The following is a 57,671-nucleotide window of genomic DNA, read 5'->3' on the forward strand; positions in this document are numbered from 1 at the left end:
GGCTACACCGCCGATCTCCGTTCCAAGCCCGCGAAGGAATGGAAGGTCGCGCCCGCGCTGGACCCGCTGAACGCCGTGCGGGAATGCCGGGATTCGGCCGACCACAGCGATTCGACGCCGATCGCGGTGCTGTTCGACGTCACCGGTTCGATGCGCCGGGTGCCGCGGATCATGCAGGGCAAGCTCGGAAAGCTGCACGGCCTGCTGAAGCGCCGGGGTTATCTGGCCGACCCGCAGGTGCTGTTCGGCGCGATCGGCGACGCCGACAGCGACCGGGTTCCCTTGCAGGTCGGGCAGTTCGAATCGGACAACCGGATGGACGAGCAGCTGCGCACGATGTTCCTCGAAGGCGGTGGCGGCGGGCAGAAGAGCGAGTCCTACGAACTGGCCGCGTACTTCATGGCGCGGCACGTGGTGACCGACGCGTGGCAGAACCGCGGCCGCAAGGGTTATCTGTTCATCATCGGCGACGAGCTGAACAAGCCCGCACTGGAGGCCCGCCACATCCGCCGGGTGATCGGGGACGACGTGCGGGAGGACATCGACCCGGCCTCGGTGTACCGGGAGCTGGCTCGCAAGTGGCACGTCTACTTCGTGCTGCCGAACCAGTCTTCGTACTACAACGACCCGCAGATCGGCGAGCACTGGAGCGATCTGCTCGGCCAGAACTTCCTGAAGCTGGACGACCCGGGCGCGGTGTGCGAGCTGATCGCCGCCACCATCGGGCTGGAAGAGCGGGTGGTGGACGTCGACCGGGCGCTCGCCGACCTCGCGGACGTCGGCTCGGTCGCCGAAAGCAAGGCGGTCGGCAAGGCGCTGGCCAAGCTGGGCACCAAATCGGTCGTCACGTCGGCGGTGCCCGAGGCCGGCGGGCCGAGCGACGTGGTGCTGCGATGAGTCTCCTGGACGGTCACGTGGTGGTGGTCGGGCTCGGCTTCGGCGACGAAGGCAAGGGCGCGGTGGTCGACGCGCTCTGCGCCGCCCGGCCCACCACCGCGGTGGTCCGCTTCAACGGGGGCGCGCAGGCCGCGCACAACGTCGTCGTGGACGGGCGGCACCACACCTTCAGCCAGTTCGGGGCGGGCACGTTCGCCGGCGTGCCCACCCATCTGTCGCGGTTCGTGCTCGTCGAGCCGTTCGCGCTCGCCGCGGAAGCTCGACGGCTCGAAGCGGTCGGCGTCCGGAATCCGCTCTCACTGCTGAGTGTGGACGGCCGGGCTCTGCTCACGACGCCGTTCCACATCCACGCCAACCGGGCCAGGGAGGAGGCCCGTGGCGTGAACCGGCACGGTTCGTGTGGCAAGGGCATCGGCGAGACCGTCTGGTACTCGCTGTTGCCCGGGGCCGCGCCGGGTGACGTGGTGGAGAACCAGGAGGTGATCGGGAGGCCGGGGGAAGCGCCCACGGTCGCCGACTGCGCCCGGCCGTCGGTGCTGCGACGCAAACTGGACGCGCTCGCGCGGTTCTACGCGCCGCTCGCCACGCCGCCGCACAGCGTCGACGAACTGGTGGCGCTGTACCGCGATTTCGCGGGCGCGGTGCGGATCACCGACGGGGACGAAACGGGGCGGCTGGCGGATTCCGGGCGGCTGGTGTTCGAGGGAGCGCAGGGGGCTCTCCTCGACCAGTACCACGGGTTCCATCCGCATACGACCTGGTCGACGACCACGCCGCACAACGCCCGCACCCTGTTGGGCGGGCGCCCGCACACCGTCGTGGGGGTGACGCGGACGTACCTCACCCGGCACGGCGCGGGGCCACTGCCGACCGAATCCGCCGCCGTGCTCGCCCGGTTCCCTGAGCGGCACAACGAAACCGGCGAATTCCAGGGCGCTTGGCGAGCGGGGCATCTCGACGCGGCCTTACTGGACTACGCGATCGCGGCCTGCGACGGCGTGGACGCGCTCGCGGTGACCCACCTCGACGCGACCGGGTTGAAGGTCGTGCCCCGTGACGGCTCCCCCGCCGTCGACCTGCCGGATCCGCTGGCGTGGTTCGGCGCGCGGCTGCCGGTGGCCGTCATGGGGTACGGCCCGGACAGGGCCGGTTACCGCGTCGCCAAGGCACGGTCGACAATCAACGCGTGATCGATTCGACGCCGGTGTCCGTTGACGTGCTCGTGGTGCGGTTCGCCCCCGGCACCAGGAACGTCCTGTTGGGAATCGCGCCGCGGGCGGCCGAGCCGTTCGAAGGGGAGCTCGCCCTGCCCGGGGTGCTGCTGGGGCTCGGGGAACGGCTGCGGGAGGCGGCGAGCCGGGCGGTGGTCGGCAAACTCGGCCTCCCGCCCGACGCGGTCTCGGCGACGGGACAGCTCGCCACCTTCGACGAGCCGAACCGTGACCCGCGAGGTCCCACTCTCTCCATCGCCTTGTGGGCCACCGTGAATCCCGCGCTCGACGTCCCGGGGAACGTCGTCTGGGTGCCGCTGGACGAGGTCCCGCCGCTGGCCTTCGACCACGACCGGATCGTCGCCGACTGCCGTCCGATGCTGGCCGAACGGCTGTGGCGGGACGTCGCCTTCACCGCCGGGCTGCTGGGACCGATCTTCACCACGGCACAGGCGCTGGACGCCACCGAAGCGCTGACCGGGGACCGCCCCTATCCGGCCAATCTCGGCCGGACGATGGAGCGGGTCCCCGGTCTGCGGCGTACCACCGAACACGCGGCCGCCCTCCCCAAGGGAGGACGGCCGCCGTCGCTGTGGCGCTGGGAGTGACTCAGATCCCGCAGGAGGACGCCGACCAGAAGCGCGTCGACCGGTGTGCCACGTGCGTGTGATCGTTGTGGCCGGGGTAGCCCGGCCCGAGGATCTCGGCGAACCCGTGGTTACGGGCCTGCTTCGCCAATCCGCAGAAGCCCTGCGAGCCGGCGCCGAGGTCGACGGCGTCACCGTAGAGATGACGGCTGTTGGTCGCGCCGCCGACCGCGTTGTTGCAGGCGACGCTGCGGAAACCGCCGTTGACGTCGATCGGCCGGTCGCCCATGGCGTGCCGCATCGCCTGCAGCTTCCACATCGAGACCAGCGCGTTGGCCTTCGCCGTCGCCGGTGGGACGTTGCCGCCCGACCAGTCGGAGTTGCACCGGTTCAGTTCCGCGTAGGTGAAGTTGATCGGCGTGCAGTCGTCGTCCTGCAACGCGTAGAGCTTCGAGAACGTGGCCGAACCGGCGATGCCGTCCGCCGCCAGCCCGTACGCCTGCTGGAAGCGGGTGACCGCGGCCTTGGTCCCCGCGCCGAACTGGCCGTCGAGGGCGAGCACGCCGCCGTAGCCGGGGTACCCGGCCACACGGATCTGCAGTTGCCGGACGTCCTCACCGGACGCGCCTTCCGACAACGTGCGTCCCCAGGAGTAGCAGGCGTCGGCGACAGACATTTCGCCCGCTGTCACCGGGCCTGGATCGGCGGCGGCCGGGGTGGCCACCGCGGTACCGAGCCCGGCCACCAGGGCGAGCATCGGCAGGAGGAAACGAATGCGCATGACAGGAACACCTTTCAAAGCAGGGAAGGTGAGACCCGTGACCCCCACGGGTTGTCAACGATTCACTGCCGAGGATGCTAACGCGGTTCCGGTTACCGCGCTGTGGGTCGTTCGACCCACACGCCCGAACCCGGAACTCGCGTGATCGGAGCCGTGACTCGCGTGATCGGAGGCGGAACGCGCCGGATCACGCGAGTTCCGCCCTCAATCACATGAGTTCCGTGTCCAATCACGCGAGTTCGGAGTTCGAGACCGGGCCATCAGCCCTTCAGCTGCGGGAAGTCCTCTTCGCGGAACTCCCCCGCCGGCCGGCCGTCGGCTTCGTTCTCGCGCCCGCGCAGTTCGACGCGGCGGATCTTGCCGGAGATCGTCTTCGGCAGGTCGGTGAACTCCAGCCGCCGGATTCGCTTGTACGGGGCCAAATGTTCCCTGCAGAAGGCCAGGATGGACACCGCCGTGTCCGCTGTGGGCTCGTGCCCGTTCGTCAGGACGACGTAGGCCTTCGGGACCGCGAGCCGGATCGGGTCCGGCGCCGGGACGACCGCCGCTTCGGCGACCGCCTCGTGTTCCAGCAGGACACTTTCCAGCTCGAACGGCGAGATCCGGTAGTCCGACGCCTTGAAGACGTCGTCCGTCCGGCCCACGTAGGTGATGTAGCCGCGTTCGTCGATCGAACCGACGTCACCGGTGTGGTAGAAGCCGTTCGCGAACGCGGCGGCTGAGCGTTCCTCGTCGTCGGCGTATCCGGCCATCAGCCCGACCGGCCGCTTGGCGAGGTCGAGGCAGATCTCGCCCTCCTGCGCGCGCTCCCCGGTCACGGGGTCCACGAGTGCCACGGTGAAGCCGGGCAGCGGACGGCCCATCGACCCCGGCACGACGTCCTGTCCGGGGGTGTTGGCGATTTGGACGCTGCTCTCCGTCTGCCCGAAACCGTCGCGAATCGTGACGCCCCAAGCCTTTTCGACCTGGTCGATCACTTCGGGGTTGAGCGGTTCACCCGCGCCGACCACCTTGCGCGGCGGCGTCTTAAGCACGGTCAGATCCGCCTGGATCAGCATCCGCCACACCGTCGGCGGGGCGCAGAAGCTGGTGATACCGCACCGTTCCATCTGCGCCATCAGCGAGACCGCGTCGAACCGCGCGTAGTTGTAGAGGAACACCGTCGCCTCGGCGTTCCACGGCGCGAAGACGTTGCTCCACGCGTGTTTCGCCCAGCCGGGCGAGGAGATGTTGAGGTGGACGTCGCCCGGTTCGAGGCCGATCCAGTACATTGTGGACAGATGGCCGATCGGGTACGAGACCTGGGTGTGCTGCACCAGTTTCGGCTTCGCGGTGGTCCCCGAGGTGAAGTACAGCAGGAGCGGGTCTTCCGCCGCCGTCGGGCCGTCGGGCGTGAAGGCGTCCGCCTCCTCGTAGGCGTCCACGAAGGACCGCCAGCCCTCGACCGGTTCACCGACGGCGATGCGCGTGTAATCGCCCTCGACGTTCTCGAACTTGTGCGCGTCGACGGACCGGATCACGACGTGTTTCGCCGCGCCCCGCTCGACCCGGTCGGTGAGATCCGCCGGGCCGAGCAGGGTCGAGGCGGGGATGATGACGGCGCCCAGTTTGATCGCGGCGAGGATCGTCTGCCACAGCTCACCCTGGTTGCCCAGCATCAGGATCAGCCGGTCGCCCCTGGCCACGCCGAGCGAGCGAAGCCAGTTCGCGACCTGGTTGGACCGCCGCGCCATCTCCGGATAGGTCCAGCGGTTCTCGATGCCGTCCTCTTCGACGATCCACAGCGCGTACCGGTCCTGATTGGCCGGATCGGCCGCGACGACGTCGAACCAGTCGAGCGCCCAGTTGAACTCGGCGGGCTGGGGCCAGGTGAAGTCCCGATAGGCGGTTTCGTAGTCCTCGCGATGGGCCTGCAGATAGTCCCGTGCCTCGCGGAACGTGCGGTATGCCTCCGAAGCGCTCACGATCGTCCTCCTGGTCCGCTGGTTGGGCCGCCGGTTCTTTCTACTCTCCCTTGAACTCGGGCGCGCGGCGCTCGAGGAAGGCCTGCACGGCCTCGCCGAGGTCCTTGCTGGGCAGGAAGGCCGCGTTCCAGGCCGAGACGTAACGCAGGCCGTCCGCGACCTGACGTTCGGTGTTGGCCGAGAGGACGTTCTTGGTGCCCTGCACGACCAGCGGCGGGTTCGTGGCGATCTCCGCCGCCAGTTTGCGGGCCTCGGCCAGCAGGGTGTCCTGATCCGCGTAGACGTCGTTGACGAGGCCGATCTTCTCGGCGCGGGCGGCGTCGATGTCCTTGCCGGTCAGGGCCAGTTCGCGCAGGTGCCCCTCACCGATGATCGGGGCGAGCCGCTGGAGGCTGCCGAGGTCGGCGACGATCGCGACCTTGACCTCGCGGACGCTGAACTTCGCGTCGGCGCTCGCCAGCCGGATGTCCGCGGCCGCGATCACGTCGACGCCGCCACCGATGCACCAGCCGGAAATGGCCGCGATGACCGGTTTGCGGCATTCCGCGACCGAGGACACGCTCGCCTGGAGGGTCCGGACCTCGTCGAGGAACTTGGTGCGCGGGCCCGCGAGCGCGTCGCCACCGAGCATTTCGCCCCAGCTGGGCATCATCGCGGGCAGATCGAGCCCGTAGGAGAAGTGCTTGCCGCTCCCGGTCAGCACGACCGCCCTGACCTGGGGGTCCGCGTCGAGCGCGCGGAAGACGATCGGCAGCTCACGCCAGAAATCGGGGCCCATCGCGTTGCCCTTGGACGGACCGAGCAGCGTCACTTCGGCGACGTGCCCGTCGATCTCCACCTTGAGCGAAACGAGATCGGGAAGACTGTCAGCTGTAGCGGTCATGAGGTCATCTTGACTCATGTGATTGACAGGCTGCCAACGGCCACTGTGCCCGGCCGCGCCTGAGATGCTTTCCTGGTACCAGCGAGAACTACCGGTGAGTACCGGCAATCGACGAAGGACGGTGGGATATGAGCCCGGCCAGCAGCGCCACCGCGGTCGCCGACCTGCCCGCGCCGACCCCCGGACGGCGACGGGAACGATCCTCCCGGCCGATCGAGTTGTCGGGATCCTTCACCCATGAGGGTCACCGGCTCGCCTACACCGAGTTCGGCTCCGGCGACCGGGTGGTCGTGCTCACCCACGGCATCATGCTGACGCGGCGGATGCACGCCCCGCTCGCCCGCAGGCTGGCCCGCGCCGGTTTCCGGGCGGTGACCCTCGACCTGCTGGGGCACGGCGATTCGGACCGGCCCACCGACTCCTGGCTGTACTCGATGCCCGCGTTCGCGGAGCAGACCGTCGCGCTGCTCGACCACCTGGAGATCGACGCCGCCGTCATCGGCGGGACGTCGCTGGGCGCCAACGTCGCGCTCGAAGTCGGCGTCGCCGCGCCGGAACGCGCGCTCGGCCTGGTCGTCGAGATGCCCGTGCTGGACAACGCGATCGTCGCCGGGCTGATCACGTTCGCGCCCCTGCTCATGGCCGCCCGGTTCCTGCCGGTGACCGTGCAGGGGGTCGCGCTGGCGGCGAAACTCGTGCCGCACGGCAACCAGTGGGTCGACGTCGTCACCGACACGCTGTCCCAGCAGCCGGCGCCGATGGCCGCGCTCCTGCACGGCGTGCTCTTCGGCCGGATCGCGCCGCCCAAGTCGATCCGGTGCACGATCGAGACCCCGGCGCTGGTCATCGGGCACGAGCGCGACCCGATCCACCCCTTCGGCGACGCGGACACGCTGGCCGCGGACATGCCGGCGGCCGAATTCGTCCAGGCCCGCAGCCCGGTCGAGCTGCGGTTCGATCCGACCCGCCTGACCGACACCATCGCCGACTTCTCCGCGCGCTGTCATGACCGTTGAGCCGGTCCCGACCCGGGACGTGGGCGCGGAAGAGCTGCGGACCGGGCGTTTGCGCCTGAGCCGACCGGGGCCCGACGACCTCGACGCGATCTTCGCCCTCCACACCGATCCCGAGGCCTGCGCGCACAACCCTTCGGATCTGCTGGAGACACGCAAGGACGCGGAGCTGCTGTTGCTCCGCTGGTCGCACCAGTGGGACCGGTACGGCTTCGGGTACTGGACGATCCGGCGCCACGACTCGGCGGAGACGCTGGGGTTCTGCGGGGTGAAGATCGTCGGTTTCCGGCAACGCCCGGTCCTGAACCTCTTCTACCGGCTGTTCCCCGCCTCCTGGGGTTCCGGGTACGCCGGTGAGGCCGCCACGGCGGCGGTGGACTGGGCCCGGGTCCACCGGCCGGACGACCTCGTGATCGCCCGCGTCCGGCCGGAGAACGTCGCGTCGCAGCGAGTGGCGCTACGGGCCGGGCTGGTCCGCGCGGAGCACCTCGACACCCCCGGCGACGACGGCACCGACTGGTTCTACGTGTCGCATCCCGGCTACGAAGGCTGAGCCAGCCCCGCCACCGGGCCGAAGACGATCACTGCGGGCGGCCGCACCCCGGCCGCCGCCGCGTCCTCGACCACCTTGTCCAAAGTGGAGCGGAGCACCCGCTGCGTGCGCATGGTGCCGTCCTCGATGATCGCCACCGGCGTGTCACCCGGCCGCCCCGCCTGGAGCGCCTTGGCGAACAGCGGCAACCGCTCGACACCCATCATCAGCACGATCGTGCCGCGCATCTTCGCCAGCTGATCCCAGTCCACCAGCGACTTCTCGTCGTCCGGCGCGACGTGACCGGACACCACGACGACCTCGTGCGCGACGCCGCGGTGGGTCACCGGGACGTCCGCCGCGGCGGGAACGGAGAACGCGCTGGTGATGCCGGGGACCATGGTCACCGGGATACCCGCTTCGGCGCAGGCGAGGACTTCTTCGAAGCCGCGGCCGAACAGGTACGGGTCGCCGCCCTTGAGCCGCACGACGAACTTCCCGGCCTTGGCCCGCTCGATCAAGGTGGAGTTGATCACGTCCTGGCTCGCGGCGCGGCCGTACGGGATCTTCGCGGCGTCGACGATCTCGACGTGGGGCGCGAGTTCGTCGAGCAGTTCGCGCGGGGCCAGCCGGTCGGCGACGACGACGTCGGCCCTGGCGAGGAGTCGGCGGCCGCGGACGGTGATCAGTTCCGGGTCGCCGGGGCCACCGCCCACGAGGGCGACGCCGGGGAGGTCGTCGTGGGCGTCCGGCACCCGGCCGTCGGCGACGGTACCGGCCCGGAGGCCGTCGAGGACGCTGTCCCGGACGGTCGCCGACCGCAGCGGCTCACCGCCGGAGAGCACGCCGACCAGGAGCCCGCCGTGCCTGCCGGACGCCGGGGTGACCGCGCTGCCGCGATCGCCGTCGTCGGCGCGGACGCAGAACACCCGCGCGCGTTCGGCCTCGGCGCAGACGGCGGCGTTGACCTCGGGATCGTTCGTGCACGCCAGCGCGTACCAGGCGTCGGCGAGGTCTCCCTCGGTGTAGCGGCGTTCGTGCCAGACGATCTCGCCGGCGTCGGCCATGGCGCTCACCGACGGCGTGGTGTGCGGCGAGACCAGTTCGACCCGCGCGCCCGCGCTGATCAGCCGTGGCAGGCGGCGCTGGGCGACCGTCCCGCCACCGATCATCACGACACGGCGGCCTGCCAGGTCGAGGCCGGAAAGGTAATGCGGGTCATCCATGCGGGGCAGTGTAAGGATTCAGCGCCCCGGACCGCGATCCGAGTGAGAACCGCCTCAGCGCTCGAGCAGTTCCAGCAGTTCGGTGTTGCCGAACATCCGGGCCGCGTCGATCGCCGACGGCTCCCCCGCCGTCGCGTCCGCACCGCCCTTGAGGAGCGCCTTCACGACCTCGGGCTCGTTCTTGAAGACCGCGCCGGCGAGCGGACTCTGGCCGCGGTCGTTCTCCCGATTCGGATCGGCGCCGCGCTCGATCAGCGCCGCGACGGTCTCCGCGTGACCGTGGTAGGCGGCGAGCATGACCAGCGTGTCGCCCCGGTCGTTGGTCAGGTTCGCCGAGATCCCCGCGTCGACGTACGCGGCGAGCTCGGCCGTCGCGCCCGAGCGGGCGAAGCCGAACACCTTGGCCCACAACTCCAGCAGTTCGGGATCGAATTCCTCGGCCTTTCCGGGGTTCTCCGTCATGGGGCCGATTCTTCCACGCCGGACGCGGTCCGGGCGGCACGTCGCACCGCCCGGACCGGCGGTGTCAGCGCCCCGCGTGGGGATAGGGCAGCAACGCCATCTCGCGGGCGTTCTTGATCGCCGTGGCGACCTGTTTCTGCTGCTGGGGCGTCAGCCCGGTGACCCGGCGGGCACGGATCTTGCCGCGGTCGGAGATGAACTTCCGCAGCAGGTCGGCGTCCTTCCAATCGACCTCGGTGATCTTGTTGGCGTGCAACAGGTTCGTCTTGCGCTTGTACGGACGGTCGCGGTTCGGCTTGGCCATCGCGCTCACCAGCTCGACTTCGTGACGCCGGGCAGTTCACCGTTGTGCGCCATCTGCCGCATCCGGACCCGCGAGAGCCCGAACTTCCGCAGGTAGCCGCGAGGACGGCCGTCGGCGGCGTCGCGGTTGCGGATCCGGGTCGCGCTGGCGTCCCGCGGCATCGCCTGCAGGGCCGACACGGCGGCGGCCTTCTCCTCCGGCGACGCGGAGGGCGAAGCGATGGTGGCCTTCAGCTCACGACGCCGTTCGACGTAGCGGGCGGCGACGACCTTGCGCTGCTCGTTCTTGGCGATCTTGGACTTCTTGGCCATCAGCGCTCCTCCTTGAACTCGACGTGCTTGCGCGCGATGGGGTCGTACTTGCGCAGCACCATGCGGTCCGGGTCGTTCCGGCGGTTCTTCTTGGTGACGTAGGTGTAGCCGGTGCCGGCGGTCGAGCGGAGCTTGATGATCGGCCGGATGTCGGTGCTCTTGGCCATCAGAGCTTCACCCCTTTCGCGCGGAGCTCGGCGACGACGGCCTCGATCCCCCGCTTGTCGATGGTCTTCATGCCCTTCACCGAGACCCGCAGCCGGACCCAGCGCCCTTCGCTCGGCACGAAGTACCGCTTGGCCTGCAGGTTCGGCTCCCAGCGCCGGGACGTGCGCCGATGCGAATGCGACACCTGCTTCCCGTAGCCCGGTTTGCGGCCGGTGACCTGGCACACGGCGGACATATACCCTCCCAAGTTGATATCGGTTGTCGTTTTCATTTACTCTACACAGCCGAACCAGAACGCCCTCGACGCCCCGGAGCTTCAGTGACCGACAACCCCCGTGTGCCCCTCGTCCTGATCGGTGGCCTCGCACCGGGACCGAACGCCGACCTCGCCGAGCGGCTGCGCCTCGCCGAACCCGGCACCGCCGTCGTGCATCACGACCTGAGGCAGATCCACTCCGGCGTGGTCCGACGGCGCATCCGGCTCGCCGACCGCGACCAGCTGACGGTGCTCGAACTGGCGCACGGCTGCGTCTCGTGCACCCTGCGCGAAGACCTGTTGCCGTTGCTGCGCAAGCTCTCCCGGATGCCGCAGGTGCGGCGGATCGTGGTGCGGCTCGACGAGGCGATGGAGCCCGAGCCGGTCAGCTGGGCGCTGCACAACGTCCTCGTCGGCGAGCGGCCGGTGATCGAGGACGTCGACCTGCGGGCCGTGCTGACGGTCGTCGACTGCGCGGGCTGGCTGGCCGACAGCACCGGCGACGACACGCTGGCCGAACGGAACCTGCTCGCCAGCCCCGAGGACGAGCGCACCGTCGCGCAGGTCGCGCTGTCCCAGGTCGAGTTCGCCGACCTGCTCGTCCTCGCCGGCGCGGCGACCGACGCCTGGTCCGCGGCGAAGGCCTCGGCCGTACTCGACCGGGTCGCGCCGTCGATCCCCCGCGTCGAACTGTCCTCAGTGGACGGGAAGACCGTGCTCGACGCCGTCCCCGCCGACGCCCGGCGCGGCGAGGTCACCGACATGCACGGGCCGCTGCTGCGCGGTCAGCCGCCGTTGCACACCGACTGCGGGATCGGGCTGCTCACCTTCACCTCGCAGCGCCCGTTCCACCCGGAGCGCCTCCACGACGCGATCGACGTCCTGCTCGACGGCGTCGTCCGCACCCGGGGACGGCTCTGGGTGGCGAGCCAGCCGGACATGGCGCTGTGGATCGAATCCGCGGGCGGCGGTCTCGGCGTCGGGCACGCCGGGCCGTGGCTCGCCGCCCCGGACGGCCCGGACTGGGCCGCCGTCTCCCCCGAACGCCGCACCCTCGCCTCCCTGCGCTGGGACCCGCTCTTCGGCGACCGCGCGCAGGAACTGGTCGTCGTCACCGATCAGGCCACCCCCGACGAGATCGAAGCCGCCCTGAACGGGGCGCTGCTGACCGAGGAGGAACTCGCCGCCGGTGAGCAGGAATGGCTCCGCTATCCGGATCCGTTCGGCGAGTGGCACGAAGAACCGTGCGAGGACACGGAAACCGACCCCGAGAAGCACGACGTGAACGCGTCGAACCGAAAGGACGAATCGCAGTGAAACCGGGTATCCACCCCGACTACCACCCTGTGGTGTTCAAGGACCTCTCCACCGGGGACGCCTTCCTGACCCGCTCCACCGCCACGTCGGAGCAGACCATCGAGTGGAGCGACGGCAACACCTACCCGCTGGTGAACGTCGAGATCAGCTCGTGGTCGCATCCGTTCTGGACCGGCAACCAGCGGATCATGGACAGCGCCGGCCAGGTCGAGAAGTTCCACCGCCGCTACGGCCGTCGCGGAGGGTCGAAGTAATGGCCGTCCCGAAGCGGAAGATGTCGCGCAGCAACACCCGGTCTCGTCGTTCGCAGTGGAAGGCGGCCGTGCCGGATCTGGTGCCGATCAAGGTGAACGGCGAGACGAAACTCGTGCCGCGCAAGCTGATGAAGCATTTTCACGAAGGTGGGAAGTGACGACGCCGGTCACGGTGCTGTCCGGTTTCCTCGGTGCGGGCAAGACGACCGTGCTCAACCACGTCCTCGCCAACCGCGACGGGCTGCGGGTGGCGGTGATCGTGAACGACATGAGCGAGGTCAACATCGACGCCGCGCTGGTGCGGGACGGGAACAGCCTGTCCCGCACCGAGGAACGGCTCGTCGAGATGACCAACGGCTGCATCTGCTGCACCCTGCGCGACGACCTCCTGGAGGAAGTTTCGCGGCTGTGCGAAGACGGGCGGTTCGACTACCTGCTCATCGAATCGAGCGGGATCTCCGAGCCGATGCCCGTGGCGGCGACGTTCAGCTTCCTGGATTCCGCGCGGCTCGACACGATGGTGACCGTGGTCGACGCGGTGAACTTCGAGCGGGAACTGGCCGCTGGGGACGAGCTGACCGAACGCGGGCTGGACCAGTACGACGGGGACGAGCGGACGGTCAGCGACCTGCTGATGGACCAGATCGAGTTCGCGGACGTCCTCCTGCTGAACAAGGCGGACCTGGTCCCGGCTCACTCCCTCGACCGGCTGTCGGCGGTGTTGCGGCGGCTCAACCCGGCCGCCGAGGTCGTCGTCGCGACCCACGGCCGCGTCCCGCTCGACCGGGTGCTCGGCACCGGGCGTTACGACATCGAGCGGGCGCAGGAAGCACCCGGGTGGGTGGCGGAACTCAACGGCGATCACGTGCCGGAGACGGAGGAGTACGGGATCTCCAGCGTCGTCTTCCGCGCCTCGGCGGCTTTCGATCCGGAACGGCTGTGGGACTTCGTCGGGCGGCTCGACACCGGGGAGTTCGGGACGGTCCTGCGGTCGAAGGGGTTCTTCTCGCTGGCGTCGCGGCCCGGGGTGACCGGGCTGTGGTCGCAGGCCGGTTCGGTGGCCCGGTTCGAGCCGCAGGGCGTCGAGGAGGCGCCGCGGCAGGAACTGGTGTTCATCGGGGTGGGACTGGAGAAGGACGCGCTGCTGGACTCGCTTGAGGCCTGTCTGGCCGCCGGTTCGGGCGGCGCGGATCCGTTTCCGGAGTGGGAGGCGGTACACGTCCACTGACGGCCCGCGGCACGATCGGCGGAGGTCGGCTCAGGCGATGCCGCGGCGGTGCCCGGCCCAGAACGGCGCCCGCAGCGCCCGCTTGTCGACCTTCCCGATCGCCGTCAGCGGCAGCGCCTCGGCGAAGTCCACATCGGACGGTACGAAATGCTCCCGCCCGAAGAACTCCCGGGCCTGTGCACGGACGTCTTCGGCCGACAGCGCTCCGGAAGCGACCGGCACCACCACGGCGCGGACCCGCTCGCCCTCGCCGTCGTCGCCCGGTACTCCGAAAACGGCCGCTGAACGGATCAGCGGATGTCGCGCGAGGGCGTTCTCGACCACCGTCGAGTACACCTTGGTGCCGTGCTCGCCGGTGATGATGACGTCGTTCGCCCGGTCCAGCAGGTAGAGATACCCCTCGTCGTCGAACCGCCCGAGATCGCCGGTCCGCAGCCAGCCGTCCCCGATCGGCGCCGACCCGTGGTAACCGTCCATCATGGACAGTCCGCGCACCAGGACCTCCCCCTCGTCGATCCGTGCCTCCATACCGGGGACGATCCGGCCGACGGATTCGAGCCGGTCCGGGCGCCCGTCGAGTTCCGCCGCGGAGATGCTCGCGATCATCGGCGCCTCGGTGAGCCCGTATCCCTGCCCGACCACGGGCCCGAACATGTCGAGTGCCTGGGCCAGCCGCCGCGGCGGAAGCGGGGCGGCACCCAGCGACAGTCCGCGCACACTGCTGACATCGGTCGACGCCATGGCCGGATGGTCGAGTACCGCGGCGAGCCGCGCGGGAGTGAGGGACAACGTGGTGATCCGGTGCTCCGCGATCGCGTCCAGGACCCCGCCCGCGTCGAAGTCCCGCAGCAGTACCACGCTTTCCCGCCGCAGGATCGCCCCCAGCACGGTGGCGTTGCCGGTCATATGCGTCATCGGCGCGATCAGCAGGGTGCGCCCCGGCCCCGCCGGATCCGGCGCGAAGATATGGGCCATCCCGTCGTAGATCCCGCTGTGCCGGATCAGTTTCGGCGTTCCGGTGGTGCCGCCGGTGGGAAAGACGACGGTGACCGACCGCGGCAGCTCCGCCGGGTCGGCACCGTCACGGTCCACCAGTTCGTCGAGCGTGGTCACTCCGTCCGGCCAGTCCGCCGCGTGCTCGGCCACCAGGGTCGTGACCCCGGCCGCCTCGATCGCGGCGAGGCGATCCGGCGCACTCGCCGACGCGGCGACGAGCAGAACCGTCGAACCCCGCAGCTGGGCGGCGATCTGCAGGAGAACGGTTTCGGGCCGGTTGCCGGCGTCGATGGCGACCACGCCGCCGTCCGGGAGTGCCGCGTACATCCGGCGTACCAGTTCCAGCGCCTGTCGGTAGCCGGTCTCGACGCCGTCCTGGACGAACAGCACCTCGTCGCCACCCGAACGCAGCGCGTCCAGCACCCTGGTCAGAAACAGACTCTCCACCGGCCGGACCCTAACCCAGGCTCACGACCCCGAGCAGCACCCTCCACCGGACGAAGCGGAATCCTCGTAGGCGTCGTGCCAGTTCCACCACTCGTACGGCGGCGTCTGCGGGTAGCCCTCCGGCGAGTCCTCCCATTCCTCCTGCCGCCCCAACGCGGTGATGTCGAGGTAGCTCCACGTGCCGCCCATCGTCTCGTCGCCGCGATCGTTGACGAAGTACGTCCGGAACACCTGGTCACCCTCGCGGATGAAGGCATTGGTGCCGTGCCACTCGCCGACGCCGAAGTCGACGTCGAAGTCGCTGGTGATCGTGTACCACGGCATCGTCCAGCCCATCCGCGTCTTCAGCCGCGCGATGTCCGGCTGCGTACCGCGCGAGGCGAAGGCGAGCGTGGTGTCGCGGGCGTTCAGATGCGCGACATGCGCGACCTGGTCGGCGACCAGCGAGCAGCCTTTGCAGGCGTGGTCGGGGAAACCCTCCACTCCGGGATCGAAGAACGCCCGGTAGACGATCAGCTGACGGCGTCCCTCGAACAGGTCGAGCAGGTTCACCGTCCCGGATGGGCCTTCGAACTCGTACGGTTTCCCGATCGCGAGCCACGGCATCCGCCGCCGCTCGGCCGCGAGCGCGTCGCGGGCCCGGGTCAGCTCCTTTTCCTTCACCAGCAACCGAAGGCGCGCTTCCTCCCATTCGGCCGCGGACACCGTGTTCATCGCGCCAGCTCCGCGGGAAGCACGCTCTGCCGGTTCGGCTGCCCCTCGCCGGTGGTGATCAGGTCCCGCAGGCTGGTACCGACGTAGAAGGTCCACGCCTTGTGGCAGACGTCGAAGCATTCGTACTCCGGGACGAGCCCGTGGTGGGTGAAGCGCGCTTCGGTCTTGCCGTCCTTCTCCTCGATCTCGAAGGTGATCGTGGTGCCGACCCATTCGGTCTCGTCGCGGGTGAAGTCGAAGTGGTTCTCGAGGACCAGCCAGGACACCTTGCGGCCGGGCACGGACTCGGTGATCCGGATCCGGCAGCGGTGGACCTCTTCGTAGTGGTACTCGAACTCGTCGCCGGTGTACTCGATCTCTTCCGACCACCACCGGCGGACGTCGGTGAAGGCGTCGTAGACCTGCTGCGGTGTCCGGTCCACGGTGAAACTCGTCGTGAAGCTCATGCTGAACCCTCCAGATGGTCTTTCAGCGCCGCGAGCGGCCCGTCCCAATCGCGGGCGAGCGCGGCGAGGAACTGCTGCGCGACCTGCATCGGCGCCGAGTGCAGGCGGTACCGGACGCGGCGCCGCTCCCCCTGCTCCGGGATCACGAGGCCGGCGTCGGTGAGCAGTGCGAGGTGCTTGGCGATGGCCTGCCGGGTGATCGGCAGCCGGTCCGCCAGGTCGGTCGCCGTGGCCGGGCCGCCCGAGGCGAGGACGGCGAGAATGCTCCGCCTGCTCGGGTCGGCCAGTGCGACGAAGACCTGTTCGGCGATCGCTTCGTTGTCAGGCGGCATCGAGGTATTCGATCAGTTCGCCCAGCTCGGCCGCCCACCCCTTCGTGTTCCCTTCGAACGCGACCTGGTGGACGTCTTCCGGCAGCTGGGAGAAACCGGTCTCGACGACGGTGAGCCGCGTGCCTTCACCGTTCGGAGCGAGGGTGAACTCGACGTAAGTACGACGAGGGTCGTCCTCGGGCAGGCCGTAGATGTTCCAGGTGAAGCCGAAGACCTCCGGCTCTTCCACGCGCTCGACGCGCATGACCGCCTTGTGCCCCTCGTCCCATTTCATCTCGGCGTCGCCACCTGGCCGCAGGTCGATGCTGGCCTGGTTGCCGAACCAGGTGCCCAGCCCTTCGGCCGTGGTCAGCGCGGCCCAGACCTTCGCGGGCGGATGGGCGATCTCGACGGTGCGTTCGATCCGGTCGGGGAATCCCACGACAGCCTCCACAAGTAGCAATCAGTCGGTTGCTATAACTTTGTATAGCAACCGACTGATTGCGTCAAGGGAAGTTCAGGAAGCCGTGTACAGCGCGCCGAGGAACTCGAGCAGCAGCCGCTCCCGCAGCGGACCGGGTGCCGTGGCCAGCAGGGCGTTGATCTCCGCCATCCGGGTGGGCAGGCCCGCGTCGCCGCCGAGACCCGCCGCGGCGAGCAGTCCGGCGAACTGCTCCGGCGTCAGCGTCGCGGGATCCAGCGCGGCGACGAACCCGGCCACCTGCGGATCGACGACGACCGGCCCGGCCTCCCGGGCGGCCGATACAGAAGCGGTGAGATCGGCGAGGAAATCCTTCTCGCTCCCCCGGTTCGCGGCCGTCACCGTCAGGTGCAGATTCGCGGGCGACGACTCGTGGGCGAACTGCGGCTGGACGTACCAGCCGCGCTCGCGCATCTCGTCCGCGACGGTGAACAGGTCGAAGCCCGCGCCGTCCGCCACGGTGAACGCGAGCAGGGTCGACACCGGATCGCCGAGGACCCGCAACCCGTCCAGCGCCTCGATCCCGGCGCGGATCTCGACAGCCGCCTCACGCGCCCCCGAGGCCAGTTCGCGGTAACCGTCTTCGCCGACATGACGCACGACAGCCCACGCCGCGGCAAGCGGGCCGCCGGACCGCGTGCTCTGCAGCGTGGTGTTCAGCATCGTGTAGCCGGGCCAGTCCGCACTGGCGAAGTACTGCGAACGGCGCAGCCCGGCGTCGGCGTGCAAGAGGACCGACACGCCTTTCGGGCAGTACGCGTACTTGTGCAGATCCACCGAAACACTGGTGACGCCGGGGACGTCGAACCCGAACGGGCCGAGCCCCAGATACGGCAGCACCCAGCCGCCGATGCACGCGTCGACGTGGAACCGGACGCCGTCCAGCGACGCGGCGATCTCCGGGATCGGGTCGAGGACGCCGTGGGCGTACGACGGCGCGCTCGCGACGACGAGCACCGTGCTGTCGTCGACCGCGGCGGCCATCGCCTCGGGAACGGCGCGGAAGCTCACCGGATCGGCCGGCACCGAAACCACGCGCACACCGAAGAAATGCGCCGCCTTGTGGAACGCGGCGTGCGCGGTCGTGGGCAGCACGATGCTCGGCGAGGACACGTCCGGACGCGCGTCGCGGGCGGCCAGGACGGCGAGCATGCACGACTCCGTGCCACCCGACGTCACCGAGCCGACCGTGTCCGCCGTACCGCCCAGCAACCGGGCGGCCGTGCCGACGAGGTCGTTCTCCATCCGCAGCAGGCTCGGGAACGCCGTCGGATCGAGCCCGTTGGCCGACGAGGCCAGCGCGTGCGCCGCCGCGCCGAGTTCGTCCACTTCGGACAGACCGCTGTCGTAGACGTACGCGAGCGTCCGGCCGCCGTGGGTCGGCAGGTCTCCCGCGCGCAGTTCCCGAAGCTCCTTCAGGACGTCCTCGGCGGTCACGGCCGGCGCTCCAGCACCGACTTGCGCAGCAACGGGATGCCGAGCACGATCAGCACGGCCGGAAGGATCGACGCGCCGAGCAGGATCGCCGTCAGCGCGCTGTCCGGTTGCGCGGCCTTGGCGTCGAGACTGGACTGGTAGCCGCCGAACTGCAGCACCAGCCCCCACAGCCCCGGCCCGAGCGCGAGCCCCAGCGTCTCGGACGCGGTCCAGACCCCGGCCGCGACCCCGGCCCTGGTCTCGCCGGTCCGCTCCTCCTCGTCGCTGATCAGGTCCGGCAGGATCGCCAGCGGGAACACCGAGATCCCCGCGTACCCGACGCCGCAGAAGGCGACGAACACCATCGTGACGGGGAACGGGAACACTTTCGCGCCGAGAAGACCGAGCAGCCCGATCCCGAACGCGGCGGTCGCGATCCGGAACCCGGCCAGTTTCCCGACGCTCGCCCCGAGTTTCGGCCACAGCGGCATGGTCAGCAGCGCCGGACCGACGAAGCCGACGAACAGGACCGTCGAGTAGCCGGAGCTGCCGAGGATCCGCTCGGCGAAGAACGGGATGGCGGCCAGCACCGTGCCGATGCCGAGCGCCTGAATGAAGTAGACCCCGAGCAGCCAGCGGAACGGCCGCCACTGCGCCAGCGTCCGGAGCAGCTCGCGCGGGCTCACCGTGTTCGGCCGCAGCGCGCCGACGGGAGCGTCCTTGAGCCCGAAGTACACGCCGAGCGTCGCAAGCAGGATGACCACGGCGATGAACAGGCCCATCACCCGGTAGCCTGCGACACCGCCGATCAGGTCGGTGATCGCGGGCGCGCCGCCACCGGACACCAGGATGGCGACCGCGAGGAAACCGATCCGGACGCTGGTCAGCTTCGTGCGCTCTTCGGCCGAGTCCGTCAGCTCGGCGGGCAACGCGTTGAACGGTACCTGGAAGAAGGCGTACGCCGTGGCGCACAACAGGAACACGACGATCACGTAGATCGCGTCGGGCACCGGGCCGCCGAAGCCGGGATGCGCGAACAGCGCGGCGAAGAGAATCGCGACGCCGATGCCGCCGTAGAGCAGGAAACGGCGACGGCTCCCGGTGCGGACCATGTCCGCGTCCGAGAGCCGTCCTGCAATCGGGTTGAAGAGCACGTCCCACGCTTTGGGAACGAAGACGATCAGGCCGGCCACGCCCGCCGCGACGCCCATCGTGTCGGTGAGGTACTTCAGGAGGAGCAGGCCGGGAACCGTGCCGAAGGCGCCGGTGACGAACGAGCCGAGCGAGTAGCGGTACCTCGTCCGTGCTGGCAGCGATGCCATGATCCTCCTCGAGGCGATTCTCCCGATGAAGGCCTCAGTATTGGATCTTGGCCACCACCGGGTAGTGGTCGGAGGGAATCGTGCCACCGTCGTAATGCACGAGCTGTACCGGCCCGACAGCGGCGAGTGGACGGCCGCCCGCGCGGACGGCTCCGACGTAGTCCAGCGAGTCGCGGTAGGTCGCCGGAACGGACTTCGCCGCATTGGGGTTCGTCTCCGCGTCGAAGGTGTACGCGCCTTCGCCCGTCGTGCGGAGAACGCCGTCGAGGAAGGCCTCACCTTGCTGAACCTGGGTCCGGCCGAGGGAATCTTTGCGCGCTTGTCCCGCCCAGTACTCGATGTTCAGGTCGCCCGCGATGACGACCGGCTCGCCGGCGGGGGCGTGTTTCGTGACCAGGTCCCGGATCTCGCCGAGCTGGGCCATCCGGACGTCGTGCGCCTTCGGCAGCGTCTCCGGTGCCTCGTCGGCCTGCATGTGGGTGCCCGCGATCCAGACCGGCTTCCCGGCGACGACCAGACGGGCGAGCGCGGCACCCTTGTTCGACAGATAGTCCGCGGTACCGGAGTAGGAATTGCGGAACACCAGCTGGTGCTGTTCGGTCACCGGTGCCTTGCTCAGCACGGTGACCCCGCCGTTGACCACGACCGGGGAATTCGAGCAGTTGCCGTTCACCGTGGTCCAGCCCGGTGACGTGGAGCAGTACTGGCCGACGAGCGGGGTCTGATGCGGCCAGACGTCCTTCAGCCGGTTCCGCATTTCCTCCGCCTGGGCGCTGAAAGCCTCGTCCAGGACGACGACGTCGGCGTCGTTCGCGCGGATGACGGCCTCCGCCGCGCGGGCGCGCGCCTGTTTGTCCGAGGTGTTCGGGCTGGCGATCCAGGGCAGCTGCCAGATGTTGAACGCCATGACCTTCACCGTGACCGCCGCCTGGGCGGGGACGGCGGTTCCGGCGAACAGGGCGGCGGCGATGGCGAGTACGGCGAGCTTCCGCACGAAAGACCCTTTCGGTGTCAGGAAACGACGAACGTCCGCGAAGTCCCGCTGAACGCGGAGATCGCCCCGTTCCAGCCGTTCTTCCAGTTGCCGAAGTGGACCACGCGATATTTGCCGATCGGGGCGTTCGCGGGGATCTTCCAGTGGACGACGGCTTTCGATTCGGCGACGAACGTCCGCGCCCAGTGGTATTTCGTGTCCCAGTCGCCGTCGTCGGCGTGGCGGACCCACTTGCCGTCGGCCAGCCGCTGGATCTCCAGGAACGTGCCGCCGCGCCGGAGGTCGTTCTTCGGATGCCCGGTGACGAACTCGACCGCGACCTGTTCGCCGCGCGCGTACGTGCTCTTCGCGTCGACCAGGACGTCACCGAAGCTCTTGAACGCGGGCGGGCTGTCGAAGACGACGCCGGGCTGGAAGTTGATCAGTTTGCCGCGCAGATCCCGCGGCGTCGGCCCGTGCGGAACCGACGTCCCCGCCTTCATCGCGGCCGCCAGTTTGGCGAATTCCTGCTGGTACGCGGGAAGTGTGTAGCGGCCGTAGAGGGTCGACGCGCCTTCGTACTGCTGCGAGTCGTACTCCTCGGGTGTCGTGACGTACTGGCTGTACGCGTTGGAGTAGCCCTGGATGAGCACGTTCTCCAGCGGGACGCCGAGTTCGGCGGCGACGGTGCGGCGCAAGCGCAGCCCGGAGACGATGGTCAGTTCGGCCGGCACGGCCACGAGGTGCAGCTGCCCGATCCGGACGAGCTGCAGCGGCAGGACCTCCGGCGTCCACGGATACGGCTTCATCGCGCCGAACGGCACCGCGATCACCTTCGGCGCGTGCGCGTCGGCGAGTGCCTGCGGGATCGGCGCGTCGATGCCGCCGAGCCAGTCGATGAACGGGTTCTTCACCCCTTCCGGGAGCGGCAGGCCGGGGCCGTCCTCGCGGCTGCCCGCCAGCATCGAGACGCCGATCGCGGCCGTGCAGGTGCGCTGCGGCCGCCCGTTCGGCGTGTACTTCGCGTCGACGGCCACATCGGACATGTCCACGTAGCACATCCGGTGGTCGACGCCGCCCGTCACGGCCTCGGCCGCGGCGTCGAAGGCGCTCTTCGCCGCACGGAACTGGAGGTCGCCGATGGTACGGGTGTTCTCGAACTCGGTTTCGGGTGTGCCGGGTTCGAGGTTGAGGTTCGGGCTCATGTCGCCGGTGTTGGTCTGCGGGAACGCGGCGACGAACCGCGGGTTCCCGTCGAGGTACCGCACGCCGGCGTGGTCGTGCTCCCACTCGTAGGCGGCGTACCCCTTGTTGTCACCGCTGATCAGGTGGTTGCCGTTGCTCATCGACGTCCCGTGTGTGGCGAACCAGCTGATCGCGCCGACGTCGACGCCGTTCTGGCTGAACCGCAGCACCGTGACGGCCGGGTCGATCGCCTGCGGGAAATGGTCCTTGTCGGCCTGGGGGTTCAGGTCGAAGGCCTTGCGGGAACGGTTGACGCTCGCCTTGGTGAGCTCGGCACGGCCGAGGCGGATCGACCCGGGCGCGAGGTTCGCGTGCGCGCGGCCGATCGCCTCGAAGATCCCTTCGACAACGGCGTCGTAGACCTCCTGCTGGAAGCCGAGGATCGCCAGATCGTAAGCGGCGTAATGGGAATCCCCGCCGCAAGCGGAGTGGGTGTGGGTGGCGTTGAGCAGCACGTTCTGCTCGGTGTACAGGTCGCCGTACGCGGCCTGGAGCTTGCGCAGCACGCCCTGGTGGACCGACTGGAACAGCGCGCCGAGGTCGGCGGTGACGAAGGCGATCCGCTTGGCCCCGTCGTCGACCACGAAGGCCCGCGCCCGGGTGCGGAGGTGGATGCCGGCGGTCTGCTGCTGCGGCATCGAGTAGCCCATCATGCCGTTTTCGGCGGCCGGGCCGGTGACATCGGAGATGCCGACGCCGACGCGGAAACCCTTCGACGGCGCCGCTTGCGCCTGCTGGGCGCCGAGCATGCTCGCCGCGACGGGCAACGCCGCCGCACCCGCGAGAACCCGCCTCCGGCTCACCGTCATGAGTCGCACCTCCCGGCCACGAACATGAACCGACTTCATGTTCGTGGCCGGGACGCTACGTGATGGGCCTCACTGCCGCAACCCCGCGAAAGGCGCGACCCGCCCCGCCACCTCCGCCCTCGCTTTGAAGTACATGAAGGTCCCCTTCATGTACTTGGCAACGCGTGAAGGCCTCCTTCCCTCGGCTGAGCCGAGGGAAGGATGCCTTCACGCGCGGTCGCGTCGTCCAACTGCCACCCGCATTTAGAGGACTAAATGCATGCCGCAACCCCACTAAAGGCCGAGGCTTCGGGACTGACCGGAAGTGTCATGAAAGGGCCGTTCAGGACGAAATATGTCCTGAACGGCCCTTTCATGACACACGCGCGTTTCTCGAGCGACCGCTACCCGAGGGTTTCGGCGACCTTCGTGAGCGTCGCGGCATCCCCGCGCAGCAGCAGCGTGGTCACCACGGTCTCCTCCCACGCCGCGAGTTCGTCGCGGATCTTCTCCGCCGGCCCGATCAGCGACGTGTCCTCGACCAGCGAAGTCGGGATCGCGGCCGTCGCCTCGTCCTTGCGCCCGGCCAGATACAGCTCCTGGACCTTGTCGGCGACGTCCTCGTACCCCATCCGCGCGAAGACGTCGTGGTGGAAGTTGACCGATTTCGCGCCCATACCGCCGATGTAGAGCGCGAGCGACGGTTTGATCCAGCTCGCGGCCTCCTCGACGTCGTCGTGGACGAGCACCGGAACGGACGCCGCGACCTCGAAGTCGTCGAAACCGCGCCGGGCACCGGGCCGCGAGAAGCCCTCCTCCAACGCCGTCCGGTAAAAGGCGTCGCTCTTGGGCGAGAAGAACAACGGGAGCCAGCCGTCGCAGATCTCCGCCGACAGCGCCACGTTCTTCGGCCCCTCCGCGGCGAGGAAGATCGGGATCTCCTTGCGGAACGGGTGCACTGTGGACTTCAGCGGCTTCCCCAGCCCGGTACCGCCCTGCAGCGGAAGCTGGAAGTGCTGCCCGTCGTGGGTCACCGGCGCCTCGCGAGCGACCACCTTCCGCACGATGTCGACGTACTCCCGGGTGCGCGCGAGCGGCTTCGGATACGGCTGCCCGTACCAGCCTTCGACCACCTGCGGCCCGGACGCGCCGAGCCCGAGCACGAACCGGCCGCCGGACAGATGGTCCAGCGTCAGCGCGTGCATCGCCGTCGCGGTCGGGGTGCGTGCCGACATCTGGACGATGTTGGTGCCGAGCTTGATCCGGCTCGTCGACGCACCCCACCAGGCGAGCGGGGTGAACGCGTCCGAGCCGTAGCCCTCGGCGGTCCACACCGAATCGAAGCCGAGTTCTTCGGCCCGCAGGATCGCGTCCAGCGCGCCTTCCGGCGGGCCGGAGGACCAGTAACCGAGGTGGTAACCAAGCTTCATCGAGGCTCCTCGTCAGACGTTCGGTGAGTAGTGCTCGGGTTTGCCCCGCTCCGAAAGCGGCGGAAGGTTCCTCGCGGGAGTCTCGACCAACGGCGCGTCCGGGGCCAGTTCGCCACGCTCGCGGCGCCAGCCGGCCCTCGCCCGCGGGTGGTAGCGGCGATCGCGCGGGACCAATTTGAACGCCGCGTTGATCAGCTTCCCGACCCGGCGGTGCCGCCGCTCGTCGCGTTCGGTCCAGGTGTAGCCGAGCCGCTCGCGGATCGGCGGGTCGTACAGGCCGATCGTCAGCCAGACGAAGTTCCGCGCCACCTGCCCGCGCACGAGGTTCCACGCGAAATCCGGCAACCAGGGCAGGAAATGCGGTTTGGCGATGTCCTGGATCTCGAGGACGTCACGCGTGGCCTTGTTGTCCTCCAGCACGTCCTCGCACATGCGCTTCCAGTACAGCTGGAAGTCCTCCCACGACTCCGGCACCGGGCGCATGCTCATGCCGTACATCTCGTACCACTGCACGTGTTCTTCGAAGAGTTTCCGCTTCTCGGCCTCGCCGATGCCGCCACAGAAGTTGTCGGCGATGAGGATCGCGCTCACGAAGAACGTCGAATGCGCCCAGTAGAACGTGTCCGGGTTGAGCGCGTGATAGCGCCGCCCGTGTTTGTCGACGCCCTTGATCCGATCGTGGTAACCCCGCACCTCCAGCGCGGTCTGCCGCGCCCGCGGGCCGTCGTAGATCACTCCCCCGATCGGGTAGAGCGAGCGGAACAGCCGCTGCCAGCGCTCCTCGAAGAACCGCGAGTGCTCTTCGACGCCCGCGCCCAGCTCGGGGTGCATGTTCTGCATGGATCCGGCCCAGAGCGCGATGAGCAGCCCGCGCCAGTCGCCGAAGTACTTCCAGGTCAGCGAATCCGGTCCCAGCGGCCGCGGCTGTGTCATCCCCGGTCTCCTCAATGAGCTGGTTAAATTGACCACAACTGTTGTCAGGTTAAAGTTGACAACGGCCGTAGTCAACAAGAGGAGCCGATCATGGCCGGCCGCAGCTGGGCAGGCACGACCCTGGACGACCGCAAGGCCGCGAGGCGGGGACAGCTCGTCGACGCGGGCCTCGACCTGCTCGGCACCCAGGGCAGCGCGGGGGTGAGCGTCCGCGCGGTGTGCCGCCACGCCAAGCTGACCGAGCGGTACTTCTACGAGAGCTTCACAGACCGCGAGGAACTGGTCGTCGCGGTCTACGAGCACATCGGAGAGCAGGCCCGGCAAGCGCTGGTCGACGCGGTCAGCGACACGGCCGAACCCGCCGAACGGGCGAAGGCCGCCGTCCGCGCCTTCGTCGAGTTGATGCTCGACGACCCGCGCAAGGGCCGGGTGCTCCTGCTCGCGCCGATCACCGATCCCGCGCTGACGACGCGCGGGATCGCGCTCCTCCCCTCGTTCGCCGAACTGGTCAGCGGGCAGCTGTCCCACGGCGACGCGGCCGAGCGGCAGATGACCTCGATCGGGCTGGTGGGCGCGCTGAGCAACGTGTTCATCGCCTACCTCGACGGCTCGCTCAAGGTGAGCCGCGAGCGCCTGATCGAGCATTGCGTCCGCCTCGTGCTCGGCGCCGACCGTCAACCCTGACCGCGTTCGGCGACCAACTGCAGGGCGATGTCGATGATCATGTCCTCCTGCCCGCCCACGTACTTCGCGGCGCCGACGCGGTAGAGGATCTCGTGGGCCGGGACGTCGTAGCGTTCCGCGGCGCGCTCGGCGTGCAGAAGGAAACTCGAGTACACCCCGGCGAATCCCTGCACGATCGACGACCGGTCCATCACCGGCAGCCGCGTGATGTAGGGCTTCACGACGTTCTCGGCCGCGTCCATCAGCACGTCCTTGTCGACGCCCGTGCGGATCCCGAGTTTCTCGAAGGTCGCCGCGAGGACCTCGGTCGGCGAGTTGCCCGCGCCCGCGCCGAGCGCCACGAGCGAACCGTCGATCTGCCGCGCGCCCGCCCGGTACGCGAGCACCGAGTTCGCGACGCCGAAGCTCAGGTTCTGGTGCCCGTGGTAGCCGACCTGCGCCTCGTCCCCGAATTCCGCGACCAGCGCGGCGACGCGTTCGCCCGCGTCCTCCAGGATCAGCGCCCCTGCGGAGTCGACGACGTACACGCACTGGCACCCGGCGTCGACCATGATCCGGCCCTGTTCCGCCAGCGCCTCGGGCGTGGACATATGGGACAGCATCAGGAAACCGACCGTTTCCAGCCCGAGCTCGCGCGCCGCGCCGAAATGCTGGACGGAGACGTCGGCCTCGGTGCAGTGGGTCGCGATCCGGACCGCGCCGGCGCCGAGGTCCGCGGCCACCCGCAGGTCGCCGACCGTGCCGAGTCCCGGCAGCAACAGCACCGCGATCTTCGCCCGCCGTGCCTCGTCGACCGCCGCCTCGATCAGTTTCCGTTCGTCCACAAGGGAAAAGCCGTAGTTGAACGTCGAGCCGCCGAGCCCGTCGCCGTGGCTGACCTCGATCAGCGAGACCCCGGCGTCGTCGAGCGCCCGGACGGTGTCGCGCACGTTCTTCTCGGTGAACTGATGCGCCATCGCGTGGCTGCCGTCGCGCAGGCTGGTGTCGACCAGCCGGACCTCACGGTTCACGTCGTCCCAGCTCATGCCGCCACCTCCTGCGTGGCCAGAAGGTCACCGACACGGGCGGCCGCGGCCGTCATGATGTCGAGGTTCCCGGCGTATTTCGGCAGGAAGTCCCCGTTCCCGGCGACCTCCAGGAACACCGCGACCCGCGCCTGCCCGCTCCAGCCCGGCCGGGGCGGGTCGTACTGCGGATCCGCTTTGAGCGTGTAGCCCGGCACGTAACCCTGGACGGTCTCGACCATCCGGTGGATGGATTCGCTCACCGCGTCGAAGTCCGCGTCCGGGTCGATCGCGCAGAACACCGTGTCGCGCATGATCATCGGCGGTTCGACCGGGTTGATGATGATGATCGCCTTGCCGCGGCTCGCTCCCCCGACGAGTTCGATCCCGCGCGCCGTCGTGGCGGTGAACTCGTCGATGTTCGCGCGCGTGCCCGGCCCGGCCGAACGCGACGAGACGGACGCGACGATCTCGGCGTAGGGCACCGGCGTCACCCGCGACACCGCGTGCACGATCGGGATCGTGGCCTGGCCGCCGCAGGTGATGAGGTTGACGTTGGGCACGTCGAGCCGTTCGGGCAGGCCCACCGCGGGGCAGGTGAACGGGCCGACCGCGGCCGGGGTCAGGTCGATCGCGCGGATCCCGGCCGTGGCGTACCGCGGCGCGTTCGCCAGATGCGCCTTCGCCGAGGTCGCCTCGAAGACCAGGTCCGGCAGCTCGTCCCGCGACAGCAGCCAGTCGACACCACCGGCCGAGGTCTCCAACCCGAGCTCCGCGGCCTTCGCCAGCCCGTCCGAATCCGGGTCCACGCCGACCATGTACCGCACCTCGACGTGCTCGCTGCGCCTCAGCTTCGCGAGCAGGTCGGTGCCGATGTTCCCGGGACCGACGATCGCGGCCACCGCTTTCCGTTGCGCCATGCCAGGTGACGCTCCCCGAGCGGATAGGGCACACTCAACCCATGCGTGCCGCTGGGCGGAACGACGACACCGAACGAACCGGAGCGGACGGCCTCGTCGCCGCCCGGATCTCCGCGCTGCTCTCCGCCTTCCGGCCCGGCGACGACGCGCTCGGCGTCTCCGAACTGGCACGGCGGACCGGGCTGGCGAAGTCCACCGTCCACCGGCTCTCCGGACATCTGGTCGCGACCGGTCTGCTCGAACGCGAGGGCGCGGCGTTGCGGCTCGGGCTCAAACTGTTCGAGATCGGGCAGCTGGCCGTCCGGCGCCGCGGGCTGGTCGAGGCGGCGCGGCCGTATCTCGCCGATCTGCGCGAGGCGACCCGCAACACCGTGCACCTCGCCGTGCTGGAAGGCACCGAGGTGGTCTATCTCGACATCCTGCGGGGACCGGACGCGCCGTCGCTCCCGTCCCGGATCGGTGGCCGGTTTCCCGCGCACGCCACCGGCGTCGGCAAGGCGATCCTCGCCTTCTCCCCGGAATCCGTGGTGACACAAGTGATCGACGCCGGTTTGCCCCGCGTCAGCGTGCGGACGATCACCGCCGCCGGCCTGCTGCGCCGTCAGCTCGCCAAGATCCACGGCGAAGGGATCGCGTTCGAGCGGGAGGAGTCCGGCGTCGGCGTCGTCTGCGCCGCGAGCCCGCTGCTCGACGCGCACGGTGTCGCGGTGGCGGCGTTGTCGATCTCCGGCTGGGCGAATCGCATGCACACCAACCGCGTCGCGCCGGCCGTCCGGACCGCCGCTCTGGCTCTTTCCCGCACCCTGTAAGGGCTTTACGCGACGAGCCCGCGGCGGGCCAGTTCCGGCCGCACCCCTTCGCCGAACCAGTACGCCTCTTCCAGATGCGGGTATCCGGACAGGACGAACTCCTCGATGCCGTGCGCGTGGTACTCCTCGATGAGGTCGGCCACCTCGCCGTGGCTGCCGACGAGCGCGGTGCCCGCTCCGCCGCGAACCAGGCCGATCCCGGCCCACAGGTTGGGGTACACCTCCAAGCCGCGGACGCCGCCGTCGGTCTTCCCGCCGTGCAGCGCGGCCATCCGTCGCTGGCCGACGGATTCACTGGCGGACAACTGTTCCTGGGTGTGGGCGATCCGCTCCGGGTCGATGGCGTCCAGGAGTTTCCCCGCCTCCGCCCAGGCTTCCGCCGACGTGTCACGGGAAAGGGTGTGCAGCCGGATGCCGAAGCGGATCTTGCGGCCCTGTTCCTCGGCGAGTTCGCGGACCTTCGCGATCTTCTCGGCGACCTGCGCGGGCGGCTCGCCCCAGGTCAGGTAGACGTCGGCGTGTGCCGCCGCGACCGGCAGCGCCGCCGCGGACGACCCGCCGAAGTAGATCGGCGGGACCGGATCCGGCGCCGCGCGCGTGGTCGCGCCCTCGACCTTGAGATGCTCACCGTCGAAATCGAACGGCTTGCCACTCCACACTCCGCGCACGATCTCGAGGAACTCGCCGGTGCGGGCGTAACGCTCGTCGTGGTCGTGCCAGTCGCCGAACCGGCGCTGCTCGACCGCGTCGCCGCCGGTGACGACGTTGAGCAGCACGCGCCCCTGCGAGATCCGCTGGAACGTGCCGGCCATCTGCGCGGCCAGCGTCGGCGAGATCGTCCCTGGCCGGAACGCGACGAGGAACTTGAGGCTGCGCGTCTCACGGATCAGCGCCGCCGTCGTCAGCCAGGCGTCCTCGCACCAGGTGCCGGTCGGCGTCAGCACGCCTTCGAAACCGTTGGCCTCGGCGGCGCGGGCGACCTGGGCGAGATAGTCGAGGCTCGGCTCACGCGCGGAGGACGCTCCGGCGGCGCGGCTGGCGTGGAAGTGCTCGACGATCGTCCGGCCGTCCCCGGTGGTGGGCAGGAACCAATGCAGCTTGAGCGTCACGGTTCCGAGCTTCGGCTTCCGGGGCGGGCCGGGTCAATCGGCGGGCTCCGCGTCCCGCGATCTGGACGCATTTAGTCCTCTGAATGCGCCTCAGCCGCCGAACATCAGCCGCCATTCCTCCAGCGACTTCGGCTGGAACACGAAGTTCGTGTCCTTCACCCGCGACAGGTTCGCCGACGGCTCGGCGGAGTACTGGTGCCCCGGGTAGACGACCGGATCGCCGTCCAGCCCGGCCAGCCACTGCAGGCTCCGGTAGATGGCTTCCGCGTCTCCGCCCGGGAAATCGGTCCGGCCGCAGCCTTCGAGGAACAACGTGTCGCCCGAGACGAGCTTCCCGTCGACCAGGAAGCACTGGCTGCCCGGGGTGTGGCCCGGCGTGTGCAGCAGCCGGATCGGCACCGCGCCGACCTCCACGACCTCGTCGTGCTCGTGCGAACGCAGGTCCGTGCCGGAGACGCCGGTGATGCGGCGGACCCACTCGGCTTCCGCGCCGTTGACGTGGATCGGCACCTGGACGCGTTCCAGCAGTTCCGCGATGCCCGGCAGCGAGAACCCCATCATCTCGCCGCCGACGTGGTCTGGGTGGTGATGCGTGGCGAGGACACCGGTCAGCCGCATGCCGTCGGCTTCCAGCAGGTCCAGCAGATCGCCGACGGCATACGCCGGATCGACGATGACGGCCTCGTTCGTCTCCCGGTCGCCGATCAGATACGCGAAATTGACCATCTGCGTCGCGACGGGATCCCCCACCGCGAAGTCGCGGCCCGCGAGCAACTGCCGGAAGTACAGCCTGTCAGCCATGGCGCACACCTTACGGTGCTATTCGCCGGTGGTTCCGTCGGCCAGCTCCCGCAAGACGTCCAGATGCCCGACGTGGCGCGCGGTCTCCTGAAGGACGTGGGCGAGCACCCAGCGCACGGTGAACTTCCCCGACCTGCGCGCCCGGTCGTCCGGCGAGACCCCCGCCAGCGACGACTCCGACAACGCCCACTCGGCGCGGTACGCCTCGACGACCGCGCGCGGATCGTCGTCCTCGGACAGATCCCAGCTCGGATCCAGTGAGCCTTCCCACAGCGACGGCAGCTCGGCACCGCCCGCCTCGATCGAAAGCCACCAGCGTTCCACCGCGGTCAGATGCTTGAGCACCCCCAGCGCGCTCATCCGCGGGGACGACGGCAAGGGTGTCGCGGCCGCCTGTTCCCTGGTCAGCCCGGCGACCTTGTTGACCGCCGTCGCGCGGAGGAACCGCAGGAAGTCCCACTGGATCCCGATCTCGTCCTCGGCGATCCCGTCCGGCCAGGCCCGCTCCACCGGCTCGGCGGGTCTCGAACTCGTGTTCGACATACGGGCACTGTACACATACGGCGAACTCACGTGATCAGACCGCGATCTCGCGTGATTGGGCGGCGAACTCGCGTGATTGAAGGCGGAACTCGATGATCCGCCTTCAATCACGCGAATTACGCGCCTGATCACGCGTGGGCACCACAGGGCTAGGCTCGTTTCATGTGGTGGGGATTGATCTGCGCGTTCTTCGCGGCCTGTGCCTACGGCGTCGCTTCGGTGAAGCAGGCGATCGCCGCGAAGGCGACTTCGGGCACCGAAGACCGAGTCGATCCCCGGTTGCTCGTGCGGGTGCTGCGGCAGTGGAAGTTCGTCGCGGGACTGGCGCTGGACGTCATCGGGTTCGTCGCCCAGGTCGCCGCCCTGCGCGTGCTGCCGCTGTTCGTGGTCCAGGCGGCGCTCGCGGGCAGTCTCGCGGTGACCGCGGTCGCCGCGCGCACACTCGGCGTCCGGCTGGGCCGTCGCGAGTGGACGGCGGTCGCGGTCGTCTGCGCCGGGCTCGCGTTGCTCGGGATGTCGGCGGAGAGCGAGGGTTCGGAGCCGACCGGGCTGGGTTTCCGGCTCGTGCTGATCGGCGCGGTGGTCGTCCTCGGCACGGCCGGGATGTTCGCCGGCCGCGCGGCACGGCGCATCCGGACACCGGCGCTGGGCCTGATCGCCGGCCTGTGCTTCGGCGTCGTCGCGCTTTCCGGCCGCGCGCTCACCAGCCTCGCCCCGCTGGATCTGCTGACCGACCCCGCCACGTACACGCTGGGGGTGGCGGGCGCGCTGGCGATGTTGTTCTACGCCACCGCGTTGCAACGCGGCAGTGTCACCACCTCGACCGCGATGATGGTGATCGGCGAGACCGTCTTCCCGTCCCTGATCGGCGTGCTCGTACTGGGCGACACCACGCGACCGGGTTTCGCGGCCGTGGCGGTCGTCGGCTTCGCGCTCGCGGTCTCCGCGGCGCTCGCGCTGGCCCGCTTCGGCGAGCCCGCGCCGATCGAGCCGGTCAGCGCGCAGCCCGGCTGACCCCGCGCCGGGAAACCAGCAGCCAGGCCAGGTACAGCCCGCCGATCGCCCCGGTCACCAGGCCGACAGGCAGGCCCGCCAAGAACTGCTGGGTGACCAGATCACTCGTCACCAGCAGGAGCATGCCCATCAGCGCGGCGGCGGCGAGCCCCGGGCCCGAAGACCGGGTGAGCCGCTTCGACAGTTGCGGTGCGGCGAGGGCCAGGAACGCGATCGGCCCGGCGGCCGCCGTCGCGATCGAACACAGTCCGACACTGACGCCGAGCAGCACGATCCGGCTCCGCTGGACCGGCACGCCGAGCCCCATGGCCGAATCGTCACCCATCTCCAGCAGCGAAAGCCTTCTGCCGTAGACGAACCCGGGCGGCAGAAGGACGGCGATGGCGATCGCGACCGGGACGACGTGCTCCCAGCCGCGTCCGTTGAGCCCGCCGACCAGCCATGCCTGCGCCGCGAGCCCGTCCTGCCAGGCCGCCCTGGTGATCAGGTAGGAGTTGAACGCGATGAGCATCGCGTTCACGCCGATGCCGACGAGGATCAGGCGGAAGGTGTGCACGCCGCCCTTCAGCGCGAGCAACGCGATCAACGCCGCCGTCGCGACACCGCCGACCAGCGCGCCCAGCGACACCTGGAGCATGCCGCCGTGCACCACGATGATCGTCAGCAGCGCCCCGGCCGCCGCGCCTTCGGTGAAGCCGATGAAATCGGGGCTGCCCAACGGATTCCCGGACAGGCTCTGCAGGATCGCGCCGCTGACCGCGAGCGCGCCGCCGACCAGCAGGGCGGTCAGCAGCCGGGGCAGCCGCAGGGTGGTCACGATGAACTCGGTGGCCCGGTCGCCGAAACCGAACAGCGTCTGGATCACCTCGCCGACGGACAGCGGGTAGTCGCCGGTGGTCATGCTGACCGCGCCGACGAAGAACACGGCGACGGCCAGCAGGGTGACGACGATCGCGGCCCTCGGGGTGACGCGCAGGGAAAGCCCACCGCCCCGGGTGCGCAGGACACGGGTGCTCATCCGGGGGTGCTCCTTGATCGCGTTCACAGGCGGGCCAGCTTCCGGCGGCGGCACAGCGCGATGAACACCGGCGCCCCGAGGAACGCGACGACGATCCCCGCCTGCAGTTCCTCCGGCGGGTTCAGCACGCGGCCGACGACGTCGGCGCCGATCAGCGCGATCGGCGCGAGCAGCATCGAGTACGGCAGCACCCAGCGCTGATCCGGGCCGACCAGCATCCGCGCGGCGTGCGGAACGGCGAGCCCGAGGAACAGGACCGGTCCGATCGCCGCGGTGCCCGCGCCGCAGAGCAGCATCACCACGACCGCGCCCAGCACCCGGGTGCGGCCGACGTGGGCGCCGAGCGCCTTGCCGGTCTGGTCACCGAGCGCGAGGACGTTGAGCGGACGGGCGAGCAGCAGCGCGATGATCACGCCGAGTACGACGAACGGCGAGATCTGCAGGAACACGTCCCATTTGCGGCCGCTGAGCGAGCCGACGTTCCAGAACCGGAACTGATTGAACGTCTCCGGCATCAGCAGCAGCACACCGACGATGTACGCCTGCAGCACCGCCATCACGGCCGAGCCGGCGAGCACCAGCCGGTCCGGTGTGGCGCTGCGCCCCGCCGAGCCGAGGGCGTACACCACGACCGAGGCGATCGCGGCTCCGGCGAAGGCGAACCAGATGTAGCCGAGCACGCTGGTGACACCGGCGAACGCGATCCCCGACACGACGGCGGCCGAGGCACCGGTGTTGACGCCGAGCAGGCCGGGGTCGGCGAGCGGGTTCCTGGTGAGCGCCTGCATCACCGCGCCCGCGAGGCCGAGCGCCGCCCCGACGACCAGGCCCAGCAGGGTCCGCGGGATGCGGAGGTCGTGGATGATCACCGCGTCGGTCGAGCCGTCGTTGTGCCACAGCACCGACCAGGTGGAGGTGAACGGGATGCTCTTCGACCCCACCCAGATGCTGAGCAGGAAGACGAGCGCCAGCAGCGCGAGCCCGACCACCAGACCGCCGGCGCGGAACGTCCGTGCCGCCGCGCTGGGCGGGGACGCCGCTTCGGGCGGGCGTTCGGTGACGACCACGGGACCTCCTTCGAGTGAGGCGAGGCTAACCGAACGCCGGAGTTCACCTCAACGAGCTACCTACTTAGACTAGCCTTACCTACTCCCCACTAGGAGGCGCCGGTGACCGCAACGGCCACCACCAGCCGAAGCGTCCTGCGCCAGGCGATTTCCGGGCAACGACGGCAGGTCACGCTCGCGTCCGTGCTCGCCGCCGGGCACCAGGGCGGCGAAGCACTCGTCCCGGTGATCATCGGCGTGGTGATCGACCAGGCGGTCGACGGCGGTTCCGTGGGCACACTCGTGTTCTGGCTCGCCGTGCTCGCCGTGGTCTTCGCGGGACTGTCCTACAGCTACCGGTTCGCCGCGCGGGCGGCCGAAGGCGCGTCGCTGCGGGCCGCGCACGACCTCCGCATCGCGATCAGCCGCCGGGTCCTGCATCCCGGCGGTGGCGCCGAGAACGGCAAGCTCGCCGGGGAACTGGTCAACATCGGCACCAGCGACGCGCAACGCGTCGGCGTGGTGAACGCGGTGCTGCCGTTCGGGATCGCGGCACTGGCCGGAGTGCTGGTCAGCGCGGTCGCCCTCCTGCGCATCTCGCTTCCGCTGGGTCTCCTCGTACTGCTGGGCACGCCACCACTGCTGTACCTCGCGCATCTCATCGGCAAGCCGCTCGAACGCCGCAGCGAGGCGGAACAGGAACGGTCCGCGCACGCCTCGGGGGTCGCCACGGACCTGGTCTCCGGATTGCGAGTCCTCAAAGGCATCGGCGCCGAACCCGCGGCCGTCGCCCGCTACCGCGACACGAGCCAGGATTCGCTCAAGGCGACGCTGCGCGCCGCGCGGGCCAAGGCCTGGCACGACGGCGCGGTGCTCGCGCTGACCGGCGTCTTCATCGCGATCGTCGCCCTCGTCGGCGGCCATCTCGCGTCGTCGGGTTCGATCAGCGTCGGCGACCTCGTCGCGGCCGTCGGGCTCGCCCAGTTCCTGCTCACGCCGTTCCTGATCTTCTCGTGGGTCAACGGCGAACTCGCGCAGGGCCGCGCGTCCGCGTCCCGGGTCGCCGACCTGCTGACCACCCCGGCCGCGGTCGAATCGGGCGACGGCGAACTTCCATCGCCCGCCGCCGGAAACGTACGGCTCTCCGCGGTCTCGTACGGCAGCCTTCGCGGTGTCGACCTCGACATCCCGGCCGGGCAGCTGATCGGTGTCGTCGCCGCGGATCCGGCCGCCGCGACCGATCTGCTCGACTGCCTCGGCCGCGCGGGCGACCCCGCCGAGGGCAGGGTCGACGTCGACGGCGTTGATCTGTCCACTGTGGACCCGGAACGGGTGCGGGAGGTCGTCCTGGTCGCGGCGCACGACGCGGACCTGTTCGAAGGGACGCTCGCGGAGAACGTCCACGCCGGCGACCGCCCGCTCGACGAGGCACTGGCCGCGTCGGCGGCGGACGAGGTCGCCGCCGCGCTGCCGGACGGCACCGGGACCGCGGTCACCGAACGCGGACGTTCCCTTTCCGGCGGCCAGCGGCAACGGGTCGCGCTCGCCCGCGCGCTCGCCGCGGACGCTCCGGTGCTCGTCGTCCACGATCCGACGACGGCGGTCGACACGGTGACCGAGGCGAAGATCGCCACCGGGCTCGCCCGGCTACGACGAGGACGGACCACGATCCTGGTGACCACGAGCCCCGCCCTGCTCTCCGTGGCGGACCGCGTCGTCGTGCTCGACGGCGGCCGGATCACCGGCGAAGGCGGCCACGCCGAACTCGTCCGCGATCGCGCCGACTACCGCGCGGCGGTGCTGTCATGACCCGCGAACTCCTGCCCACCGCCGACGGCAAGCGGATCCGTGCGGTCCTCGGTGAACTGCTCCGCACTTCGAAGGCCCGTGCCGTGGGCGCGCTCACGATGCTCGTCGGCGCCACCGCGATCGGGCTGCTCACCGCCCGCCTGCTCGGCCACATCGTCGACCTGGTCATCGAAAAACGACCGGCCACCGAACTGGCGACACCGGTGGTGGCGCTGGTCCTGGTCGCTGTCGCACAGGCGATCGCGACAGCGCTGGGTGTCTCGCTCACCGCGAAGCTCGGCGAAACACTGCTGGCGGAACTGCGCGAACGGTTCGTCGACCGCGCGCTCGGGCTCCCGCTGGAACAGATCGAACGCGCGGGCTCCGGCGACCTCACCGCCCGGGTCACCAACGACGTCACGGTGGTCGCGAGGGCGGTCCGCGAAGCCCTGCCCGAACTGGGCCGCTCGGTGCTCACCATCGTGCTGACGCTCGGCGCGCTCGCCGTCCTGGACTGGCGGTTCCTGCTGGCCGCGCTGCTGGCGGCGCCGATCCAGCTGCACACCGTGCGCTGGTACGTCCGCAACGCCGTCCCGTTGTACGCGAAGCAGCGGATCGCGACCGGTTCGCAGCAGCAGCAACTGCTCGACACGATCGGCGGGGCGAAGACCGTCCGCGCGTTTCGGCTCGCCGACGCCCATGTGGAGCGCGTCCGGCAGCGGTCCGAGGGCGCGATGGACCTGATGCTGCGCGGTGTGCGGTTGATGACGAAGTTCTTCGCCCGGCTCAACCTCGCCGAATTCATCGGTCTCTCGGCCGTACTCGCGGCCGGTTTCCTGCTGGTGGGCGCGGACGCGGTGACCGTCGGCGCGGCGACGGCGGCGGCGTTGTACTTCCACAGCCTGTTCGGCCCGATCAACACCGCGCTCGCCTTGGTGGACGACGCGCAAGCGGCCGCCGCGAGTCTCGCGCGGCTGATCGGCGTCGCCGACCTGCCCGCGCCGCAAGAACCCGAGCGGCCGGCGAGGCCCGTCGACGCGTCGGTGAAGGCGGCCGGGATCTCCCATTCCTATGTGGACGGACATCCGGTGTTGCGGGACGTCGACCTCGACCTCTCCCCCGGTGAGCGGGTCGCGCTGGTCGGGGCGAGCGGGGCCGGGAAGACGACGCTGGCCAAGTTGATCGCCGGGATCCACGCCCCGGCTTCGGGAACGATCTGCGTCGGCGGGGTCCCGCTCGACGAGCTCGGGCCGTCCGCCACGCGGCGGGCGGTCGCGCTGATCAGCCAGGAGGTGCACGTCTTCGCCGGCTCGCTGGCGGACGACCTCCGGCTGGCCCGTCCGGACGCGTCCGACGCGGACCTGTTGGCAGCACTGGAAAAGGTCGGCGCACGAGGTTGGGCGGAGGCGCTGGGTCTCGCGACCGTCGTCGGCGAGGGCGGGCATCGGCTGACGGTGACCCAAGCGCAGCAGCTGGCGCTGGCGCGGCTGGTACTCGCGGATCCGCCGATCGCGATCCTCGACGAGGCGACCGCGGAAGCCGGAAGCGCGGGCGCGAAAGTCCTCGAAGCCGCCGCGGCCGCCGCCCTGGAGGGACGGACCGGTCTCGTCGTCGCACACCGGCTGACGCAGGCGGCGGCGTCGGACCGCGTCGTCGTGCTCGACGCGGGCGCGATCGTCGAAAGCGGGACACACGACGAACTCGTGGCCGCGGATGGTCAATACGCAACGCTTTGGGCGGCCTGGTCGGACAACCGTTCACAGACGTGATCCGGGACGCAGCGTCACCGGTTGCAATCGGCCGGTCGGCGTCTTAGGTTAGCCAAACCTGATTCTCGATTAATCCGGCATACCGCCGGACCTCCGATCACGAAGGACGGATGATGGCCCGAATCCCCACCCTCTCCGCCGCGCGAGGGCGCCTGAAGACCGCCGGCGTACTGGCGTCCGCCCTGGTGCTGGCCGCCTCGCTCACCGCGTGCGGAGGAGGCGGCGAGTCGGCCACCCCGGCCGCGCAGAACTCCGCCGGCTCCGCGGTCGACGCGAACGCGTTCCCGACCACCATCGAGCACAAGTACGGCAGCACCACCATCACCCAGGAGCCCAAACGCGTCGTCACGGTCGGCCTGACCGAACAGGACGCGCTGCTCGCCCTCGGCGTGGTCCCGGTCGGGGTCACCGAATGGCTCGGCAAGTTCCCCGGCACGATCGGCCCGTGGGCGACCGACAAGCTCGGCGGTGCCGCGCTGCCCGAGGTGCTCAAGGACGTGGACGGGCCGCAGTACGAGAAGATCGCCGCGCTGAAGCCGGATCTGATCATCGCGCTGTACTCCGGGCTCACCAAGGAGCAGTACGACAAGCTGAGCCAGATCGGCGTCCCGGTCGTCGCGCAGCCCAAGGAGTACAACGACTACGGCATCCCGTGGAACGAGGCGACCAAGAAGGTCGGCCAGGCCGTCGGACGCGCCACCAAGGCGAACGAACTGGTCAAGGCCGTCGAGGACAAGTTCGCCCAGGCTCGCAAGGAGCACCCGGAATTCGCGGGCAAGTCGGCGCTGATGGCGTCGACCTACGAGGGCTACTTCGTCTACGGCAGCCAGGACGGCCGCTCGCACATCCTCGAATCGCTCGGTTTCAAGCTGCCCGCCGACCTCGACGCCGTCATCGGCGACAAGTTCGGCAAGAGCCTCAGCGCCGAACGGACCGACCTCCTCGACCGCGACGCGCTCGTGTGGCTGATCGACACCCCGGCCAAGGCACAGGAGATCCTCGGCAAGGACGCGCTCTACACCGGCCTCAAGGTGGCGAAGGAAAAGCGCGAGGTCTTCATCGAGAACGAAGGCAACTACGGCAGCGCGGTCTCCTTCGTGACCGTGCTGAGCCTGCCGTACGTGATCGACCGGATCGTCCCGCAGCTTTCCGCGGCGGTCGACGGTGACCCGAAGACCGAGGTCAAGCCGGCCAGCTGAGGTCTGCCCCTCGCTAAGTACGTGAAGGCCCCCTTCATTGCGCCAGGCGCATTGAAGGGGGCCTTCACGTACTTGGAGGTCCCGTTGGGTGCTGCCACGCCTGGCCGGAGGTGTTGCGAAAGCCACTTTCGCAACGTTGAAGGTTGCGAAAGTGGCTTTCGCAACCGCCCCACCGAACCCGTAGGCGCGACGCCCGCTCAGTGCGGGAAGCCCCAGGAGTTGTGCAGCGGAACGGTGATCTGCTTCAGCCAGGTCTTCGTGGTGAAGTCGCGGGCCTTGATCACCACCGAGCCCGACGAGACCTCGACCTGCAGTCCCTGGTTGAACGCACCGCCGAGGGACACTTCCCCGCCCTTGCCGTCGTCCGTCCACCCGGTCTGGACGGCCGCGGTGTTGACCACGGTGAACCCTTCGAGGTTGCCGGTGCCCGGGACCACCCGGCGCACCACCCAGTCCGACAGGTTGAGATCCCAGTGCGTGTGCCCGGAGAACAGGAACACGTCCCGGTGACGGCCGAGGATCGAAAGCAGCCGGTCGGGCTGGAGGTAGTCGGACCGGTAGAGCTTGTTGTGCGTACCGGAAACCGTGTTGGGCAACGGATGATGGGTCAGCACCATCACCGGGCTGCGCCGGTTCGACCAGTACCGAAGCCGTTGCTCCAGCCAGGTGAACTGGCCGTCGCTCATCCAGACCTCGTCCCACAGCTTGGGGTCGTGGTACTTCGCGTACCGCTCGGTCCCGAGGCAGAGCACCGGAACCCCGCCGAACGACGTCTCGCTGTAGACCGTGTTGCGGCCCGCGAACCGGTAGAAGCTGCGGAACAGCGAGTCCTCGGTCGTCCCGTTGGGCCAGGTCTCCTGTGCGAGGGTGTCGGGATCGCGCCATTTCGGGACGTAGAACTCGTGGTTGCCGATGGCCCACGCGACCTCGCGCGGATGCGGGTGCTTGTCGAAGGTCGAACGGAGCTGGGCGTACTCGAAGTCGTAGCCGCGCGGCGTGAGGTCACCCGCGATACCGAGGCCCGCACTGCCCGGGTTGATCGCGTGCAGGTCGTCGAGCGCCTTGCCGAAATCGGTCAGGTCACCCTGGATGTCGCTGAGGATGTTGAAGCGGACGACAGGCCCGCGTGGTCCCCACTTCCCCTGCGCCTCGGCCTGTCCCGGCAGCATCGTCACTCCCGCGGCCGCACCACCGGCGGCCACCATGAACGCTCTTCGATCCATAACCCGAACGCTACTCACGTTTTATGGCCGGATTCGGTCGTGCTTCTGAACAACGCAAGTCCGTGAAGGCCTCCTTGAGGGACCAGGAGTCCCTCAAGGAGGCCTTCACGGACCGAAGCGGGTCAGGACTCCATGGCCTTGACGAGCGAAGCGGGCCGCAGGTCGGTCCAGTTGGTCTCGACGTACTCGAGGCACTCCGGACGCGAGGCCGGGCCGAACTTCGTGGTCCAGCCCGCCGGGACCTCGACGAACTCGGGCCACAGGCTGTGCTGTCCCTCGTCGTTGACGAGCACCAGGTACGTGCCGTCGGGGTTCTCGAACGGGTTCGTCATTCCTTGTTCTCCTTCTGTACGGCCGGTGAATCAGCCCGGCGAGTGAGCGCGTCCAGCGCGAGGAACCAGCCTTCCGCGAGTTCCCGCACCGAGTCTTCGGTGAGCACGGCCTCCGGCCACGACCAGTCTGCGCTCAGTTCGGGACCGCCGGGGCGGTCTTCGGCCACGACGTTGACCGTCAGCGCGTGCGAGACCGGCATCCCGTCGTCGGCACCGAGTTCGGCCGCCTCGGCCTCCGCCGCGTACGACCAGTCGGTCGCCTCGGGGACGCCGATCCGGCCCAGGTAGTTGAACTCGATCTGCGGCTTCGCGAACTTCGCGAGTTCAGGCCCGGTGCGCGGATTCAGGTAGCGGAGCACGCCGTGCCCGATACCGCCGTCCGACAACCCATCGAGATGAGCCTGGACCCGTTTCAGCGCGTCGTCGGCGGCGGGCCCGCCCGCGAACGCGTCGTCCAGGTCGACATCGCCCAGGTCCAGACACACCGGGACGACGCTGGTGAACCAGCCGACCGTCCGCGAAAGGTCCGCCAGTTCCTCTTCGCGGCCGTGCCCCTCGACGTCGACCAGCACCGCCTGTCCCCCATCACTGCGCCAGCGGGCGACGGCGAGCGCGAGACCGGTGAGCAGGACGTCGTTGATCGTCGCCCTGGACAGCAGCGGGGCCGTCCGTTCGGTGGGCAGCCTCAGCGACACCTTCCGCACGGTCGCCTGCACGTCCCGAGCGGGGTCGAGCGACCGCTCCAGCGGGATCGGATCCCCACCGCCCAGCACCGACTTCCACCGGTCCAGCTCACTCGAACGGTCCTGTGTGGACAGCGCCCGTGCCCATCGCCGGAACGAAGTGCCCACAGGGGACAGTTCGGGTGTCTCGCCGCGCGCGACCGATTCCCACGCGGAAGCGAGGTCCGGCAGCAGGATCCGCCACGAGACACCGTCGACGGCCAGATGATGGATCATCAGCAGCAACCGGCCGGAACCCGACGAGCCCGCGTCGAACCACGTCGCGCTCAGCATCACGCCGGCGTCCGGGTCCAGCCGGGAACGAGTCGGCACCGCGTACCGCTCGATCAGCGTGAACAGATCGCCGTCCTCGGCGTCGACACGCTCGACGCGCACCTCGACCGAATCGGCCACCCGCAGCACCCAGCCCTCGACCGACCGGTCGAGGCGCGCGCGCAGCATGTCATGCCTCGCCACGAGCGCGTCGAGCACGGTCTTCAGCTGCTCGCCGGTCATCCCGGCGGGTGTCCGAACCAGCGCGGCCTGGTGGTAACCGTCGATCGGACCGCCGAGCTCCCGGAGCGCGTGCATGATCGGCGTGAGTGCGATCGCGCCGTCGTCCTCGATCCGTTCCGCGACCTCGGCCAGCGCCGCGACCGTCCGGCCCGCGAACACGTCGTGCGGCGTGATCTTCAGTCCGGCCGCGCGCGCCCTGCCGACCAGCCGCATCGCGACGATGCTGTCCCCGCCGAGAGCGAAGAAGTCGTCGTCGGCACCCAGTTCCGGCACGTCGAGCACTTCCGCGAAGAGTGCGCACAAAGTCCGTTCCAGCGCGGTCTCGGGCGCGCGGCCACCGGCCAGCTCCGAGTAGTCCGGCGCCGGCAGCGCCTTGCGGTCCAGCTTCCCGTTCGACAGCGTGGGAAGCGCGTCGAGCGTGACGAACGCCGCCGGGACCATGTAGTCCGGCAGCGTATCGGCCGCGAACCGCCGCAGCTCGTCCCGATCCACAGTGGACACCACGTACGCCACGAGTTGCTTGACCCGAGGGCGATCCTCACGCACCAGGACGACTGCCTGAGCGACGTCGCCGTGCCGTTCGAGCACGGCTTCGATCTCGCCCGGCTCGACCCGGAACCCGCGGATCTTCGCCTGGTCGTCGGCTCGCCCGCCGAAGTCCAGGCGTCCGTCCGCGGTCCAGCGCGCGAGGTCTCCGGTGCGGTACATCCGGGCTCCCGCCGGACCGAACGGATCGGCCACGAACCGCTCCGACGTCAGCGCCGTCCGGCCGAGATAGCCGCGGGCAAGCCCGGCACCGGCGAGGTACAGCTCACCGGTGACCCCGGGCGGCACCGGCCGCAGCGCCGCGTCCAGCACGTAGGCGCGGGTGTTCGCGACCGGACGGCCCACTAGCGGCCTCTCGCTGTCGCCGATCCGAGCGACCAGCGCGTCCACTGTGGACTCGGTCGGCCCGTACAGGTTGAAGGCTTCCGTGCCGTCCAAAGTGGCCAGACGGCGCCACAGGCTCTCGGGCACCGCCTCACCGCCGACACCGATCACCGCGAGGGGACACCGGTCGCCGTCGAGCAGGCCCGCGTCCGCCATCTGCGCGAAGAACGACGGCGTGACCTCGATGAAGTCGAAGCCCTCCCGTTCGATCATCGCGGCCAGCAGCTCGGGGTCGCGCCGCGTCTCCTCGTCCACGATGTGCACGGCGTGCCCGTCGAGCAGCCACAGTTGCGGCTGCCAGGAGGCGTCGAAGGAGAACGACCACGCGTGCCCGACCCGCAGATGCGGTTTGCCGGTGGCCTCCACCGCGGGCCGGTGCAAGGTGGCGCGGTGACTGTGGAACAGGTTCACCACGCCGCGATGCGGGACCACGACCCCCTTCGGCGTCCCGGTCGAGCCCGACGTGTAGATCACGTACGCCGGATGCTCCGGAACGAGCGGGCGGACGCGATCCCGGTCGGTCAGGTCGTGTGCCTGCCGGTCCTCGGTGACGAGCGCGCAGAGCGCCAGCGTCTCGATCTCCGTCCGGGGCAACGACTCCAGCAGCTCGGGCTCGGTCAGGATCACCTTGGGTCGCGCGTCGGCGAGCATCGCGGCCAGCCGTTCGGCCGGGTAGTCCGGGTCGAGCGGCAGGTACGCCGCCCCCGCCTTGTGGACCGCGAGGATCGCCAGCAGCACGTCGGCCGAACGCGGCAACGCCAAAGCGACGAAGTCCTCGGGGCCCACCCCGTGGGCGACCAGCGCCCTGGCCAGCCGATTGGCGCGCTCGTTGAGTTCGGTGAAGGTCAGGACGACCGCACCGGACACCACCGCTGTCGCGTCGGGCGAGCGCCGGACCTGGTCCTCGAACAGACCGGCCACAGTGGACGGTGTGACGTCCAGCGCCGTCCCGTTCCACTCACGCACGATCAGGTCCAGGTCGGCCTCGCCCAGGATGTCGGCCCGGCCGACCGGAGCGTCCACATCGGACACCATCGTCGCGAGCACGCGCTCCATCGCGGGCAGGAGCCGTTCCGGCAGGCCGGCGTCGAAGAGGTCGGCGCGGTACTCCGCGGTGAGCTTCAGCCGTGCTCCCGGCTCCACCGCCCAGGTGAGCGGATAATGCGTGGAGTCGTCGTGGCGCACGATCTCCCCGCGCAACCCGGCACCCGTCCCGTCCTCGTCCGCGCCCGGATAGCTCTCGAACACCACCAGCGTGTCGAACAGCTCTCCCAGCCCCGCGCCGCGCTGGATGTCGGCCAGCCCGAAGTGCTGGTGCGAGAGCAATCCGGACTGTTCGTCCTGGACCCGGTCGAGCAGGTCGCCCAGCTTCTCGGCCGGGTCGAGCACGATCCGCACCGGGATGGTGTTGATGAACAGGCCGATCATCCGCTCGACCCCGGCCAGTTCGGGCGGGCGCCCGGCGACCGTCGCGCCGAAGACGACGTCCGATCGGCCGGTGAGCCTGCCGAGCACGATGCTCCACGCCGTCTGGACCAGCGTGTTCACGGTCAGGCCGCGTGAGCGGGCCAGTGCGGTGAGTGCCTCGGTCGCCTGTTCCGGCAACTCCAGCGACAGGCGCTCCGGCAGGGCCGGAACCCGCTGCGGGTCGTGCGGGACGAGATGGGTCGGCTCGGTCAGGCCGTCGAGGGCCTGCCGCCACGCGGACTCCGCGACTTTCTGATCCTGCTCTCCGAGCCAAGCGAGATGGTCGCGATAGTCCCGGGCGGGCGCCGGCTCGGCGCCGGCGTAGAGCTGCGACAGCTCCGCGAACAGCTGCGGCACCGACCAGCCGTCGAGCAGCACGTGCTGGTGGGTGAACACCAGCCGGTGGCGTCCGTCCGGCAGGGCGAGCAGCAGGAACCGCAGCACCGGCGCGGCCGCCGGATCGAAGCGGCGCCTGTCGTGGGCCATCTCCGCTTCGACGGCGTCCGGCGAATCCACGAAACGCCACGGAACCGCGACCGAACGCGCCACCAGCGTGACAGGCCGACCGGACGCCAGGTAGCGGTAGCCCGTCCTCAGGACGGCGTTCCGGTCGACGAGTGTCTGAGCGGCGTCGCGCAACCGTGCCGGATCCAGCGGCCCGTCGAGATCGAAAGACACCTGGACGGTGTAGACGTCGGGTCCGTCGCCGTCCATCGTCGCGTGAAAGAGCAACCCGGCCTGCAACGGCGTCAGCGGCCACACCTCGGCCGTGTCCGGTGCGACGTCGAGGATCTCCGCGCGCTCCCCCGCGTCGAGCTCCACCAACGGTTTCCCGCTCCCGGGCGCGGGTGCGTCGAGCCGCACCGCGCTGACCTCGGCCAGGGCGGCGACGGTCCGGTGCCGGAAGACGTCACGCGGGCTCAGCAACAGCCCGGCACTCCGCACGCGGCCGACCAGCTGCATCGCGACGATGCTGTCGCCCCCGAGGCGGAAGAAGTCGTCGTGGACACCGACCTTCTCCAGCCCGAGCACTCCCGCGACGAGCGACGCGAGCAGTTCCTCGCGAGGCGTGCGCGGGGCGTCGTCGGTGACCTCGCCGGAGAAGTCCGGCGCGGGCAACGCCTTGCGGTCGAGCTTCCCGTTGGGCGTCAACGGGAACGCGTCCAGCACCACGAACGCGGACGGCACCATGTACTCCGGCAGGGTGGCCTCGGCGAGGCGCCGGGCCTCCTCGACGTCGGCATCCCCGGTCAGGTACGCGACGAGCCTGCCCTCCCGCAGGACCACCCGCGCGGAGAGCACGGACTCGATCTCGCCCAGCTCGATCCGGAACCCGCGCAGTTTGACCTGGTCGTCGGCGCGGCCGAGGTAGTCGAGCGCGCCGTCGGCCCGCCACCGCGCGAGGTCACCCGTGCGGTACATGCGCTCCCCCGCGGCGAACGGGTTCGCCACGAACCGTTCCGCAGTCAGCCCGGCCCGGCCGAGATACCCGCGCGCGAGCTGCTTGCCCGCCAGGTAAAGCTCCCCCGCCGCACCCGGCGGAACCGGCCGCAGCCGGGAGTCGAGCACGTGGACCTGCGTGTTCCACACCGGACGTCCAATGGGGACGGTGCCGTCAATGACCTCCCACGAGGTCACGTCCACCGAAGCCTCTGTCGGCCCGTAAAGGTTGTGCAGCGGGACATCCACGCGAGCGGCCAACTCCGGCGGCAGCGCCTCGCCACTGCACAGGACGCGGCGGACGCCATGCCACTCCGGCTCTTCGGCGAGGAACGCCTCCAGCATCGACGGGACGAAGTGCAGGGTCGTGATCCCCTGGTCGCGGATCAGCTCCGCGAGATACCGCGGATCCCGGTGCCCGTCCGGTTTGGCGACCACCAGCGTGGCGCCGGTGATGAGCGGCCAGAAGAACTCCCACACCGACACGTCGAAGCTCGACGGCGTCTTCTGCAGCACACGATCGTCGGCCGTCAGACCGTACTCGTCCTGCATCCACAGTAGACGGTTCACGATGCCCTCGTGCGGCACCACGACACCTTTCGGGCGCCCGGTCGATCCGGACGTGTAGATCACGTACGCCGGGGACGCGGGATCGATGGCCTGCCGCAGGCTCTCGCCGGAGTAGCCCTCCAGCACCGGCAGCTCGTCCAGAACGACCGCCGGGGCGGCGTCCTCCAGCATGAACGCGATGCGATCCGCCGGATAGTCCGGATCGAGCGGCAGGTAGGCCGCGCCCGCCTTGTGCACGGCATACAGCGCGACGACGAGATCGAGCGACCGTGGCAGCGATACCGCCACCACCGACTCCGCACCCACACCCTGCTCGACCAGCCACCGCGCCAGCCGGTTCGCCCGTACGTCGAACTCCGCATACGAAAGCTCGACATCCTCGAACACCACAGCCGAAGCATCCGGCGTCCGCGCCACCTGCGCCTCGAACAACTCGGGCAACGTGCTCGCCGGGACGTCGTGCGAGGTGTCGTTCCACTTCCCGAGCAACGCGCGTTCGTCCTCGGCGAGGACGTCGAGTTCGCCGACGGGGATCGCGGGATCGGCGGCCACCTGGTCAAGGACCCTCACCAGTCGTCGAGCGAACGACTCGGCGGTGGCGTGGTCGAACAGATCGGCGCTGTACTCGATCGCGCCGGAAATCCCGTCGCCGTTCTCCAGGAAACCGAACTCGAGGTCGAACTTGGCGACACCCTGCGCGAAGTCCTCTTGCTCCGCACGAAGCCCGGGCAGCTTCAGCCCGTCCTCGGCTTCGGGCAGGTACACCACCATCACCTGGAACAGCGGGTGCCTGGCCAGCGAACGTTCCGGGTTGACGGCGTCGACCAGGCGCTCGAACGGCAGCTCTTGATGTTCGAAGGCGGCGAGGTCGGTCGCGCGCACCCGCGAAAGCAGTTCGCCGAACGCCGGCTCGCCGGACAGGTCGGTGCGCAGCACGAGCGAGTTCACGAAGAAGCCGATCAGCGGCTCCAGCCGTTCGTCGACGCGGCCGGAACTCGGGGCGCCGAGCGGGATGTCGTCCCCGGCGCCGAGCCGGTGCAGCAGTGCCGCGACCGCGGCCTGCGCGAGCATGAACATGCTGACGTCGTGCCACTGGGCCACCGCACGCAGCCGCGCGGTGAGCGCGGCGTCGATCGGGAAGGTGACGAGACCACCGCGATGGCTCGATTCGGCCGGACGCCGCCGGTCCGCGGGCAGCGGCAGTTCGTCCGGCAGATCCGCCAGTGCTGCCTGCCAGAACCGGACATGCCCGGAGGCCGTCGAATCGAGCAGTTCGCGTTGCCACAGGGCGTAGTCCGCGTACTGGACCGTCAGCTCTGTCCACTGTGGATCGTTTCCGGCGAGACGCGCCTCGTACGCGGTGGCGAGGTCGGCCATGAGCGGCCCCTGCGACCACTCGTCCGTCGCCACGTGGTGGATCACCAGCAGCAGGACATGTTCCCGCGGTGACAAGGCGAAGACCGTGGCCCGGATCGGGAGTTCCTCGTCGAGAGCGAATCCGCGACCGGCTTCGGCGGCCAACTGCGCCGAAAGGTCGCCCGCTTCCTCGAAACGGACCTCCGGGCGCGCGTCGGTCAGGATGCGTTGCGCCGCGACGCCGCCTTCTTCGACGAACACCGTCCGGAGCGGTTCGTGCCGCTCGACGAGGTCGCCGATCGCCGCCCTCAGCGCCTCCGCGTCCAGCTCACCGTGCAGCCGCCACGCGAGCGGGATGTTGTAGGTGGGCGTGACCCCTTCGAGCCGGTACAGGAACCACAACCGCTGCTGGGCGGGCGAAAGCGGCAGCAGCTCCGGCCGGTTCCCCGCGCTCAGGGCCGGCTGGGCCGAGGGTTCCGCGAGCCGTTCGGCCAGTGCCGCGACCGTCGGCGCGTCGAAGACGTCACGGACCGACACCGTGGCGTCCAGACTCGCCGAGATCCGGCTGACCAGGCGCATCACCAGCAGCGAATGCCCGCCGAGGGCGAAGAAACCGTCGTCGATCCCGACCCGTTCGACACCGAGCACGTCGGCGAACAACGCGCACAGCGCCTCTTCCCGCGCGTTCCTCGGCTCGCGGCCTTCGGCGGTCGCGAACTCGGGGGCGGGAAGGGCTTTGCGGTCGAGTTTGCCGTTCGGGGTCAGCGGGATCTCGTCGAGCACGACGAACGCCGACGGCACCATGTGGTCCGGCAGCTTCGCGGCCACCGCTTCCCGCAGCCCGTCGACCGAACCGACGACGTACGCCACCAGCCGGTCTTCACGCGCGACGACCACCGCGCGCGTGACGGACTCGACCGCGGTCAGCGCCGCCTCGACCTCGCCGAGTTCGACCCGGAAGCCCCGGATCTTGACCTGGTCGTCCACGCGGCCCAGGAACTCCAGCACACCGTCGTCCGACCAGCGCGCGAGGTCCCCGGTGCGGTACATGCGCTCCCCCGCGACGAACGGGTTCGCCACGAACCGTTCCGCGGTCAGCCCGGGCCGGGCCAGATACCCGCGTGCGAGCTGAACACCGGCGAGGTAGAGCTCACCGGGAACACCCGGCGGAACCGGGTTCAGCCTCGCGTCCAGCACATACGTCCGCGTGTTCCACACCGGACGCCCGATCGGGACGGACGGCGTCGTCTCGGCACCGGCCCGCCAAGCGGTCACGTCGACGGACGCTTCGGTCGGGCCGTACAGGTTGTACAGCGGGACGTCCACGCGGGCCGCCAGGTCCGACGGCAGTGCCTCACCGCTGCAGATCACGCGCCGCAGGCCGGTGCACTCCGCTGTCTCCAGGAAGAGCGCGAGCATCGACGGGACGAAGTGGACGGTGGTGATGCCGGCCGTGCGGATCAGCTCGGCGAGATACGCCGGATCCTTGTGTCCCTCGGGTTTGGCGACCACCAGCGTGGCGCCCGTGATCAGCGGCCAGAGGAACTCCCACACCGACACGTCGAAACTCGACGGCGTCTTCTGCAACACCCGGTCATCAGCCGTCAGACCGTACTCGGATTGCATCCACAGCAAACGGTTCGCGATACCCGCATGAGGCACCACGACACCCTTCGGACGACCGGTCGAACCCGACGTGTAGATCACGTACGCCGGAGACGACGGGTCGACGATCCGCCCGAGGCTTTCGGAGGAGTACCCTTCGAGAACGGGCAGTTCTTCGAGCACGACCGCGGGGGCGGCGTCTTCGAGCATGAACGCGATGCGATCGGCCGGATAGTCGCGGTCGACCGGCAGGTAAGCGCCACCAGCCTTGTGCACGGCGTACAGCGCGACCACGAGGTCGATCGAGCGCGGCAGCGACACCGCCACCACCGACTCCGCACCCACACCCTGCTCGACCAGCCACCGCGCGAGCTGATTCGCCCGCGCGTCGAACTCGGCATACGAAAGCTCGACGTCCTCGAACACCACAGCGGGAGCATCCGGTGTCCGGGCCACCTGCGCCTCGAACAACTCCGGCAACGTGCTCGCCGGGACGCCGTGCGAAGTGCGGTTCCAGCCGCTGAGCTGCGCGAGTTCATCACCGACGAGGACGTCGAGCGCGGCGACCGGCCGCTCGGGCTCGGCGGTGACCTGCTCCAGCACGGACGTGAGCCGGTCCAGCAGGCGCACGGCCGTCGTCTCGCGGGCGAGGTCTTCGGCGTACTCCAGCATCAACGTCGCGGTCGTGCCGTCGTCGACCATCGTGAAGTGCAGGTCGAACTTCGCCATCCCGGTGTCCATCTCGAACCACTCGGCGGGCAGCCCGAGCACGTCGTGCGCGCCGCTCTGCCGGTGGTAACCCACCATCACCTGGAACAGCGGGTTCCGCCCCGGCACCCGGGGCGGGTTCAGCCGTTCGACGACGCTTTCGAACGGCAGGTCGCCGTGCGAGAACGCCGCCAGGTCGGCCTCGCGCACCCTTTCGAGCAGGGCGGCGAACGTCGGCTCGCCCGAGAGGTCGGTCCGCAGTACCAACGTGTTCACGAAAAACCCGACGAGATCGTCGAGCGCCGCGTCGGTCCGTCCGGCGATCGGGGCGCCCAGAGGAATGTCGTCGCCGGCGCCGGTCCGGTGCAGCAGTGCGGCCACCGCCGCGTGGAGCACCATGAACGGGCTTGCTCCCGCCTTCGCCGCCAGGTCGCGCACCGCGGCCGACAGTTCCTCGGACAGCGCGGATTTCACCTTGCCGCCCTTGCCTGTCGGCTGGAGCGGACGCGGGCGATCCAGCGGCAGGGTCAGCTCGTCCGGTGCCCCGCGCAGAGATTCGGCCCAGTAGGCGACCTGTGCGGCACCGTGCCGATCAAGGAAGTCCTTCTGCCACAGAGCGAAGTCGGCGTACTGCACCGGGAGAGCCGTCCACACGGGACTGTCACCGGCGAGCCGCGCCTGATAGGCCGACGTGAGGTCGCCCAGGAACGGCCGGTCGGACCATTCGTCGGTCGCGCTGTGGTGCAGGACCAGCGAGATCACGTGGTCGTCTTCACCGAGCCGCAGCACCCGCAGCCGGACCGGGATCTCCCGTGCCAGATCGAACGGCGTCCGCGAGAGCTCGGCGATCCGGACATCCAGCCCGGCCTCGTCGCAGTCCTCGACGGCGAACGGGATCTCCGGCGCGTCGAGAACACGCTGGTAGGGCTCGCCGTCGTGCTCTTCGAAGACAGAGCGCAGGACTTCGTGCCTGCCGAGCACGTCGCCGAGCGCGGCTCGCAGCGCGTCGAGATCCAGGGCTCCGCGCAGACGGAAGGTCAGCGGGAAGTTGTAGGCGACCGCGTTCGCCTCCATCCGGTCCACGAGCCAGAGGCTGCGCTGGGCGGCGGAAAGCGGGATCCGATCGGGGCGCTCGGCGCGGACCACGGCGGGCCGCGCCGGTTCGCCGCCACCCGCGCGAGCGGCCAGCTCCGCGACCGTCGGTGCCTCGAACAGGTCACGGATCGCCAGTTCGGCGCCGAGTTCGGTGCGGGCCCGGCTGATGAGCCGGGTGGCGAGCAGGGAATGGCCGCCGAGGTCGAAGAAGTTGTCCTCGACGCCGACCCCCTCCACGCCGAGGACCTCGCCGAAGAGCGCGCACAGCGTCTCTTCCTCGGCGGTCTCGGCCGGACGGCTTTCGGCGAGCCGCACCGCCTGTTCGGCGTCCGGGAGCGCGCGGGTGTTGAGCTTGCCGTTGTCGGTCAGCGGCAAGGCGCCCAGCGTGACGAACGCGGCCGGGACCATGTAGTCCGGCAGTTCCGTCTTGAGCCTGTCTCGCAGGCGCTGCACGAGTTCGCCGCCACCACGCGCCGCCGTCGGGCTCGTCGCGTACTTGGCCAGGCTAGTGCCCACCGAAACCGGCTGATGCACCCCGGTGACCAGCGCGTCCGTCTGTCCCTTGTGGATGAACACGGCCTCGAACGCGCCGTCGGCCGACCAGGTGCAGTACACCCGGAAGCCGAGCCGGTCGCCGAGTTCGTGCACGTCCTCGGGCTCGATCCCGGCCGGAGCACGGAAGAGGTCCAGGACGTCGATGAGCGGCGCGCCGGCGTCCAGCGCCCGCGTCGCCTCGACCTCAGGAGTCTGGCGGGCGTCCGGGATCCGGCTCACCCGCAGCGTTTCCACGCCGCCGAGGCGGTCCTCCAACGCGGCGAGCGAGCCCACCTCGTCCCAGGACGACCGCGGTGCTTGCGCGACCGAGAAGGTCTCGGCGGGCTCTTTCACCAGGACCGCGTCGTACCGGTACCGGCTCAGCTCGTTGTGCAGCCGGGCCCGTTTGATCCGGACCTGCGCCGCGACGTCCGGGAGCCGCCGCGCGAGCGCGGTGAAGTAGTCCGGGTCGATGAGCAGTTCCTTCTCCAGCGCGGCACCGCGTTCGATCGCGCGGCGCACCTGGGCGACGTCGGAGGTGGCGTCGGCGCGGGTGAGCTGGATCGCGGTGTGGAAGGCGCGGGCGAGCCGCAGGTTCCGGACGTCGCCGACGAACAGCGCGCCGCCGGGGGCGAGCAGGCCGATCGCCTGGGTGATGACGTCGGTCAGGTAGTCGACGCTCGGGAAGTACTGGATGACGGAGTTGATCACGATCGTGTCGAACCGGCCGGCGGGCAGGCCGTCGAACACGTGCGCCGGCTGGGCGCGCAGGTTCACCTTGGCCGCCAGCTCCGGATCCTGTTCCAGCTCGCGGTTCAGCTTCGCGATCACGGGCGCGGCGAGGTCGGTACCCCAGTACTCCTGGACCAGCGGCGCGATCTGCCCCATGAGCAGGCCGGTGCCGACGCCGATCTCCAACACGCGTTCCGGCTTCAGTTCGGCGATCCGGTCAACGGTCGCGCGCCGCCATTCCCGCATGTGCTCCACCGGGATCGGATCGCCGTCGTAGCTGGAATCCCAGCCTGCGAAGTCCTCGGTGAACAACGCCGTCGGGATCTCGGTGTACTCGTCCGAGTAGATCTGCTGCCATTCGCCGACCTGGTCGGCTTCCGCCTCGGCGCGCGCGTCCCCGCTCAGTTCGGCCGGGACGACGTAACCGATGAGCCGCTGCAGACCGGGTGCCGACGGGTCCGGCCGCGCGATGACGGCGGCCTGCGCGACCTCCGGGTAGCGGCTGAGCGCGGTCTCGATCTCGCCGAGTTCCACGCGGTAGCCGCGGATCTTCACCTGGTCGTCGGTGCGGCCGAGGAAGTCGAGGTTCCCGTCGGGGCGGCGGCGCACCAGGTCACCGGTGCGGTACATACGCCCGCCACCGGGCACGAAGGGATCGGCGACGAACCGTTCGGCCGTCAGACCGGGACGGCCGAGGTAGCCGCGGGCCAGGCCCTCGCCCGCGATGTAGAGCTCACCCGCGACACCGTCGCGGACCGGCCGGAGCCAGGCGTCGACGATGTACGCGCGGGTGTTCCAGATCGGCTTGCCGACGGTCGGGGTGTCGCTGTCGGTCGTGCCGCCGCCGAGCGTGTTGATCGTGTACTCGGTGGGGCCGTACAGGTTGTAGCCGTAGGTCACCTCGGTTTCGCGCAGCCGGTTCCACACCGACTCCGACACCGCTTCGCCGCCGAGCAGGACCAGCGCGGGCCGGTGCCCGTCCAGCAGTCCTTCCTCGATCAGCAGGTGGGCGTACGTAGGCGTCACGTTGACGACGTCGACCTCGTGCTCGTCGCAGTACGCCACGAGCGCCCGCGCGTCGCGGCGCAGTTCCTCGTCGCAGACGTGGACCTCGTGCCCCTCCACGAGCCACAGCAGTTCTTCCCAGGACATGTCGAAGGCGAACGACACGGTGTGCGCGATCCGCAGCCGCCGTCCGCCCGCCGAAGCGATGGCCGGGGCGAAGATCGCGCCCTGGTGGTTGAGCTGCATGTTCGTCAGGCCGCGATACGGCGTGACGACGCCCTTGGGTTTGCCGGTCGAGCCCGAGGTGTAGATGACGTACGCCGGGTGTTCCATGCGGTCCGCGCGGCTCCGCGCGAACAGCGGGCGTTCGGCGTCGGAGATCGGGCCGTCGCCGAACGCCCTGTCTTCGTGGTCGTCGACGAGCACCCGGGGCGTGGCATCGGGCAGCGTCGCCGATACGTCCTTTGTGGACACCAGGCAGAGCGGCCCGGCGTCTTCCAGCATCATCGCGAGCCGCTCGACCGGGTAGTCGAGTTCCAGCGGCAGGTACGCCGCACCCGTCCGCAGTACGGCGAACAGCGCGACGACCATGTCGATCGAACGCGGCAGGCCGAGCGCGATCACCTGTTCCGGTGCGGCGCCCTTGGCGAGCAGCAGCCGGGCCATCCGGTTGATGCGCGCGTCGAGTTCCGCGTAGGTCAGCTGTTCTTCGCCGAACACCAGGGCGGTCTCGTCAGGGGTCCGCTCCGCCTGGACGGCGAGCAGATCAGCGATCGTGTCCTCGATGACCGGGTGCTCGGCTTCGGCCCAGCCCGCTTCCAGCGCCGCACGGTCCTCAGTGGACACCGTGGCCAGCGCGGCGACCGGTTTCGCCGGATCGTCGACGATCTGCGCGACCAGTGACGTGAACCGGTCGAGCACCGACGAGGCCTCGGCGGCGTCGATGACGTCGTCCCGGTACGACAGCGTGACCCGCGTTTCCTCGCCTGGGGTGACCACCAGCGTCAGCGGATAGTGCGTGGCGTCGATGTTCAGCAGGTCGGTGATGCCGTGGCGGTGACGGAGCCCGTCGCGCCGTTCGTCACCGTCGGCGTTGCGCAGCACGAACAGCGTGTCGAAGAGGACACGGTGCCCGGCTTCGCGTTGCAGCACCCCGAGGCTCATGAACTCGTACGGGGTCAGGTCCATCCGCTCGGATTGCAAGCGCCGCACCAGGTCCAGCACGGACTCGGCAGGGTAAAGCCGCACCCGGGTGGGCACGGTGTTGAGGAACAGGCCGATGGTGTTCTCGATCTCGGGCACGGCGGCGGGCCTGCCCGCGACCGCGGCGCCGAACACGACATCGTGGCGTCCGGTCATGGTCGACAGGACCAGGCCCCAGGCTGCGTTGAGCACGGAGTTCACCGTGAGACCGTGCTTGCGGGCCTGCTCGCGCAACTTGAGGCTGAGGCCGGCGGGCAGCACGGTGTCCAGGTTGACCGGGGTCGCCGGGGCCAAGTCACGGCCCTCGGGCCCGACGACGGTCGGCTCCGCGAGGCCGGACAGCGCCTCGCGCCACGCGTTCGTGGCGGCCTCGATGTCCTGCCGGTCCAGCCAGCGCAGGAAGTCCACATAGGACCCGGCCGCGGGTAGCGTCCGGTCGTCGCCGCCGAGGTCGTACAGCGTGAACAGCTGCTCGATGAACAGCCAGGCCGACCAGCCGTCCCAGAGCAGCAGATGCCGGTTCAGCACCACGCGGTCGCGGCCGTCGCCGAGCCGCACCAGTTTCAGCCGGAACAGCGGCGGGGCACCGAGGTCGAACCGCGTCGCGCGGTCCTCGGCCATCAGTGCTTCGAGCCGTTCAGACCGCTCGTCTTCAGGCAGCGCCGAAAGGTCCACTTCGGACACAGGCGGCTCGACTTCGGCCGCCACGAACTGGACCGGTCCGCGCAGCCCCTCGCTGGTGAAACCGGCGCCGAGACTCGGGATCCGCCGCAGCAGCGCGGCCACCGCCGTCCGCAGCTTGTCGGCGTCCAGGCGGTGATCGAAGTCGATCGCCTCCTGGATCGTGTAGATGTCGACCCGGCCGGAGTTGTAGCTGGAGTGGAAGAACAGGCCTTCCTGCAGCGGCGACAACGGCCAGACGTCGGCGACCGGCACCGGGCTGGACTGCTCGACGCGGTCGATCTCCTCCTGCGTCAGCGACACCAGTTCGAGGTCGGACGGTGTGAGTCCCACCGGTGCCGTCGTGTCCACGGCCGCGAGGTCGACGAGGGCGGCGGCCCAGCGTTCGGCCAGGTCACCGCCCGCGAACGTCGCCGTCAGTCTCGGACCTTCCTCGGTCTCTTCGCAGGCGACCCCGATCCGCACCGCATGGTCGCCGGACGGCGGCGTGGCCGCGTACCCGGCGGCCTGCCAGTCTCCAGCCCCGGCCGGGACGCGGCCGTCGTACCGCAGGGCGATTTGCGGCTTCGCGAGCCCGGCGAGCAGCGGTCCGGTCTGGGCGTTGAGGTAGCGCAGCGGGCCGTAACCCTCGGGCGTCTTCCGGACGGTTTCCTTGATGGCCTTGAGCATCGCGAGCGGTTCGCCGGACGCGGTGATCCGCACCGGGCGCACCGAGGTCAGCGCGCCGATCGTGTCCGACGGGTCGACCCGGCCGTGCAGATCGACCAGCAGGTCACCGTCGACGGCGATCTTCAGCGCGGTCAGGAGGACGTCGGTCACGTCGCCGTGCACCGCGGACGGCAGCGCGCCGACGAGCGTCCGGGTGTCCTCGACGGACAGCGTGATCCGGCGTTCGGCGACATCGCCGTGGACCTCGAAGGAGACCGGCGTCAGCGTCTCGACCCAGTGCTCGATCTCGCCGAGCAGCGCGGGATCCTGCGCCGCGTCGGTGATCCGGCGGGCGATGGTCCGCAACGACGTCCGCGCTCGCGTGAACACCGGCGGGCGGCCCTCGGTCACGGCCTGCCAGGCGCTCGCGAGATCGGCGGACAGCGTCGTCAGGCTCCGCGCGTCCAGCAGGACCGGATGCGCGAGCAGGAGCAGCCTGCCCGGCTCGTCGAACCAGACGACCTGCAACAGATTGTCGGTCAGCCTGCCCGCAGCGGCCCGGAACTCGTCTTCGAGGGAAGCGGATGCGTGACGGAGCAGGTCCGCGGCCTGGACAGTCCCTTGTGGACGGACTTCGAGCGACCACAGTACCGAGGCGACCCGCGACAGTGTGAGCCGCAGGCCGTCGTGGTGGTCGAGCACGAGCTGCAGGGCCGCGGCGAGCGTCTCGAGGTCGGCTCCGGAGGGCGCGGTCAGCAGTACGGACTCCGGCTGGACCGCGTCGCCCAGCTCACGCAGCCGGAGCATTTCCGGCAGCAGGGGGACGGCCCCGATGCCGTCGGCGTCGGCCACCGGCTCGGCCGGTGTGGCGGACGCGGCGAGCGCTGCCGGGGTCCGCAGTTCGAACACGTCCTTGGGGCTCAGCTCGAATCCGGCTCGCCGGGCACGGCTCGACACGGCGATCGACGAGATGCTGTCGCCGCCCAGCAGGAAGAAGTCGCCGTCGGCGCCGACGGTCTCCAGGCCTAGGACCTCGGCGAAGATCCGCGCGAGCGCGCGCTCCTGATCGTTCCCGGGTGTGGCTTCGGTCCGACCGGTCTCGGGCGCGGGCAGGGCCCGGACGTCGAGCTTCCCACTGGGGGTCAAGGGGAATTCGTCGAGGACGACGAACGCCTGCGGGACCATCGGGGCGGGCAGTGCCTCACTGAGCGCGGTCCGCAGGCTCTCCGGATCCGCGCTCCCGGCGACGTAGCCGACGAGCGCGCCGTCCTTGGCCACGACGGTCGCGGCCATGACCTCCGGCTGCGCGGCGAGAACGGCTTCGATCTCGCCGAGCTCGATCCGGTTGCCGCGGATCTTCACCTGTCGGTCGGTGCGGCCGAGGTACTCGATCTCGCCGTCGGCGCGGCGGCGGACCAGGTCGCCGGTCCGGTACAACCGCTGCCCCGGCTCGCCGAACGGGTCGGCGACGAAGCGTTCGGCGGTCAGGCCGGGCCGTCCGTGGTAGCCGCGGGCCAGCTGGACACCGGCGAGGTACAGCTCGCCCGCCACGCCGTCGGGCACCGGGCGGAGACAGCCGTCGAGGACGTGCAGCCGCGTGTTCCACACCGGACGTCCGATGGGGACGGTGCCGCCGTCGGCGCCGGTGCAGGCGAAGAAGGTCACGTCCACGGCGGCCTCGGTGGGGCCGTAGAGGTTGTGCAGCGGGACACCGGTGAGCGAGCGCCAGCGTGCGGCGGCCTCGCCGGACAGCGCCTCGCCGCTGGAGAACACCTGACGCAGCGATCCGAGATCGCCGGTGGCCTCGTCGCTGCCGAGGAAGGCGGCGAGCATCGACGGGACGAAGTGCAGGGTGGTGATCCGCCGGTCCCGGATCACGCGCGCCAGATAGGCGGGATCGCGGTGGCCGTCCGGTTCGGCCAGCACCACCGTGGCGCCTTCGCACAGCGCCCAGAAGAACTCCCACACCGACACGTCGAAACTCGACGGCGTCTTCTGCAGCACGCGGTCCGAGGGCGTGAGCCGGTACTCGTGCTGCATCCACGCGAGCCTGTTGACGATCGCTCGGTGTGTGACGGCCACGCCCTTCGGCCGCCCGGTCGAACCCGACGTGTAAATGAGGTACGCGGTGTTGTCCGGTCCTGCGGGCGCGCCCTCGACGTCGTCCACGGGCTCGCCGGTCACGGGGACCCGCTTCAGCCCGGCGACGTCCGGGATCCTCGCGGCCGTCCCGGGTTCGGAGAGCACGAGACGCGCGCCGGAATCGGCCAGCATGTATTCGAGCCGGTCGGCCGGATAATCGAG

45 protein-coding genes (2 of these 45 running past the window's edge) are annotated in these 57,671 nt (G+C 69.9%); 15 read left to right on the forward strand and 30 right to left on the reverse strand.

The window, feature by feature from the left end; translation table 11 throughout:
* The 3 genes in view from DMC64_RS16465 to DMC64_RS16475 are tightly spaced (each overlapping or abutting the next) and all read left to right on the forward strand, a layout consistent with a single transcriptional unit that may run on beyond the window.
* Positions 1-897: the 3' portion of a hypothetical protein gene (locus tag DMC64_RS16465; RefSeq protein WP_125734214.1), read on the forward strand. It extends 78 nt beyond the left edge of the window; 897 of the gene's 975 nt are visible here — the last part of the coding sequence; the start codon falls outside the window, past its left edge; its stop codon occupies positions 895-897.
* Positions 894-2,087 (forward strand): adenylosuccinate synthetase, encoded by a 1,194-nt coding sequence (locus DMC64_RS16470; protein WP_125734215.1) that lies wholly within the window; start codon positions 894-896, stop codon positions 2,085-2,087. Before DMC64_RS16465 ends, DMC64_RS16470 begins: the two co-directional genes overlap by 4 nt.
* The gene (locus DMC64_RS16475) at positions 2,084-2,716 is read left to right on the forward strand and encodes an NUDIX domain-containing protein (protein ID WP_125734216.1); all 633 of its coding nucleotides are present in this window, start codon (positions 2,084-2,086) and stop codon (positions 2,714-2,716) included. The genes DMC64_RS16470 and DMC64_RS16475 overlap by 4 nt, the downstream gene beginning before the upstream one ends.
* A gap of 1 nt (position 2,717) precedes the next feature.
* On the opposite strand, the gene DMC64_RS16480 is transcribed toward DMC64_RS16475, so the two are convergent.
* The 3 genes from DMC64_RS16480 to DMC64_RS16490 form a co-directional block, all read right to left on the reverse strand.
* Positions 2,718-3,476, reverse strand: coding sequence for a D-Ala-D-Ala carboxypeptidase family metallohydrolase (locus DMC64_RS16480; protein ID WP_037337290.1), 759 nt, complete (start codon positions 3,474-3,476; stop codon positions 2,718-2,720).
* Positions 3,477-3,736: 260 nt separating this feature from the next.
* Positions 3,737-5,440, reverse strand: coding sequence for an AMP-binding protein (locus tag DMC64_RS16485; RefSeq protein ID WP_125734217.1), 1,704 nt, complete (start codon positions 5,438-5,440; stop codon positions 3,737-3,739).
* 40 nt (positions 5,441-5,480) lie between these two features.
* Positions 5,481-6,323: a crotonase/enoyl-CoA hydratase family protein gene (locus DMC64_RS16490; RefSeq protein WP_125734218.1), complete on the reverse strand. Its 843-nt coding sequence runs from the start codon at positions 6,321-6,323 to the stop codon at positions 5,481-5,483.
* Positions 6,324-6,451: 128 nt separating this feature from the next.
* Here DMC64_RS16490 and DMC64_RS16495 point away from each other — a divergent pair, with 128 nt between their 5' ends.
* Entirely contained in the window at positions 6,452-7,339 is an 888-nt protein-coding gene (locus DMC64_RS16495) for an alpha/beta fold hydrolase (protein WP_199754991.1), read from the forward strand.
* Positions 7,329-7,889 (forward strand): GNAT family N-acetyltransferase, encoded by a 561-nt coding sequence (locus DMC64_RS16500; RefSeq protein WP_125734219.1) that lies wholly within the window; start codon positions 7,329-7,331, stop codon positions 7,887-7,889. Before DMC64_RS16495 ends, DMC64_RS16500 begins: the two co-directional genes overlap by 11 nt.
* Here the strand turns inward: DMC64_RS16500 and cobA are convergent.
* The 6 genes from cobA to rpmB all read right to left on the reverse strand — a co-directional run bounded on the left by cobA (position 7,877) and on the right by rpmB (position 10,574).
* Positions 7,877-9,094, reverse strand: coding sequence for a uroporphyrinogen-III C-methyltransferase (gene cobA / locus DMC64_RS16505; RefSeq protein WP_125734220.1), 1,218 nt, complete (start codon positions 9,092-9,094; stop codon positions 7,877-7,879). The genes DMC64_RS16500 and cobA overlap by 13 nt on opposite strands.
* Positions 9,095-9,148: 54 nt before the next feature.
* Positions 9,149-9,556: an ankyrin repeat domain-containing protein gene (locus DMC64_RS16510; protein WP_125734221.1), complete on the reverse strand. Its 408-nt coding sequence runs from the start codon at positions 9,554-9,556 to the stop codon at positions 9,149-9,151.
* A gap of 64 nt (positions 9,557-9,620) precedes the next feature.
* Positions 9,621-9,869, reverse strand: a complete 249-nt coding sequence (rpsR, locus tag DMC64_RS16515; RefSeq protein WP_125734222.1) for a 30S ribosomal protein S18 — start codon at positions 9,867-9,869, stop codon at positions 9,621-9,623.
* Entirely contained in the window at positions 9,866-10,171 is a 306-nt protein-coding gene (gene rpsN, locus DMC64_RS16520) for a 30S ribosomal protein S14 (protein ID WP_016334058.1), read from the reverse strand. The genes rpsR and rpsN overlap by 4 nt, the downstream gene beginning before the upstream one ends.
* On the reverse strand, positions 10,171-10,338 hold the full coding sequence (gene rpmG, locus DMC64_RS16525; protein WP_016334057.1) for a 50S ribosomal protein L33: 168 nt from the start codon (positions 10,336-10,338) through the stop codon (positions 10,171-10,173). The genes rpsN and rpmG overlap by 1 nt, the downstream gene beginning before the upstream one ends.
* A complete protein-coding gene (rpmB, locus tag DMC64_RS16530) occupies positions 10,338-10,574 on the reverse strand; it encodes a 50S ribosomal protein L28 (protein WP_005149951.1) in 237 nt (78 codons plus the stop codon). The genes rpmG and rpmB overlap by 1 nt, the downstream gene beginning before the upstream one ends.
* A gap of 84 nt (positions 10,575-10,658) precedes the next feature.
* Between rpmB and mrf the strand changes: the two genes are divergently transcribed.
* From mrf to DMC64_RS16550, 4 genes are read left to right on the forward strand one after another with little or no spacing between them, the layout of a single operon-like run.
* Positions 10,659-11,912, forward strand: a complete 1,254-nt coding sequence (gene mrf, locus DMC64_RS16535; protein WP_037337265.1) for a ribosome hibernation factor-recruiting GTPase MRF — start codon at positions 10,659-10,661, stop codon at positions 11,910-11,912.
* The gene (locus DMC64_RS16540; RefSeq protein WP_034306403.1) at positions 11,909-12,166 is read left to right on the forward strand and encodes a type B 50S ribosomal protein L31; all 258 of its coding nucleotides are present in this window, start codon (positions 11,909-11,911) and stop codon (positions 12,164-12,166) included. Before mrf ends, DMC64_RS16540 begins: the two co-directional genes overlap by 4 nt.
* Positions 12,166-12,324, forward strand: a complete 159-nt coding sequence (rpmF, locus tag DMC64_RS16545) for a 50S ribosomal protein L32 (RefSeq protein WP_016334054.1) — start codon at positions 12,166-12,168, stop codon at positions 12,322-12,324. Before DMC64_RS16540 ends, rpmF begins: the two co-directional genes overlap by 1 nt.
* Positions 12,321-13,394 (forward strand): GTP-binding protein, encoded by a 1,074-nt coding sequence (locus DMC64_RS16550; protein WP_125734223.1) that lies wholly within the window; start codon positions 12,321-12,323, stop codon positions 13,392-13,394. Before rpmF ends, DMC64_RS16550 begins: the two co-directional genes overlap by 4 nt.
* Positions 13,395-13,424: 30 nt before the next feature.
* Here the strand turns inward: DMC64_RS16550 and DMC64_RS16555 are convergent, their stop codons facing one another.
* The 11 genes from DMC64_RS16555 to DMC64_RS16605 form a co-directional block, all read right to left on the reverse strand.
* Positions 13,425-14,837, reverse strand: a complete 1,413-nt coding sequence (locus tag DMC64_RS16555; protein WP_125734224.1) for an AMP-binding protein — start codon at positions 14,835-14,837, stop codon at positions 13,425-13,427.
* A gap of 21 nt (positions 14,838-14,858) precedes the next feature.
* Positions 14,859-15,551: a DUF899 domain-containing protein gene (locus tag DMC64_RS16560; protein WP_125734225.1), complete on the reverse strand. Its 693-nt coding sequence runs from the start codon at positions 15,549-15,551 to the stop codon at positions 14,859-14,861.
* Entirely contained in the window at positions 15,548-15,997 is a 450-nt protein-coding gene (locus DMC64_RS16565) for an SRPBCC domain-containing protein (RefSeq protein ID WP_125734226.1), read from the reverse strand. The genes DMC64_RS16560 and DMC64_RS16565 overlap by 4 nt, the downstream gene beginning before the upstream one ends.
* Positions 15,994-16,329, reverse strand: coding sequence for a helix-turn-helix transcriptional regulator (locus DMC64_RS16570; RefSeq protein ID WP_037337245.1), 336 nt, complete (start codon positions 16,327-16,329; stop codon positions 15,994-15,996). Before DMC64_RS16570 ends, DMC64_RS16565 begins: the two co-directional genes overlap by 4 nt.
* Positions 16,319-16,750, reverse strand: a complete 432-nt coding sequence (locus DMC64_RS16575) for an SRPBCC domain-containing protein (RefSeq protein WP_125734227.1) — start codon at positions 16,748-16,750, stop codon at positions 16,319-16,321. The genes DMC64_RS16570 and DMC64_RS16575 overlap by 11 nt, the downstream gene beginning before the upstream one ends.
* Positions 16,751-16,825: 75 nt before the next feature.
* Complete coding sequence (locus DMC64_RS16580; protein WP_125734228.1) at positions 16,826-18,226, reverse strand: aminotransferase class V-fold PLP-dependent enzyme; 1,401 nt, start codon at positions 18,224-18,226, stop codon at positions 16,826-16,828.
* Entirely contained in the window at positions 18,223-19,527 is a 1,305-nt protein-coding gene (locus DMC64_RS16585) for an MFS transporter (protein ID WP_125734229.1), read from the reverse strand. The genes DMC64_RS16580 and DMC64_RS16585 overlap by 4 nt, the downstream gene beginning before the upstream one ends.
* Positions 19,528-19,561: 34 nt before the next feature.
* On the reverse strand, positions 19,562-20,521 hold the full coding sequence (locus DMC64_RS16590) for a sphingomyelin phosphodiesterase (RefSeq protein ID WP_125734230.1): 960 nt from the start codon (positions 20,519-20,521) through the stop codon (positions 19,562-19,564).
* A gap of 17 nt (positions 20,522-20,538) precedes the next feature.
* The gene (locus tag DMC64_RS16595) at positions 20,539-22,554 is read right to left on the reverse strand and encodes a neutral/alkaline ceramidase (protein ID WP_125734231.1); all 2,016 of its coding nucleotides are present in this window, start codon (positions 22,552-22,554) and stop codon (positions 20,539-20,541) included.
* Positions 22,555-22,937: 383 nt separating this feature from the next.
* Complete coding sequence (locus DMC64_RS16600; RefSeq protein WP_037337230.1) at positions 22,938-23,963, reverse strand: LLM class F420-dependent oxidoreductase; 1,026 nt, start codon at positions 23,961-23,963, stop codon at positions 22,938-22,940.
* Positions 23,964-23,975: 12 nt separating this feature from the next.
* Positions 23,976-24,896, reverse strand: coding sequence for an oxygenase MpaB family protein (locus DMC64_RS16605; protein ID WP_073842763.1), 921 nt, complete (start codon positions 24,894-24,896; stop codon positions 23,976-23,978).
* A gap of 90 nt (positions 24,897-24,986) precedes the next feature.
* Between DMC64_RS16605 and DMC64_RS16610 the strand changes: the two genes are divergently transcribed.
* A complete protein-coding gene (locus DMC64_RS16610) occupies positions 24,987-25,580 on the forward strand; it encodes a TetR/AcrR family transcriptional regulator (protein ID WP_016334041.1) in 594 nt (197 codons plus the stop codon).
* On the opposite strand, the gene dmpG is transcribed toward DMC64_RS16610, so the two are convergent.
* Both dmpG and DMC64_RS16620 read right to left on the reverse strand, forming a co-directional pair.
* Positions 25,571-26,605: a 4-hydroxy-2-oxovalerate aldolase gene (dmpG, locus tag DMC64_RS16615; protein WP_037337223.1), complete on the reverse strand. Its 1,035-nt coding sequence runs from the start codon at positions 26,603-26,605 to the stop codon at positions 25,571-25,573. The two genes, DMC64_RS16610 and dmpG, sit on opposite strands and share 10 nt — an antisense overlap.
* Positions 26,602-27,504 (reverse strand): acetaldehyde dehydrogenase (acetylating), encoded by a 903-nt coding sequence (locus DMC64_RS16620; protein ID WP_038514145.1) that lies wholly within the window; start codon positions 27,502-27,504, stop codon positions 26,602-26,604. Before DMC64_RS16620 ends, dmpG begins: the two co-directional genes overlap by 4 nt.
* 41 nt (positions 27,505-27,545) lie before the next feature.
* Here DMC64_RS16620 and DMC64_RS16625 point away from each other — a divergent pair, with 41 nt between their 5' ends.
* Positions 27,546-28,313, forward strand: coding sequence for an IclR family transcriptional regulator (locus tag DMC64_RS16625; protein WP_125734232.1), 768 nt, complete (start codon positions 27,546-27,548; stop codon positions 28,311-28,313).
* A gap of 5 nt (positions 28,314-28,318) precedes the next feature.
* Here the strand turns inward: DMC64_RS16625 and DMC64_RS16630 are convergent, their stop codons facing one another.
* The 3 genes from DMC64_RS16630 to DMC64_RS16640 all read right to left on the reverse strand — a co-directional run bounded on the left by DMC64_RS16630 (position 28,319) and on the right by DMC64_RS16640 (position 30,766).
* Complete coding sequence (locus tag DMC64_RS16630) at positions 28,319-29,422, reverse strand: LLM class flavin-dependent oxidoreductase (RefSeq protein ID WP_125734233.1); 1,104 nt, start codon at positions 29,420-29,422, stop codon at positions 28,319-28,321.
* Positions 29,423-29,512: 90 nt separating this feature from the next.
* A complete protein-coding gene (locus tag DMC64_RS16635) occupies positions 29,513-30,223 on the reverse strand; it encodes an MBL fold metallo-hydrolase (protein ID WP_037337214.1) in 711 nt (236 codons plus the stop codon).
* Between the two features lie 18 nt (positions 30,224-30,241).
* The gene (locus tag DMC64_RS16640; protein WP_199754992.1) at positions 30,242-30,766 is read right to left on the reverse strand and encodes a DinB family protein; all 525 of its coding nucleotides are present in this window, start codon (positions 30,764-30,766) and stop codon (positions 30,242-30,244) included.
* 162 nt (positions 30,767-30,928) lie between these two features.
* On the opposite strand from DMC64_RS16640, the gene DMC64_RS16645 reads away from it, so the two are divergent.
* A complete protein-coding gene (locus DMC64_RS16645) occupies positions 30,929-31,780 on the forward strand; it encodes a DMT family transporter (RefSeq protein WP_125734234.1) in 852 nt (283 codons plus the stop codon).
* On the opposite strand, the gene DMC64_RS16650 is transcribed toward DMC64_RS16645, so the two are convergent.
* Both DMC64_RS16650 and DMC64_RS16655 read right to left on the reverse strand, forming a co-directional pair.
* Positions 31,761-32,798: an iron chelate uptake ABC transporter family permease subunit gene (locus DMC64_RS16650; protein ID WP_125734235.1), complete on the reverse strand. Its 1,038-nt coding sequence runs from the start codon at positions 32,796-32,798 to the stop codon at positions 31,761-31,763. The genes DMC64_RS16645 and DMC64_RS16650 overlap by 20 nt on opposite strands.
* 23 nt (positions 32,799-32,821) lie before the next feature.
* Positions 32,822-33,865: an iron ABC transporter permease gene (locus tag DMC64_RS16655; protein ID WP_125734236.1), complete on the reverse strand. Its 1,044-nt coding sequence runs from the start codon at positions 33,863-33,865 to the stop codon at positions 32,822-32,824.
* A gap of 102 nt (positions 33,866-33,967) precedes the next feature.
* Between DMC64_RS16655 and DMC64_RS16660 the strand changes: the two genes are divergently transcribed.
* From DMC64_RS16660 to DMC64_RS16670, 3 genes are all read left to right on the forward strand, one after another.
* Positions 33,968-35,653, forward strand: a complete 1,686-nt coding sequence (locus tag DMC64_RS16660) for an ABC transporter ATP-binding protein (RefSeq protein WP_125734237.1) — start codon at positions 33,968-33,970, stop codon at positions 35,651-35,653.
* Complete coding sequence (locus DMC64_RS16665) at positions 35,650-37,401, forward strand: ABC transporter ATP-binding protein (RefSeq protein ID WP_125734238.1); 1,752 nt, start codon at positions 35,650-35,652, stop codon at positions 37,399-37,401. The genes DMC64_RS16660 and DMC64_RS16665 overlap by 4 nt, the downstream gene beginning before the upstream one ends.
* Positions 37,402-37,514: 113 nt before the next feature.
* Positions 37,515-38,600: an iron-siderophore ABC transporter substrate-binding protein gene (locus tag DMC64_RS16670; protein ID WP_037339881.1), complete on the forward strand. Its 1,086-nt coding sequence runs from the start codon at positions 37,515-37,517 to the stop codon at positions 38,598-38,600.
* Between the two features lie 197 nt (positions 38,601-38,797).
* Here DMC64_RS16670 and DMC64_RS16675 read toward each other — a convergent pair whose 3' ends face one another.
* From DMC64_RS16675 to DMC64_RS16685, 3 genes are all read right to left on the reverse strand, one after another.
* Complete coding sequence (locus DMC64_RS16675) at positions 38,798-39,823, reverse strand: metallophosphoesterase (protein WP_233629678.1); 1,026 nt, start codon at positions 39,821-39,823, stop codon at positions 38,798-38,800.
* 122 nt (positions 39,824-39,945) lie between these two features.
* Positions 39,946-40,155, reverse strand: coding sequence for an MbtH family protein (locus DMC64_RS16680; RefSeq protein ID WP_007029404.1), 210 nt, complete (start codon positions 40,153-40,155; stop codon positions 39,946-39,948).
* Positions 40,152-57,671: the 3' portion of a non-ribosomal peptide synthase/polyketide synthase gene (locus DMC64_RS16685; RefSeq protein WP_125734239.1), read on the reverse strand. The gene runs 4,683 nt beyond the window's last position; 17,520 of the gene's 22,203 nt are visible here — the last part of the coding sequence; its start codon lies off the right edge, out of view — the gene reads right to left on this strand; the stop codon is at positions 40,152-40,154. The genes DMC64_RS16680 and DMC64_RS16685 overlap by 4 nt, the downstream gene beginning before the upstream one ends.

The sequence above is a fragment of the Amycolatopsis sp. WAC 04197 genome (assembly GCF_003947475.1).
Taxonomy (GTDB): Bacteria; Actinomycetota; Actinomycetes; order Mycobacteriales; family Pseudonocardiaceae; genus Amycolatopsis; species Amycolatopsis japonica.

Bases quoted from the DNA above. Each gene is read 5' to 3' on its own strand.
- DMC64_RS16470 (WP_125734215.1), top strand. From the start codon at position 894: ATGAGTCTCCTGGACGGTCACGTGGTGGTGGTCGGGCTCGGCTTCGGC.
- DMC64_RS16480 (WP_037337290.1), bottom strand. From the start codon at position 3,476: ATGCGCATTCGTTTCCTCCTGCCGATGCTCGCCCTGGTGGCCGGGCTC.
- DMC64_RS16490 (WP_125734218.1), bottom strand. From the start codon at position 6,323: ATGACCGCTACAGCTGACAGTCTTCCCGATCTCGTTTCGCTCAAGGTG.
- DMC64_RS16495 (WP_199754991.1), top strand. From the start codon at position 6,452: ATGAGCCCGGCCAGCAGCGCCACCGCGGTCGCCGACCTGCCCGCGCCG.
- DMC64_RS16500 (WP_125734219.1), top strand. From the start codon at position 7,329: ATGACCGTTGAGCCGGTCCCGACCCGGGACGTGGGCGCGGAAGAGCTG.
- cobA (WP_125734220.1), bottom strand. From the start codon at position 9,094: ATGGATGACCCGCATTACCTTTCCGGCCTCGACCTGGCAGGCCGCCGT.
- DMC64_RS16510 (WP_125734221.1), bottom strand. From the start codon at position 9,556: ATGACGGAGAACCCCGGAAAGGCCGAGGAATTCGATCCCGAACTGCTG.
- rpsN (WP_016334058.1), bottom strand. From the start codon at position 10,171: ATGGCCAAGAAGTCCAAGATCGCCAAGAACGAGCAGCGCAAGGTCGTC.
- rpmG (WP_016334057.1), bottom strand. From the start codon at position 10,338: ATGGCCAAGAGCACCGACATCCGGCCGATCATCAAGCTCCGCTCGACC.
- rpmB (WP_005149951.1), bottom strand. From the start codon at position 10,574: ATGTCCGCCGTGTGCCAGGTCACCGGCCGCAAACCGGGCTACGGGAAG.
- rpmF (WP_016334054.1), top strand. From the start codon at position 12,166: ATGGCCGTCCCGAAGCGGAAGATGTCGCGCAGCAACACCCGGTCTCGT.
- DMC64_RS16560 (WP_125734225.1), bottom strand. From the start codon at position 15,551: ATGAACACGGTGTCCGCGGCCGAATGGGAGGAAGCGCGCCTTCGGTTG.
- DMC64_RS16565 (WP_125734226.1), bottom strand. From the start codon at position 15,997: ATGAGCTTCACGACGAGTTTCACCGTGGACCGGACACCGCAGCAGGTC.
- DMC64_RS16570 (WP_037337245.1), bottom strand. From the start codon at position 16,329: ATGCCGCCTGACAACGAAGCGATCGCCGAACAGGTCTTCGTCGCACTG.
- DMC64_RS16585 (WP_125734229.1), bottom strand. From the start codon at position 19,527: ATGGCATCGCTGCCAGCACGGACGAGGTACCGCTACTCGCTCGGCTCG.
- DMC64_RS16595 (WP_125734231.1), bottom strand. From the start codon at position 22,554: ATGACGGTGAGCCGGAGGCGGGTTCTCGCGGGTGCGGCGGCGTTGCCC.
- DMC64_RS16600 (WP_037337230.1), bottom strand. From the start codon at position 23,963: ATGAAGCTTGGTTACCACCTCGGTTACTGGTCCTCCGGCCCGCCGGAA.
- DMC64_RS16605 (WP_073842763.1), bottom strand. From the start codon at position 24,896: ATGACACAGCCGCGGCCGCTGGGACCGGATTCGCTGACCTGGAAGTAC.
- DMC64_RS16610 (WP_016334041.1), top strand. From the start codon at position 24,987: ATGGCCGGCCGCAGCTGGGCAGGCACGACCCTGGACGACCGCAAGGCC.
- dmpG (WP_037337223.1), bottom strand. From the start codon at position 26,605: ATGAGCTGGGACGACGTGAACCGTGAGGTCCGGCTGGTCGACACCAGC.
- DMC64_RS16620 (WP_038514145.1), bottom strand. From the start codon at position 27,504: ATGGCGCAACGGAAAGCGGTGGCCGCGATCGTCGGTCCCGGGAACATC.
- DMC64_RS16625 (WP_125734232.1), top strand. From the start codon at position 27,546: ATGCGTGCCGCTGGGCGGAACGACGACACCGAACGAACCGGAGCGGAC.
- DMC64_RS16635 (WP_037337214.1), bottom strand. From the start codon at position 30,223: ATGGCTGACAGGCTGTACTTCCGGCAGTTGCTCGCGGGCCGCGACTTC.
- DMC64_RS16640 (WP_199754992.1), bottom strand. From the start codon at position 30,766: ATGTCGAACACGAGTTCGAGACCCGCCGAGCCGGTGGAGCGGGCCTGG.
- DMC64_RS16645 (WP_125734234.1), top strand. From the start codon at position 30,929: ATGTGGTGGGGATTGATCTGCGCGTTCTTCGCGGCCTGTGCCTACGGC.
- DMC64_RS16650 (WP_125734235.1), bottom strand. From the start codon at position 32,798: ATGAGCACCCGTGTCCTGCGCACCCGGGGCGGTGGGCTTTCCCTGCGC.
- DMC64_RS16665 (WP_125734238.1), top strand. From the start codon at position 35,650: ATGACCCGCGAACTCCTGCCCACCGCCGACGGCAAGCGGATCCGTGCG.
- DMC64_RS16670 (WP_037339881.1), top strand. From the start codon at position 37,515: ATGGCCCGAATCCCCACCCTCTCCGCCGCGCGAGGGCGCCTGAAGACC.
- DMC64_RS16675 (WP_233629678.1), bottom strand. From the start codon at position 39,823: ATGGATCGAAGAGCGTTCATGGTGGCCGCCGGTGGTGCGGCCGCGGGA.
- DMC64_RS16680 (WP_007029404.1), bottom strand. From the start codon at position 40,155: ATGACGAACCCGTTCGAGAACCCCGACGGCACGTACCTGGTGCTCGTC.